This is a genomic window from Legionella anisa (genome assembly GCF_001467525.1).
Classification (GTDB): Bacteria; Pseudomonadota; Gammaproteobacteria; order Legionellales; family Legionellaceae; genus Legionella; species Legionella anisa.
The window spans coordinates 173,014-230,684 of sequence record NZ_LNXS01000001.1; the positions used below are offsets into that span (position 1 = coordinate 173,014).

Below are 57,671 nucleotides of genomic sequence, written 5' to 3' on the forward strand. Positions count from 1 at the left end.
AGGCTATTGAATGCAATAGCCGTTATGCCCAAGGTGGAATCGCTGCTGCTTTTTCAGCAGAAGATTCTCTTGAATCGCATATTTCAGATACCTTGATTGCTGGAGATGGGCTGTGTTATCCACCGGCCGTTGAATTTATTATTCGACAAGGCCCAGAGATGATAAAACAGCTGAGTCAATATAATGTTCACTTTAAACAAGATGGCAAAGGAAATTTTCACCTAGCCCAAGAAGGAGGACATTCCCATCGACGGATTTTTAACTGTGGTGATCAAACGGGCTTATCGATTACCCAAACAATGAACCAACTTGCCCAACAGCAGCAGCAAATTCATTTTTTTGAACATCATGTAGCAGTAAATCTAATTACCCATTACCATCCTCATCGCACCGATATTCAGGGAGAGGTTTTAGGAGCTTATATTCTGGATTGTACTGCAAATCGAATTCATACTTTTCTAGCGAATTGTGTGATATTAGCTACTGGAGGCGCAGGTAAAACGTACCGATATACAACAAATCCCATGGTTGCCACCGGAGATGGGGTTGCCATGGCTTATCGTGCTGGAGCACGGATTGGGAATATGGAGTTTTACCAATTCCACCCTACTCTGCTGCATCATCATTCTTTGAATAATTTCCTCATTTCAGAAGCGGTGCGTGGCGAAGGAGCTTTACTCAAAAATGCCGAAACAGGGGAACGATTTATGAAGCACTACGCCCCTGAGCAAATGGAACTAGCAACACGTGATGTCGTTGCGCGTGCTATTTTTAGTGAAATTGAACGCAGTCAAATGGGATATGTTTATTTAGATATTACCCATCAATCCAAAGAATTCCTGAAAAAACGTTTCCCGCAAATTTATACGACTCTATTATCCATTGGCATTGATATGAGCCAAGATATGATTCCCGTTGTGCCAGCAGCACATTATCAATGTGGGGGCATCCTTACGGATGTTGATGGCCGAACCGACTTAAAACGACTCTATGCCATAGGGGAAGTCGCTTTTACCGGTTTACATGGAGCCAATCGTCTGGCGAGTAACTCATTGCTTGAAGCATTGGTCATGGGTTCCAATGCCGCTCGATGTACTTTAAAAGATATTTCTGCTCCGTGGAAATACAACGAACCTATTCCTAACTGGAGCGCACCCAGTGAAGTCAATGCACGACGCGCCAGCCAAATTAATGCCCAGTGGCGTGGCTTAAGAGGAGAAATGACATCTTATGCAGGTATCGTGCGAACTGAAGCAGGACTTGAAGATCTACTACAATTAATAATGAAGCGTAAAAAAATAATTGAAGAATATTATTGGAAACATAGTATCACACGAGATTTTATTGAATTAAGAAACATTATTCTTAATGCCGAACTCATTGTAAGAGCAGCTCTGGCAAGACGAGAATCACGTGGTGGGCACTTTCGTGAAGATTACCCAAATAAGAAAGCGGAAGCACAAGAAAGCATTGCCAAACTTGGATTAATGGATAATTCACTTGAGTAATAAGATTGATGTAGCCTGGGTGCAGCGCAGCGAAACCCGGGGTTACTGGACATGAATAGGCTTCTCTATCCCGGGTTACGCTGCGCTGCACCCAGGCTACAATCTAAGTAATAAATTAAAAATGATTTGAGGCAAAACTGATGTTTAAAAACTCCACTCTTTACACACCTGAAACCACCTTAATGCATATCAGAAATGATATGAGTATTTGTCAAAGTGACTATCCAATCGACTGGTATCAAGAAGAATTCATTCCCTATGCTCAAGAGTACCAGGCATTACCCGATCGTAAGCTCACAACTGTTTTAGCTTGGATGACTCCTTATCTTAAAAAAGCACAAGATCATTTTGGCGAGCGATTATTACTTCTGGCTCATTACTACATGGGTGGCGATATTGTCCGTTTGGTTGAACAATTTGGTGGACTGATTGGTGACTCCTATCAATTGGCCTTGATGGCAGCTGAACATCCTGAAAAATCCATTATTATTGAATCTGCAGTGCATTTCATGGCGGAGTCCATTAGTATTTTAGCGAATAAAAACCAACAGGTTTATATTACTAACCCTAAATCGGGTTGCACCATGGAGATGCTTGCCAAAGACTTCATGGTCGAACCTGCTTTTCTTGATTTGAACGAACGCTATGGTGCTGAGAATATTTTGCCAGTTTGTTATATGAATACTTCCGGTCGAGTCAAAGCATTAACAGGCGCTCAAGGGGGGGCTGTTTGTACGAGTTCTAACGTAAAAAAAATATTCCAATGGGCGCTAAAGCAAAATAAAAAAATTCTTTTTATTCCCGATCAACATATGGGAGAAAACGTAGCTTATTGGTTAGGAATAAAAAATCTTGCCTACTGGCCCGGTGGAACGGCAGGAGCCCAATATTCACTTGCAGCGCAAGATTCAAAAACTCTAAAACAGTTTGATGAAGCCCAATTAATATTATTTGCAAGCCAATGTGCTGTACATACACATTATCAACCTGAAATGTGTGATTATTGGCACAATCAAGGGTACACTACCATCGTTCATCCAGAATGCCGTAACTCGGTCATTAAAATAGCACAACACGCAGGTTCCACTGCGTTCATCTGGGACTATGTAGTCCATGATCGTGCTAAAACCAAACGTTATGCGATTGGTACTGAAAATCACATGGTAGAAAATCTAAAGCAATATTGTAATGGTTTAAATATCGAAGTAGTCAATTTGGCTGAAGCCCCAAAAAAAGAAAATGAAAAAGGAATAGGTTGTGGATGTGCTACCATGTCACGTAACGATCCCCCTCACCTCGTCGCGCTTGTTGATTTATTGAGACAGGGGAAAACAATGTCTTATAACGAAGTTAAAGCGGGTGATGTAGTTAATGAATTCACGGGAAGTAGAAACAGACTACCGACAAATGATCAACAATGGGTTATCGATAATGCTAAAAAATCCTTGCAAATGATGATAGATATCACCGAAGATCGTATTTAATAAAACTAATTCATAATAATAAAATGTAGCCTGGGTGCAGCGTAGCGGAACCCGGGGGTTCACTGATATAAATTTCCCGGGTTCCGCTACGCTGCACCCAGGCTACAACGATCACTAAGTGACCCGACTTAATGACAAGTACAGTTAGGTGACTGCGTCCCATCTTTACACTTTAGATGACCAGTAGCTTTATCACATTGAGCAACCCCGCCATGCTTCGCACAACAACCTTTGGTACTAGTAGTGGTGCTCGTTGATTTTTTACAGGTACACGTAGGAGAATCTGTACCGTCCTTACACTTCTGATAACCCGTAGTTTGATTACAGGAAGCAACCCCGCCATGATTTGAACAACACACTGCATAGGCTCCAGCTAACGGACTTAATAAAAAAAGAAAAACAATAAGCTGAGCTATCCCTCTTGAAACTGAATGAGTATTTTTCATTTGAAACTCCATTTTCATCAATGACATTAATAATATAGAACATATTTATTCATATCATGAAGTTCATGCTGTATAAAATTGGCACTGTTCCAGTCCTTGAGTGCAAACAAAACCACCCAATGCATCAACCCAATTGTAATCAAGACGCGATGGAACTTTAGTCTGAACTTGCCACCATATTGAGTATTCACCCACTGAATTCCTATAAATGCACACCACCCCTTGCCCATATCCCGCAACCAAAATATTCGCCCGCACAAAATGAGTATTTTTGTCTCCTTGCGGACGATTAGGCGAATAAGGACTCACTGTCCATGGAGCTGGTGGAACGCCCCATTTTAAAGAAGTAGTTTGCGGATCAGGACAATTTGTTGCATGCCCCATTACCGTAAATTGTGCAAGAAAAAAACTAAAAATAACAAAATGATAGTTCCTCATAACTCCCTCTTCAGTAATGAGCTATTTTTTAAATAATAATATACTAAAAACCCATTGTGAGAATTTATTTCTTTGTTATAATGGCCGCTCAAATGCCTGGGTGGCGGAATTGGTAGACGCGCCGGATTCAAAATCCGGTGGTGGTGACACCGTGTGGGTTCGAGTCCCACCCTAGGTACCATAAATAGTATTCAGAATTTCAAAGCAAGCTCATATTAGCAAAGCGTAATGCGGGGTATTTACGGGTTTTACCATCCCCACTTCAAGCCATATTAATTCGTAAAAAGGTATATAATCCATTAGAGTTTTACCCTAATGAAAAATGAAGAAGAACTTCTATATAAAAATTAAATGAGGAAGGTATGATAATTCGAGTTTTCATTAATCTAGAAAAAGGTGAAATAGGCTTACGCGCTAATAAAAGTAATCAGAGCAGCGATGAGATTAAAGAGCTCATTGATTTTTTAAATGACCATCCTGAAATTACAACAATTCATTTCTCCCACAGCTTCATTACTCAAGAACTTGCTGAAAAACTAGCAGCAATACAAACAGTTAAAAAGATTAATTTATTTAATCACTCCCACGTGACTTTTGATTTCTATAAGAATTCTAATTCTAGTGTTGTGGCTGATTTCCAACAAAAATATGTTCAAGAATCAGACCTGTTGCAATCAGGTTTTTTTGCTTCGAAAGAGCCAGCCAATCCAAATTCAAATCAATTGCCAGAAAACGGGCGTAGCCTGGTTGCTTGCTGTAGGTTGGGCCTTGGCCCAACTTTTCTTTAATGACTAAGATAAGAATGAATAAAAAATTATTGAATTATATAAAAATGTTGGGCCAAGGCCTAACCTACACACGTAGGAAAAAAGTTAGGGGGCTTATCAAAAACTGACGATACCTCAGATTTTACTTGTCAACCTACAATTACATGTACTCAATTTTCTTATTATTTGATTTAAATATAAAATAATAAAAATCTGCCTATACTATAAGAAAACACAACATACGCTTTACGCAACTTAAGGAATTAAGATGTCGACTAAGTGGATTAAGAGTCATCTGACTTTGGTAGCTGGACTTTCATTGCCCATACTGCTCATACTTGTTTTCGTTATTGCAAATATTCCTTTTTTTAAAACAGATCCTCCTCGTTATAACCTCCTATTCTCTATATTGGATTCTTCTTCTTCCCCCTTTCCAGTGCAAGTCAACTTTATCGTTAGAAATGATCGGTTGATCGCTCAATATTCAAAAGTTCAAAATAATTATTGGGGGATTAAAAAACTCTATTTTTTTGACGCAAAAAAGCAAAAGGTGCAAGAACTTTCCATAGATTTTCCACACCTTAACAACAACGAAAATTTCAAAGAAGAGGTGGTGCAATCAACCAAACAATTTAAACTGGATACCTCACTGGAATCTCCTGACGGTTATGTCCTGTACACAAACAACAATAATTTAAACACGGGATTACTAACCGATCTTTTTCTAGGTAGTCATTATCGAAATAATACGATCTGCCTCAAAAAGGATTCTACCTGCGTCAAATTATACAATTTAGGTACACGCTATTTTACTTCGAATAATGTCCAATTTATTGGTTGGGTTAAACCATGAATAAAGACGAGGCGTTAGAAAAAATCGTTGAACTCGCCAAACGTTTTCAAATCGACATTAAAGAAATCGCATTGGCGTTGAAACCCGCTCAGACTACGAGCCCTGAAGATCAAACCAATTGGTTAAATAAACTGTATAGCTATATAGGCGGGATACTTATTTTTGCTGGGATTTGTGCATTGATTGCCATGAAATGGCAAGACTTTAATCTCTACGAACGTGTTACCTTGACGCTAGGTTTTGGTTTTTGCTCATTCATTTTGGCATTTGTATGTCTAAAATACCCTAATTACCAAAAAGCTTCGACACCTTTATTTTTGATTGCCCTATTCCTCGAACCTGCAGGACTTATCATTTTGTTGCAGGAATACGATTTAATGCTGCCAATATGGTGGATATTAATCATAGCGATTATCTATTTCACACATCAACGTTTTGCCATTTTATCGGATAAACCACTCGTTCTTGCAATCACGACTGTTGTATTTGGATGGATTCTTTTCGCCTACACAGAGGATATTAACCGTATTATTTTAAATTTGGGTTTTGGCTTTTTAATCTTCCTTTTGGGTCTTTATTACCAAGAGAAGCAATATAAAATTACAGTTCCTTTGTTTCTTGTTGCCGCGATCCTTGAAGCGAGTGGATTGCTTACCCTCTTATCACAATACACTTCCATATTGATGCCTACCTGGGGAGTGCTCGTAGTAAGCTTGATTCTTTTTCTGCAACACAGCGTTGCTTTTATAAGCACCAGACAGACGGTATTGGCTTTTATTACCTTGATTTTCCTCTATTCTTTTTTCTTGGCAGCATTCGAATTACTCGGTGTGCCAGAGCGCTTAAAATGGTTTATTCTCAGTGCATCCTTACTCGCTGTCAGTTCATTTATAAATCACTCAAAATATCAAAGTATTGCTGGGTTACTCTTTTTCATATCATCAGTGGCACTGCTTTTAGTAACCTTCGACATCGTTAAAAATAAACCTTATGAACTACTTTATTTAGGATTATCTTGTGGCTTAATTTATATGGCTATTATAGAAAGCAGCCGAGTCTTACTCATAACTGCAAGCTTGGCGACACTGGGTTTCATTTTATATTTTTCAAGCCAGCATTTCCCTCATACTATAGGTTGGCCAATTACTTTGATTTTAATTGGATTACTCTTAGTTGGCGTCAGTGGTATTGTCATCAAATTAAATAAAAAATATATGTAGGGTCTGTTACAATTCTACTCCCTTGGCCAAAATGCAGCGAATTGTAATCAGACCCTATTTACTACTGTACAGGATTCAACTCCCCCTCTTTCTCTACTTCATCCAGGTCTTGTTGATCTTCTTTAGTTTGCTCTTTAATCAAGATTAAAAAAGGGATAAATGCTAAAGCAAATAAAATAGAGAGTTGATACAAACCAACCCAACCTATAGCCATTTGAATGCTCGCAGCGACAGGTCCAGAAATAATACGAGGTATTGTCGATAAAGCGACAAGCATAGAAAACTGAGTTCCAGTATATTGTTTATTTACCAAACGCATGAATAAAGCCACCAGTGCAGTAGAACCCATACCCGCTGCAAAGTTGTCAAAAAAAACTGCGATTGCCAATAAGGTAACATTCTTTCCCACTATTGCTAAAGCAACAAATAAAACGTTGGTTAATGCCTGCAGTAAACCAAAAAAAAGCAACGACCGATATAAAGAAAAACGGATTAATAAAAATCCTGCACACAAGCCTCCAAGTAAGATGGATCCAACTCCCAGCATTTTATTGATGTAGCCAATTGTCTCTAAAGAAAAACCAAGCCCTTGGATTAAAAAAGGCATGACAATCCCGCTGGTAGTCGTCGTAAATGCTTCACCTAACTTATAACAAAAAATAAAGAGAAAAAGAGGAATAACTCCTGGACGGAACACTAATTCCTTAATAGGAGCTAAAAAAGATAAAGCAAAATTACTTTTTTCTTTGATTGGCACACTGGGTTCTTGGCTCAAGAAAACAGCGAACATGCCAGCAATCATCATGAGGCCCATAAAGCGATAAGTAAAAGCCCAGCCTAGTTTCTGAGCCATAACTAAAGCCAAGCCACCTGACAACAATAAAGCAATCCGATAGCCTAATACTGCTAAAGAAGCGCCTAAAGCATGTTCACTAGTTGGCAAATATTCTGCTCGATGTGCATCGATTGCTATATCTTGAGTGGCAGAAAAACAAGCGATAATCAAAGCCAGAAAAGCCATCAATTTAGGATATTGTTCAGGGGTAAACCAAGCCATTAAATTAAATCCAAGAAGCAATAGGCATTGCATACTTAAAATCCAACTTCGTCTCTTACCCATACTGAATAGGGAATAGCGATCCAGAATAGGTCCCCAGAAAATACGATAAGCATAGGGTAAACTAATTAAACTTAATGTTCCGGTAGCAAAGACGGACATCCCACTGTATGCAAACCATGCCTGCAAAGTACTACTGATTAACGCCATAGGTAAGCCAGAGGAAAAACCTAAAATGAAAACAATAAATAGGCGTTTGTTCATCTTGCGGATCTCTTTAAGGCAGGATAACTTGTTCTCTAAAGGAAAATCTCACTTTTGTTTTACGAATGAGATACGATAAGGAGGGAAATCCCTCCTTATTGATTAGGCAGATTTTTTCACAGAGATCAAATGAATTTTGAAAATCAAAGTTTCATTTGGACCTATAGGACCACCTACACTACGTGGGCCATAAGCTAAGTCTGAAGGAACATAAATTTCCCAAGTAGAACCAGCAGGCATTAATTGTAATGCTTCAGTCCAACCAGGAATAACTTGTGATACTTGGAATGTAGCTGGCTTACCTGTTTTTTCAGTACTATCAAATACAGTACCATCAATTAAAGTACCAGTGTATTCAACAGTTACTGTGTCCGCTTTACCGGGTTTATTTCCTGTACCTGCTTCAATAACTTTATATTGTAAACCGCTTGGCAGTACCGTTACGCCAGATTTTGATTTGTTAGTTGATAAAAAAGCATCGCCTTTAGATTTGTTTTCTTCAGCTTTTTTATTAAACTCAGCGCTGCGTTTCGCCATCAACTCTTTTTGGAATTTATTCAGAACATCTTTCATTTGTTGTTCTGTCAAAATCAATTGGGCACCAGACATTCCGTCTTGCATTCCTTTAGCTAATGCGTCCGGATTAATATCAATACCTTGATTTTTGAAATTTTTTCCTAAATCAGCACCAATACTATAAGATAATTTATCCTTATCCGTAACAAGCGATGTAGCATCAGCTGCCATTACAGTAGACATTGCCAGCCCCATGACGGCCGCAGTGACCAATTTCATCTTCATAAAGAATCCCCTTGTAGTCTTTCTATTGTGCATATCTTTCCAATTTTGATAGAAAAAGATATTACATTTTAAAATGCAACATAATTCTGCCTAAATTCATATGAAATTACCAGTATTTATGCTCGATTAATTGTAACTATATTATAAAGTTCATTGCATTAAGGATATTCTTAATGCATCTAAAGTTTATAGACTAATCCAGCAAAAGATGCACGTAAATTATTAAAGTAAATAGTCCGCTATAATTAAAATAGACAAATAATTAAGATTTCTCTACACTTTGCACTAATTGTAACAAGAGATTATTCCACATGAACATCAGTGTATTTGATTTATTTTCCATTGGAATTGGCCCATCAAGCTCGCATACTGTAGGGCCTATGCTTGCCGCTAATGCGTTTTTAACCTTACTCGAAGACAAGCAACTCATGAATCAAGTTCAACGGGTTAAAACCGAACTTTATGGTTCGCTGGCTTTAACCGGAAAAGGTCATGGAACAGATAAAGCCATTTTAAACGGACTGGAAAATAAAGCACCTGAAACTGTTGCTCCTGAGTCTATGGTGCCACGCATGCATGAAATCATTGACTCCCATACGTTAAATCTGGCAGGTAAGAAAAATATTAACTTTAATGAAGCAACTGATTTTCTTTTTTTACAAAAAGAGCTTTTGCCTAAACATTCTAATGGAATGCGTTTTTCTGCTTTTGATAGCCAGAACAATTTATTAATTGCGCAAGTTTATTACTCAATTGGCGGTGGTTTTATAACTACAGAAGAAGACTTTTCCAAAGCCACTGAAGATACAAACCCACCTCCATATCCATTTTCAACAGCAGCCCAACTTCTGGAACTGTGTCAAAAAAATAATTTAAGCATCGCGGAATTAATGTTAGTTAATGAAAAAACCTGGCTTAGCACTGAAGAAATTCATAAGGGTATTTTGGCAATTGCCAAGGTCATGGATGATTGCATCGCCAATGGATGTAAACACGATGGCATTTTACCAGGAGGGCTTAATTTAAAAAGACGAGCTCCTGATTTATATAAAAAACTCATGAATGAAAAAGGAGTAAAAAGCATTTTTGAGCAATCCGATATTATGAATTGGTTAAATCTTTATGCCATGGCAGTCAATGAAGAAAATGCAGCTGGCGGACGCATCGTTACCGCACCAACTAATGGTGCAGCAGGCATTATTCCAGCCGTACTGAAATATTGCCGACATGCTCATGATAAAATGAGTGATGAAGATATTTACACCTATTTTCTTACTGCCGCTGCGATAGGCATACTTTACAAAAAGGGAGCTTCCATTTCTGGAGCCGAAGTAGGTTGCCAAGGCGAAGTGGGTGTTGCCTCCTCTATGGCTGCGGCAGGCCTTACAGCGGTTCTCGGAGGAACTGTGGCTCAGGTAGAAAATGCTGCAGAAATTGCTATGGAACATCATTTGGGTATGACCTGTGATCCAGTCTTGGGTTTGGTACAAATACCCTGTATTGAACGCAATGCGATGGGTGCAGTAAAAGCAGTGAACGCAACGCGAATGGCGCTTATTGGTGATGGTCAACACCAAATTTCTTTAGATAAAGTCATCAAGACCATGAAACAAACCGGAATGGACATGCAAAGTATTTATAAAGAAACATCGATGGGGGGATTGGCTGTTAATCTACCTGAGTGTTAAAAAGGTTATAACCAGTTTTTTTAACACTTTGCTCTATTATTTGCTCCAGACCCAACAAGAGATGTCTTTGTATTCCTTCACTGATCACTCGAGCATCCTCCAAAGAGCTTATTGAGGAGGATACCTCTCTTATTTCTCCATCTAGCTTTTCCATTTTTTTATTAACTCTCATGTTCCGCTGTTGTTCTGAGCCAGCGCTATCTTCAGCAAAGAACAAGTTTTTACGAATAGAGCTCCATGCTGCCTCACCTTTATTGTTCACCACTACCCCTCTATGCTCCTCAGAATCTCGAACTTCATATTCTAAATCAGATACAGAGTGCTTTGTACGTAAAAGCCTAACGGGTAAAGGAGCAACTACTATATTAAAATTATAAATTTCATTGAGTTCTTCATTTGTATAACAATTCGTAAAAGATTCTCGGAACTTAGATAGTGTTTCAATTGCTTCCTGTTTTTTCCTCTCATGTTGATGGGAATTCATATAATCATAAATGGGACAATAATCCTCTTGATTCGATAACATTGAAATATTGTCAGTCGTAAAATAAGCACACACTCGACCTTTAACTTGCAACGTATCTATTGGGATATAGATTTTCAGAGTACACATGGTACTTAATTTACCGAACCCTATCCTACTGCTTAATAAATTAGTTAAAACTAACGCTTGATTGAATCCCAAAGGGTCGCAGATCAAAATATCTAAAGTAGGGAGAGTCTCATCGTTAAAATTAAAATTAAACTCTAAAAAGGACCAATGATTTAATTGTTCACTTCCATCCCATTTTGAAATACCAATTTGAAATCGTAAATTCTTAGCAGCATATGTAATCATTTGCTTAACAAGCTCGGCTAACCATTCCAGGTCATCAGTACTCATTGCGAACGCATTGAAGTCCTCATCCCCTCTTCTTTCCCTCCTTTTCATTTCTTTTAAATAAAAGAAAAATGCCATAAGTTCTGGAGAAATATTACCTGGGTTCTTACTGAGAGCTAACAGTTCTTTGATCTCTGAGATGCTTTTCATGATATGAACAGTTTGATAGTTAATTAATTTATTTAATTTAATATAAATAAAATTAACTAAAATAAAAACATTTTTTGAAAAAATAACCAAAATATATTTTTTATTTTCAATGTGATAAAGATTTTTATTTATGATGAATGAAGATGGGAAAATTTAAATCGTTTCAAAAACAAGAATACAAGGTACAACATAACCCAGGTTACATTTTTCACACTATCTCTCAATCAATAGTATACTGCTCAGTGAAACAATCAACGAAAATCCAAGCATCAGAACATTCTTTAGTAAAGAATAAATCACTCATTGCATATCCTACTACTGCTGCCAGTTTATCATTAAAATAAATTAAAGGAATTCGCTCTCTTAACCAAGGAGGAACCCCCCACTCCTGGAACAATTTTTTTAAACGCTTAGTCTGTCCATGCAAGGAAAACTCTTCTCCACCTTGTCTAAATCGGACAAATATTTTTGCATCAGTAGGGATGACTACCCCCTGATTGTTTTTTTTTGCCACTAAATTAATGTGTTCATCGGGCATGACTAAAGGTAAAGGAAAAGCAGACCACTCAATAGACCGCTTTCGAAACGCTACTGAAGAGGAGACCTTCGTTGATACGGTGCTCGAATCCTCATGTGACTTAGTGTGCACTCCGGATCTACGCTCCGTATCTCCACGCATTTCTCGCTTTGCAGCGAGTTTCGAAAGAGAGCTATTGTAGGGTAAATTATTTGCATTTTTTCTATCTAAATATAAATGCTTTTGGTAACGACGCACAGTAACTTCACCCCAACTCACTGCTGGAGTCGCATCTTGACTCGCAAAAATCACTTCATCAATCAAACGCCAAAAAGTCACAGTTGAGGGCAATTGGATTTGATTATTTTTCAACCAGGCTCGGAGCACATTTGCTATTCGATCTCGGCTAAGTGTTTTTAATGGTGTCATCAATAAAGAGTTGCTTGTTAATTTTTCAAGGTTTTCTTCCAATGTCATATCTTGAGCTGCCAACATATCCAGATTTCTTTTAGCCTGTTGGCAATGAAGCGCTGTTCTTGCAATATTACCTACAACTCCAGGCCATTTTTTTTTCAACAAAGGCATAATGTACTGGCGTAGGTAATTTCGTGAATAGCTGGTATCCTGATTGCTCTCATCTTCTATCCAGTTCAATTGATGCAAGGCAGCGTAATGTTCCAATTGCTCTCGTGAATGAGTTAAAAAAGGCCTGGCAATTTTTCCCGGTTCCAATTGACCAAAATCAGGCATAGCAGCCAAACCATCCACTCCGGAACCTCGAAATAGCTGCAAAAGAACTGTTTCTGCTTGATCGTTTAAATGATGTCCTGAAATGAAGCAATCTTGCTCTGTAAGCAGAGAAGAAAAAACTGCATACCTGGCAATACGTGCCCCCTCCTCAATATTTGCTGAACGATCAAATTGCACCGATTGGGTAACTAAAGGGATACCTAAATCCTGGCAAAACTGTTGACAATGTAATTGCCAATGAAGAGCATTCGCACTAATACCATGATTTACATGCACTGCGATTAATTTAACAAGCAAAGTCGGGTGGGAAGCAAGAACATGCAACAGCACTGTTGAGTCAAGTCCACCACTATAACCTATAATTAACTTATTAAAATGACTTAGGCGAGAAAACCACTCAGTGCTCAATAAAGGTTTAATCACTTGCCCCCATAATCATAAATTTTTGATATCTGTCTTCGACCAGCTGCTCCAAAGATGATTTCTTTAAGGCACTCAATTCGCTAACTAAAATCTCCTTTAAACGTGCAGCCATTTCATCGACATTACGATGGGCCCCTCCTAATGGTTCAGGAATAACCATATCAATTAATTTATTTTCCAGAATCTTATCTGCGGTAATCCTCATTGCGCGCGCAGCTTCACTTGCTTTGGACGCATCTTTCCAAAGAATCGAAGCACAACCTTCAGGAGAAATTACTGAATAAATACTGAATTCGAGCATTATCACCCGATCACCAACACCAATTGCCAATGCGCCACCCGATCCTGCTTCTCCTGTTACTACACAAATAATTGGCGTTTTAAGACGTGACATCACGAAAAGATTGCGAGCGATTGCTTCAGATTGATTACGCTCTTCGGCACCGATTCCGGGATATGCTCCTGCTGTATCAATAAAAGTAAAAATAGGTAATTTGAATTTTTCAGCCATATTCATCAAACGTAAGGCTTTTCGATACTCTTCTGGACGAGCCATACCAAAATTACGATATACCTTTTCTTTGGTTCGTTTACCTTTCTGATGACCAAGCACCATAACTGGCTCGCCATTCAAACGCGCCAAACCACCAATAATTGCAGGGGCTGAAGAACAACTTCGGTCACCATGTAGCTCCTGAAAATCAGTAAAAATGCGTTCAATATAATCTGTAGTCTGAGGTCTAAGCGGGTGCCTTGCCATTTGCGCTATTTGCCAAGGCTCTAAGTTTGAAAAAACTTGAGAGGTTAGCTCAGAACATTTTGCTTGAAGTCGCGCTATTTCATCACTTAAATTCACTTCGTTATCATGACCTACCATGCGAAGTGCTTCAATTTTTTGATTCAACTCTTCGATGGGTTGCTCAAAATCCAAAAATTGTCGGCTCATTGAATACTCTTTGGTGAATTAAATATCATGGTATATGATAACCTTAACCGACAATTGATGCCAGATTCAAAACAAGCATATGATCATTACCGAATTCAACCCTTTAAATACAGAAAATTGCATCTTAAGTGAAGCTCGAATTGATCTTTGGCAATTCTCTTTAGTGCATGAATTAGAAAATGCGTATGAACTATTAAATTCTGAAGAACAAGCGCGTGCAGAACGATTTTATTTCAGCAGGCACAAACGCCGTTTCTCTACTGCCAGAGCAACTATGAGAATCATTTTAGCAAATTACCTCAATATACCAGCAGAACAACTAGAATTTGCTTATAATAACCACGGCAAACCTGAAGTCATGAATGCAGCAAAGTTGCAATTTAATATAAGTCATACGGGTGACTTGGCGCTCCTTGCAGTAGGGAAAAACTTTCCTATAGGGGTAGATATAGAAAAGTATTCTGCTCGACCTTATGCAGGGATTGCAAAAAATTTATTTTCGGACCAAGAATATGAAGAATTTATTAAAGTTCCTCTGGCTCTAAAACCAGCAATTTTCTTTCATGTTTGGGCGCAAAAAGAAGCCTTTATCAAAGCCTGTGGTTTAGGTCTTTCCTATCCAACCAAAAATTTTAGTGTCCCCATATCTATGCCAACGAAACAATTGGTGAATGACCCATTACACAATATGACTTGGCAACTGCGTTCTTTTATGCCAGAAGTAGCCTGCAGCGGTGCTTTATGTCATCACCCTACTGTAAGGGAAATTAGGCATGGATTTATTAATCTACAGCAAAAAACTCAATTGATTTTTTAGGTTTATGTCAATGCACTTCACACCTGCGCAACTTACATTATTACAATTACTGGGCGATGGCGACTGTCACAGTGGTTCTGAATTAGGGACAGCTTTGGGTATCACCCGTTCGGCGATTTGGAAACAAATCAATCATTTAATTGCATTAGGGATCCCTATAACGCGAATAAGACATCAGGGTTATCAGCTTCCCAATCAATTGATTTTATTAAATAAACAACAAATTATGGAGCATCTTGCTCCACAAAAACAATCGAGTCCGTTCAATTTACATCTCTTCACTTCTATTGATTCAACAAATCGCTACCTAAAAGATTTACCTCCTACAAATACCGTTGATATTTGCTGTGCCGAAATTCAAACTCAGGGCAGAGGTCGATTTGGCAGACACTGGCACTCCCCCTTTGGTGAAAATCTTTATTGTTCCAGTCGTTGGAACCTTAACTATGATCTGAGCAAGCTATCAGGATTGAGTTTGGTCACCAGCTTGGCTATCTTGGCAACTTTAAATGAATTTGACATCTCATCTAACATCAAAATTAAATGGCCCAATGATATTTTATGGACTCATAAAAAATTATGCGGTAGCTTGATTGAAATATTGGCTGAATCCAATGGCAATGTGCAAATCATCATAGGCATTGGCTTAAACGTTAATACGGACACAGAGAACCACCCTCTTCCAGACAAGCCTTGGTGTTCTTTATATGAAATAACCAAGCAGCATTTTGATCGTAATGTCCTTATTGCAAGACTGATTACCAATTTGGAACACTATTTAATCAAATTTATTCACCATGATCTCAACTCCTTTATGGATGAATGGAATAAATCAGATTATCTGTTTGGAAAAAACATCAACGTGACTCAGTCTTTAAATACTTTATCTGGGATTGCTTGTGGAATTAATCAACTCGGACAATTAATACTGCAAGATGAATCGGGCACAAAGCACTTTCTCTCATCAGGAGATACATCGCTGCATGAACGACCGTAAAAGATTACACAATAAGATGAGAACAAAGAAAAATTAGGTTTGTCCCGAGCATTTTTAAGTGCTCGGAACTGGATGACTGCGAGGAAATCGATTTATACTGCTTCTTCAGACTCGTCTGATTGTTTTTCTTGTTGTATGCGCAAATAAATTTCTTCACGATGGACAGATACATCTTTAGGTGCATTAATACCTAAGCGAACTTGATTACCCTTTACACCTAACACAGTAATATTAACATCATCACCTATGATTAAGGTTTCACCGATGCGGCGAGTTAAAATTAACATAAAAATCTCCCTAACAAAGCAGCTACCTATTCCTCCACAGAACGCTATCCATGGTATTCTTGATAGCCAAAACGGTCTAAAAACAAACTAATACTTGTTATACGAGTTTAATTTTACACTCTGATTATTAACAGAGTATTAAGAAAACTAGGAAATGTACCTCTTTTTACCTGTTTAAGGCAAAAAATTGTGAATTATTTCATTTCCAAAATCAACTGACCTCTAACTGACAGTTAATGGGACCATATTTTAAACTTGATTCGAAGCGGATACCTCTATTTATCATCCACTACTTTAATTGACTTTTTAGGCTAACTTACATACGAACAATGCTCTGATAAAACGAGCTATTAGCTAGGTATTAGAACGTCAATACAAGTGAATTAAATAATTTTTCCTTAATCAGCAGTCGCAAATACCCTTCATTTAGAGATATACTTACCAAACCTTTTTAAACAGGAAATTTTGCATGTCCTTGAAGGCCATGTACAACGACACCGCTGAAGGCTATGCTATGGCCAATCGTTTTGGTGCGATTAGCCAAAGTCATCAAATAGCAATTGAACAAATGAAGCACTTTTATTTGGGAATAAAACCACATTATAAAGTTCTTGATTTGGGAGTTGGTAATGGTGCATTTCTAAAAAAATTGCAAGAAATTATGCCCAAAGCAGAATTTACTGGAATTGATGTTTCTTCGGAGATGTTGAAACACGCCCGTGAAACATTACCGCTGATCACAATAGAAGGTAGCGCCGCAAAAGCGAGTAAGTTCTTGCCACCTCACAGTCAGGATTTAATTCTGGCGCACTTTATTAATGCTTATATCCCGATTAAGGTTTTATTTCATGAGGCCAAATTATTGACCCGTGCAAATGGTCATTTTTCAATGATTACTACAACTTATGATTCCTTTCCGGTAGCACAACAACGTTTAGCTGAATTTATTACAGAAGATTCAATTTTAAGTAGTGTGGTTGGCCATTATTACAAATCCATTGTAAAAAATACTACAGTTGCTGCAAATAACAATGAATTGATGCAGGCGTTCAAACAAAATCAATTCGAAGTCATCGCGCATCAACGTTTGGAAATACCCATTACCTTAAATACTATTGATGAATTGGCGCTTTTTGGTATTGAAGGTACCTGGTTTCTCAATACTTTATCCATTAGGATGTTGCCAAAAATATTTTTGATCCAAAGAATTAAGCGTCTTTTTAGCAAAATTTTTACTTTCCCCTATCATGATACTCATATAATTGATGTCGTTCTTGCCAGAAAATGATAATCTGATAATTATCTTTAGGTGGCGAGGTAAGAAAAATGATTTCTCAAGAAGTGAAAAATTATTTGCCTGAATTAGCTCTGCGACAAAAACAAGCCAATAACATCATATTTATTACTTTTTGGAGTCAATTCTCAGTATATGCACTCAATACCATATTGGTTTTATTTTTAACTCGCCCGGTATGGTCTCAAGGTTTGGGTTATAGCCAGGCCAAAGCATATGCTTTTATTGGAGTAGCTCATGCAATGGGTTATCTTATGCCCATGCTCGGTGGGTACATGGCTGATACTGTAGTTGGGATTAGACGATCTATTCTTCTTGGGAGTATTCTATTAGCGTGCGCTTATTTGCTCATTATGATTAGTGGATACACAGTAAGTTCCCTGGGAGATACGTTTTTCATTGCTGCCTATGCATTTATACCTGCCACTAACTCCCTTTTAATGGGAACCTCTTCAAGTATGGTATCACATATTTATTCGGATGATGCCGTCAAAGCAAAATCGGCGATGACCTACTATTACATAGCAATAAATGTCGGCGCATTATTAGCCACCTTAATTGCTCCATTGCTTTTTGAAAGCCGTTATGGCCCGCTTTCTATCCTTACTTTGACATTTGTAGGTAAATCAATTGCGGCTTTAAATTTTGCGAAGCGCTACTCCATTTATGAAAATGTCATTTGGGGCAAAGATCAATCTAAATTTTCTACATCAGGCATACTTCGTTTAATTGTATATATAGTTACTATTTATGTACTGACTTTATTTGCCTACTCCCATGTTTACATTGCCAGCACCATCATCGCATTAGGTTGTGGCATAGGAATTATATGGTTTTTAAGAAAAACGCTAACACTTAATGGTATTGTACGCGACAAACAAATGATTGCTTTATTGCTCATTGTTGAAGCAGTCGTGTTCTTTGTTATCTACAACCAAATGAATAGCACATTAATTTTATTTGCCGAAAATAATTCAGATCATAATTTATTTGGTTTAACTGTTTCACCAGCTCATTATCAAATATTGAATCCATTACTCATCTTAGCTATTGGCAGTCAACTACCTCGTTTTTATAAAGTATTTCCCCGCTTCACTATTCCCTATCAATTTGCCGCAGGTACTGCGCTTGCAGGGATTGCTCTTTTGGTGATGGCATTCGCTGCTACAACTACTATTAATGGAATAATTAATGGCAACTACATCGCGTTAACCTACATTCTCATTTCTATTGCAGAATTATGGGTCAGTGCTATTGGCTTAAGCATGGTAGGTCTATATTGTGACAAAAATTCAATTGCCTTTGCTATGGGCGTATGGTATCTCGCAAGCTCTCTGGCACATGCCATATCTGGAAGAATTGCTGCTTGGGTTGCGATTCCTAACACGATTAACTCGCCCATAGATAGTCTCCCTTATTATGAAAACTATTATTTAGCTTTAGGAGTGAGCGCCATAGTATTAGGTATACTCATGTATTTTCTCGCCTATATTTTGCAAAAAATAATGAGAAGAAAAGGAGAAATCTTAGGTTAAATACACGTAAGCATTCACGATCCATTCACCGAACGGCTGCATTTGGCGCACCTTGCGCAATACTTCGGAAGCCTCACATACTGATGTATGCTACGTTTCATCAGCATTATTTTCGCGCAACCTGCGCTCAAATTCAACCGTTCGCCAAAATTCAAACATACCCCCTGAACGGTTACAAATACACACATTGATCTAACTTTATAAACCTAAATTATCTTGTTTAAATATTCGGTCAGCACGATAACTTGAGCGCACTAAAGGACCAGAAGCTACTTCAAAAAAGCCCTTCTTTAATCCGATCTGCCTTAACTCGGCGAAGGTCTCAGGGGTCACATAACGCTCAATGGGTAAATGGTTTTTTGTCGGTTGTAAGTACTGCCCCAGAGTAAGAATATCTACTTTATGCCGACGCAAATCATCCATTGTTCGAATAATTTCTTCATCTGTTTCGCCTAAACCTAACATCAAACTGGTTTTAGTGAGTACATCAGGTCTATAGCGTTTCGCAAATGCAAGAACGTTTAATGTTTGAGCATAACCAGCCCTATTGTCACGTACCGGATGGGTCAACCGCTCTACTGTTTCTACATTTTGCGCAAATACATCAACACCACTATCCAATAATACTGCTACATCTCGTTCTACACCTTGAAAATCGGGTGTTAGTGCTTCCACTTTGGTTTTGGGAGAGCGTTGTTTAATCGCACGGATGGTTTGTGCATAATGATTTGCGCCACCATCGGGTAAATCATCTCTGTTTACTGAGGTTAACACAACGTAGTCGAGATTCATTAATGCTACTGTATTTGCTGTATTTTCTGGTTCTTGTGGGTCCAACCAGCCATGAGGATTTCCAGTGTCTACTGCACAAAAACGACATGCACGCGTACATACGGCACCCATTAACATAATAGTTGCCGTACCGTGTGACCAACACTCAGAAATATTAGGGCATTTTGCTTCTTCACAAACAGTAGCCAAACGGTGCTTTTGTACTTGTTCTTTTACTTGGTGATACTCAGGGGTAGTATGATTTACCACACGTAACCATTTAGGCTTAGGTAAACGCTCATAAACTTGCCCCGTAGGTTTTACTCCATCTTTAATTGCTGTTACACCATGAGATGTTTTATATTTTTTTCCACTCTCTACAACAACAGGAATATTAATGGGCTTGCTCATGCTATCACCTGAAAAACAAAGAAAGAGGATAATCCCAAATCATCAAAATAAGATCAAGTCAAATTTAAAAAGCAGCCAATAACCATCAAGATAAATAAAAGCACTAGTGATAATCCAAAGTAAGATAATGCGAATGGATAGACGATTAAGCTTACAGCGATAGCGAGTAGGAACAATAAACCAATAGTGGCTAATTTTGTTTGCAAGGCGGCGAAACGCTCAAATTTAAGCAAAATAAAATAAACAAGCAAAATCAAAAGCAAGGGAAGAATGTACACGACCTGATAAATTAATTGATATAAATTCTCCTGCTGTATGGTTAAATTTTGATCACCCAACCATTGCTCAAAAATTGTAGACCAATTCATCACACAGGTTTGTTGATAAATTGTAGTGATCAAACCTAATAAAAAAGCCAATGAAAAATATAAAGCCATAGGAGACTGTTTTTTATAATATTGCGTCACAAAATAAATAGTCATTAAACCCAATAATACAGCCGGAATACGCATCCAGGGTAACAACTCAAAAAAAGTACTGGTATACGCCTGTTGAAAATAATGCACAATTACTACGGAAAAAATAAATAAGAGGCTTGCAATAAGCTGCTTTTTCTTCTGTGTTTCGATTAAAAGAAAAGCTAGGAATCCCGCAAAACAAAAAAACGCACAAGGACTAAAGGAGTCCATAAATGCTATAGTGGTTGTAAAACGTAACTTCGAAGGTTTTTCGACCAGTCCAGTAACAAATCGATTCGCATTTGCCAAATGGCGTAGTGCATTCACTGTTTCTTGGGTTAATTTACCTTTATTTTCAATTTGTTTCTTACAATAATTAATTGCTTGCAATAAATCCTTTCCAGTGGTTTCTGCAGATGTAAATCCAACCCAACGTGAATTACAAATATAAATTGATGGAACAGCAAAATCATCCATTTGCTGCGCACTCAATAGTTGATAAAAACGACCCAATGCATCTTTATCCTGATTAATATAATACCGTTGAACATTCAGATCAGGATTTTTTGCTTCTACTTCCTGAAAAAATACATCTGCTTTTTGACAATGAGGGCATGTAGACGTCAGAAACATGTCTATGTTAAGAACCACTTTGTTATTTGTCTTGGAATACCATGTGGGCGATAATTCAGCGGCCCACGCAGGAGCATGAATTATTAAGAGAATTAAAAGCAATCTGAAGACTGTTTTCATATATATTGTAAGTGCATTAAAAAAGATACTATATCATCCCCTAAAGCTCAGTTAATAGGTATGAATGTAATTTTCTAATTGTTCTATAACACGTAATTTGTCTTCCAATATGTGATAAAGCAAATCACCTATGGATAAAATGGCCACAAATTCATTATTTTCATCACGAATTAATACATGTCTTCTTTTGGTTGCTGTCATCGCTTGCATTGCTTTTTCTACAACATCATTAGGACTAAGAATAGTAACATCCCGATACACCACATCTGAAACCTTTCCTGTTTCCAGATTAATGCACTTATGTAAGCAAGAGCGCACTATATCCCGCTCACTTACTATGCCGACTAACTGATTATCATTATCTACTACAACTAATGCGCCTATATCATGTTCTGTCATCATATCAATGCTTTTTCTAACAGAATCATCTGGATGAATATACATAATTTTCCGTTTAGGGCTTGGCAAGGCATTATGAATTAGGTCAGCCATTTTTATTCTCCATTTGAATATATACTTAGCCTCCTTTATAAATATAGTACAAATGGAGAATTAAAGCCTATTGTCGGATAATTATGTGATTTTCTACAGAGCGCACACCAGGAACCTGGCGAGCTATTTGTTCTGCAGTATCACTAAGCCGAATTTTTTTAACATATCCTGTAAGAATCACAACATCTTGTCGTGTTTGAACATGTACTTGTGACACAGCAAGATCATCGTTACGCATTAAAGCTTCTTGTACTGTTTGCGCCAAATTTGCACTCGGAGTAGCCAAAGGTGTAAAAGAACTAAACAAACCCGAACCCGCCTTATTCGACTGACATCCAACTAATAAAAATAGAAAAAAAACAACAAGAGTATTGAGTAAGTACTTTTGCATAAAGGTCTCCGATATAAATTCCAACGATCCTGCCCTACTTCATGTAGCTGTTACTATTATTTTTCATTCTACTGTTTTAAGAAAGGCAAGAAACTGCAGCTAAAATGAACTAAAGCCTAAAGTGTATAGTATGTACTTTAACTGATTAATATACAAATAAATATCCAACAGACTATACTATTTCATAATAATAACTGTGATAAGACTGAAACCATGAAAAAAATGGCCAAAGTTGTTCTAAAAGAAAAGAAGCTATCACAAAAAATCAAAGCAAAAAGTGGACAAACACACACAAACCACAAAGAAAATAATTCATCTGTCCCATATGATCTCTTTAATTTAATCGATAAATATTACCAAGCTAATCTGGGAAAATTTACCGCAAGTATTAGCCCTGCCTCCGTAGCAACCTCATTTTTTTCATGGGGGGCACAACTAGCACAAGCCCCAGGTACATTCTTAAAATTAAATGCGTATCCCTTATTGCATTGTTTTGATTTCATTGAACGGCTCATAAACCAGGAAAAACCTGGTAATGGTAAAGATGTGCGTTTTCATACGGAAAAATGGGCACTCTATCCATGGCGTTTGTGGGCTGAGCAATTTTTACAAATTGAAGAGTGGTATTTAAACGCAGCAAATGAAATTCCCGGATTAAATGAACCCAATCGCCGAATTGTATCATTCACTATAAAACAACTCCTTGATGCCATCTCTCCTTCCAATTTTGTCTTGACTAACCCAGATTTATTACAGGAAACATTAAATTCATCTGGAGAAAATCTAATCCGAGGAACACAATTGGGTCTACAAGACCTAATTGAAAAATTAACGGGTACTCCTCCAGCAGGAGTTGAACACTTTATCCCCGGAAAACAAGTTGCCTTAACCAAAGGTAAAGTCGTCTTTAAAAATCACTTAATTGAACTCATTCAATATGAAGCACAAACCCCAAAAGTCTATAAAGAACCTATACTCATTATTCCAGCCTGGATTATGAAATATTATATCCTTGATCTTCTTCCTGAAAATTCCTTAGTGAATTGGTTGGTTCAACAAGGTCATACAGTATTTATAGTATCCTGGCTCAACCCCACATCTGAAGACAGAAATTTGGCAATCGACGATTATTACCGTCAAGGCGCTATGGCTGCAATTGATAAAATATCAACCTTAATGCCCAACACAAAAATTCACTTAATGGGGTATTGCATTGGCGGAACTTTAGCCATGATTACCGCAGCAACTATGGCCAAAGACCATGACCATCGCTTGAAAAGTCTTTCTCTGCTCGCTGCTCAAGGAGATTTTACCGAAGCGGGTGAATTATTACTTTTTATTAATAACAGCCAGGTATCCTTTTTGGAAAACATAATGTGGGAAAAAGGTTATCTAGATACCAAACTTATGGCTGGGAGTTTTCAAATGCTTCGCTCATACGATTTGATATGGTCAAAAATGGTTCAAGACTACATGCATGGAACACAAAGAGGAATGATCGCTTTACTTGCCTGGAACGCGGATACAACACGTATGCCTCATAAAATGCACAGCGAATACCTTGAAAAATTGTTCCTCAAAAATGAATTCTCCGAAGGCCAATATACTATTGAAGGAAAACATATAGCACCTGAAAATATTAGATTACCTGCCTTTGTAGTCAGCACAGAAAAAGACCATGTGAGCCCATGGAAGTCCGTGTACAAAACCCATTTGCTAATCAAACACGAAGATATTACTTTTGTTCTGACAAATGGAGGTCATAATGCAGGTATAGTGAGTGAACCAGGACATCCAGGACGAAGTTATTTGATTCGGAAACAAAGCAAAGAAGAAACATATATTTCACCCCAGCATTGGTTGGAAATTGCCGAAACTAAAAAGGGATCGTGGTGGATTGCATGGCATAATTGGCTAGTGAGACAATCAACTCATGGTATGAGTTTACCACCTAAAATTGATAAAAATTTACCTGATGCGCCGGGAACATACGTATTACAAAAATAGGGTCTGTTTCCGTTCCGCTAGCATCGGGGCGGAAAAAATCAGACCATTTTGGCTCAAGCTAGCGAAATGGAAACAGACCCGAAGCAATGTACGTGGTCTAATAAAAAATGATCTTTAATTTGAGTATAAAAATATGGACAAAGACTATTACAAAATAATGGGCGTAAGCGAAGATGCCTCTGATAAAGACATTAAGATGGCATATCGAAAGTTGGCTCGGAAATACCACCCTGATATAAGTAAAGAACCCAATGCAGAAGAACGCTTTAAAGAAATGGGGGAAGCTTATGAAGTTTTAAGAGATCCGGTAAAACGAGCGGAATACGATAAGTATCGGAAAAACAAAACATTTCATCAACAAGAAACACATACTCATTGGCGTCCTGAACAATCGGAACATGTTTATAGCGGCCAATTTAATGAGGACTTATTTGAAACATTATTTGGCCATTCCCGCTATCGCCAGCAACCCATCGCTGGACAAGACTATCATGGAAAAATTAATATCAGCCTGGAGGAAGCATTTACGGGAACAGTGAAAAATATCCAGGTTCCAATCGAACAAGAGTCAAATGTCACAACGCAAACCCTGAAAGTAAAAATACCAGCTGGTGTAAAATCAGGTCAACAAATTCGCCTTGCCGGACAAGGAGCTCCTGGAATACATGAAGGGCCTCGCGGTGATATTTATTTAACGGTACATGTAAATAAACACTCTCTTTTTGATGTAATGGACAGTGATATTTACCTCACCCTGCCTATTACTCCATGGGAAGCTGCCTTAGGTGCAACAATAGTAGTCCCTACGCTGGGAGGAAAAATTGATTTAAAAATTCCACCCGGTTCTCAAGGAGGGCAAAAATTAAGGCTTAAAAATCGTGGTTTGCCTGGAGCAACACCTGGACACCAATACGTACTTTTGAAAATGATTACCCCGCCACCAAAAACTGAAGCAGCAATAGAGCTTTACAAAAAAATGGCGCAAGTAATGCCTTTTAATCCACGTGACAAAATGGGGGCCTAAACATGAAACAAAAAAATCCACTAATTGGCGTCCTTATTGAAGAAACAACAACCATTTCACTCAGTGAAGTATGTCAAAAATATCATATATCCAAAGAATTATTACTTGAAATGGCAGAATATGGTTTATTTTCTTGCAAAACAATGAAAGCAGAGCATATAAAATTAAATCAAAACGATTTACGTAAAATGGAATCTGCCTTCCGCTTACACAGAGATTTGGGAATTAATCTTCCAGGAGTAGCGCTTGCATTGGAATTGTTGGAAAAAATAGATCAATTAAATGAAGAGATTAATATTTTTCGTAAACATTTTTGATTTATTTTATCCAATTACTTGTAGCCTGGGTGCAGCACAGCGGAACCCGGGGTTTTCCCCTATCACAGACTTTCCCGGGTTCTGCTGCGCTGCACCCAGGCTACAATATCTAGGAATCATGTAAAAATTACTCATGCAGATATTGCTACATGTTGTGATATGGTACTAAAATAGTAAAAGGATATCTTAAATTAAGCAAAACCTATGCGCCCTGTGTTTATAATTTTGATAGTTTCCTTGGTTGTTTTACAACATAAGCTATGGCTGGGCGATGGAAATTTGATACAGTGGCAAAATCTTGAAAAAAAACTGGCGGCTCACGAACAAGAAAATAATAAACTGGCTACACGTAATCGAGCGCTTGAAGCAGATATAAGAGAGTTAAAAAATGGTGATCAGGCTCTGGAAGAGCAAGCGCGCTATGAACTCGGGATGATCAAAGGAACTGAAGTCTATTATCAATTTATAGACTAGAACAAACCCCTTCTATACATTCAATAATTCGAGATGCTCCGGAGGTTGCTTGTCCCAAAGGCTCAGTACAAATCCCCCTCCTCCGGAACCAGTAGGCTTTACAGCTAAGGCGCCTGCAGCAATTAATCGATTGATATGTTGCTGCAAACTCTCGCTAACCAGTTTCCATTGATAAAAACAATCAGCAGCTTTATTAATTGCTTGCGCCAAAAAAGAAATTGCATCCTCCCCACCCTTCTCCAATGCATTTCGCGCTTCTTCAACAGCCATAACCATTTGCTGATCAATTTGCTCTGCCAATACAGGATTTTTAGCCCATAAACTTTGAACCTGGTGAATACAATGAGAAGTAATGCCAATTTGTTTACATGAAGATAAAAAAAACTGAGGGTGAATTTTTTGTTTTAATGGAATAGTTGTTCCTTCTTTAAAATAAAGCCCAACTTCCGTAGCAACACCTGCAACATCAAGACCACTGCTTTTTCCATGAAATAAGTGTTCTAATTCCTTTGCAAAATCATTGCATTGACTTAGCTCTATCATGTTCTGTGCACAAAACCAACGACTCATCGCCACACAAAGAGCTGCTGAAGCCCCCATTCCCGCCCCCACAGGGATTGTGCTGTGTAAATGAAAATAACCACCTAATTGATTTAAAGAGCGCCCCAGTAATTGCATGCCATGTTCTAGCACACTCCAAAATAAAAGCTGCATATCGGCGCCACTGCTTCCTGTATAATCTGCTCCCAAAGAAGGCGCATCAGCAGAATAATTTAAAGTTAATTTTTTTTCCTTGATTGGAAATACCAAAGCTGGATGCCCTCGGACTACAGCATGTTCACCTGCTAAAATCCATTTGCCAAAAGTTGTGGTTTCAAAATCAAAGAACATCATAATTGCCTAATAAATAATCACTTTTGAATTCACGTGCCAATTCTGTTTGGTCGGAACGATACAGTAAATGTATATTGGGTCCAGCATCCATAGTCACTATAGGACCATCTTTCTTTTTATTCCAAAAACTTTCTAGATTGTGTAACAGTTCAGTACAGCTTTCTGTCATGTATGAAAAAGGTTGTTCACAAGTACTAAACAAGCGATGCATATCTTGAAATTCACGCCAGCAGATTTGATATGCTGCAGTCCAATCTTTGTTCGTGAATGCTTCCAATAGAAGTTTTAAGTTCTCCTTTGCCCTTTGGTTACGAGTTCCATAAAAGGGACTGCTTTTTACTCGCTGATGAGCCTCACTTGAAGGAACCTCTTTCTTTTTATTGCTAATCACAACACCTTGATAGATTAACTCTGCATAAGGTAAGTCTACTTCTTTAACTTCATTTTCATCCCATAAAGCCCAGGGAGAATAAAAAGACCTGCACGATGACCCTGATCCCAAACGGCTCAACTGTGCCTGTTCCTCAACCGAAGGCATGGGTTTATTTGTTAACTCACTCAAAGCAATTACAGCACATCGAGTTAACGCAGCGAAACTTGAAGCAGAACTTGCCATCCCACTACTATGAGGAAAATTATTACAGGACTGCACTAAAAAACCACCTTCATAGCCAAAATATGCTTTTACTCGAGCAAGATGATCAAGAAATCTTTTTTGCGCTTCTGTGGAAAGAACAAAATTTTCGATTCCGCCAGGCACAATAAGCGGTTCCCAAATATCTTTTTTTGAACTCATTTTTTCCAGTCTTACTGTACTTTTAAGCTCGTTTAAAGTATAGGATAACGAAGGGTTATCAGGACTATTAGAGTTATCATCCTTTTTTCCCATATATTTGATCAAAGCAATATTAGCTGGTGCGTGGGCTAGCCAATACATAATTTCTCCTTTGGGATCCATAAGTTATTTCAATGTAGCCTGGTTAAAGCGAAACCAGGAGTTTCCATCATAGGTTTCCTCTCTCCTAGGCTACAATTTTTACAAATTTCGGAGGTACGTATAAAAATTCATCAATTATATTGTATGTAATTTTGAATTAGCCAATTGAGCTGTAGGCGTACCAGGATAAGCTCTCACTACTTGTTGCAGGAACTTCTGAGCCTCCTGCTTGTCACCTTGTGCGGCATAAGCATAACCAACCTTTAACATGCTTGCAGCAGATTTACTTGAAGTGGGAAATTGTTGTAAAACCACATTAAAATGCTCTATAGATTTTGGATAATCTTTTTTGACTAAATAGAGCTCTCCTAGCCAATATTGTGCATTAGCAGTATAACCACCTCTAGGATATTTTTGCACAAATACATTCATCGCATTTAAAGCATCATCATACCGTTTGTTTTTTACTAATTCATAAGCTGCTAAATAGCTAATTTGCTCGTCTGCAGGATTTACTCTAGAGGTAGTAGTTGTGGGTACTGGGACTGGTGTAGAAACAGCTGATTTGTTTGCCTGAGCGTTAGATACAGGTACTGTTGCTTTAGGTGTAGTTTTTTTTGAGCCAGAAGAAAGGTCCAATGCAGGTTTACTTGATGAAGATTTGGCAGAACTACTTCCACTTAAACGTGCATCTAAATCTTTATAAAAAGCAACTTGTTGTTGCTGTAATAACTTTAAATCATGAGCTTGTACTTCTAATTGACCGCGCAGCTCTTGTATTTCTTGTTGCAAGCTTTGGATTTTGTCAATCAGCTTAGCATTATTGGTAATATTAGTACTTGAACTGCTTGTCTGATCGTCTTTAGCAAGCGCAGGCTCATCATCGGTTTGGGAATTGTCTATTGTATAATTCTCATTTCGAGCCACATCAAACTGACCACTTTCTATTTGCGGCTCATCGTATTTAGGGCCATAAGCAGGCGCTTCATACGCCTGTTGGCCCTCAATAATTGCAAAATTATCACTATCATCAACAACAGGTGCTTCGGCCCAACAGGCCAAAGGAAGCATTAATATAAAACCTGTAGCGATAATGTGTTTTTTGCAATTTATCATCTTGTTGCCTCATAAGTAAATTCTACACGTCGATTTTGTGCGTGTGACCCTTCATCATGCCCTAAATTAATCGGACGCTCTTTACCATAGCTCACAACACGCATTTGTTGTCTGTTAACACCAGCCATACGTAAAATATCAGCTACAGTATTTGCACGACGCTCACCAAGAGCTACGTTATATTCACGGCTACCACGCTCATCTGTATGTCCAGCTATTAATACACGAGCACCAGGATGTGTCTTCAAATACTCTGCCTGAGCATTAATCGATGGTAAATATTTGGGCGCCAAATTACTGTCATCATAAGAGAACAAATACAATTGATTATGAGGTGCCTTAGTTGTATAAGATTCACCTGGCTCTTGACCAGCAAAATGAGTGAATTGTCCTAGACCTTGGGCCTCAGCTTCGCTCGCGCCTACTCCTCCATCAGCACTACCTGGTGCTTTAGAACAAGCAACAACGAAAACGGCACTCGCCACAAGCAGACCTAATTTACCTAATGATCCGGCTTTCATCCTCAATCTCCTTCGTTCTTTTTATTATTAGTAAACTTCGAAATACCCATGCAGGGTTCATGGGGGCACATTGTACAATTCTTTTTATTTTTTGGCTACAGTAATACTAACCCATTCAATATCATTGATCGTAGCCTGGGTGCAGCGCAGCGGAACCCGGGATCGAGAAACTCACTAAGCTCAGAAACCTGGGTTCCGCTGCGCTGCACCCAGGCTACAATCCAAAATTCATACCCTAGTGTTCAATGTGAGATACCACAAAATGAGCCAGATTCGCGGTAAATTGCTGGGTTGCTCTATTCGCTGCAATTACTCCCCCATAAGGTGTATCACTGGGACATGGGATCCGTAAAGTAATAATTTTTGAAGCTAAGACGTTATTATCACTAACATGAGTTAAAACAACTTTAGCTGAAAATTCAAGAACACTCGGTTTTTTAAGAAAGTTTTGTTGTAGAGAAAGTAATTGCGTATCTAATCGATAAGTTGCACCTAAAGTATAAGCATTGGAGGTAACTGCTTCGAAAAGATTTGTCCGCTGTAAGCTTTGCAGAATTAAAGGGTAAAGCATATCCGCGGGCGGATTTACCCATGCATTTTTTACAAAAGGTTCCAATCCATATGGTTTTTTAATATAAAGCATTTGTTCTGTTTGATATCCCGCAGCAGCATCAGGCAGAGTAACCAGCAACGTCATGGCCATAGGTTTTTTAGCCAACTGTTTGGTACTGTATGCACTTAATTGATATTGATTTTTAACAGAGACTTTAACGGGCGAACATGCACTAAGTACTGCTGCGCTTAAGCCCACAAGAAATACAGTCAACTTTTTCATCTTTATTCTCCAGGCCCGGGTTTTGGTGGCTTAGTTCCACGAATAACCACAGCAGGGTTTTGACGCATTTCACTACTCACCTTTTCCAAATTTGCAGAAATTGTATTCAATCGTCGTAGTAAAATTACAGCGGGTGGCAGCGCTTCCTCGGAAATTTTATTTATGGCATTTTTTCCTGTGCCCATAGTTTTTGATACACTATTTCCAGCTTGACTCAAACTTTCTGCCATTGTATTAAATTTAGATATCCCCACTCTTAATTCATCGAGCATGCGCGGAAAATCACGACTTGTTTTGGCAAGATTATGCATTAAAACATTAAGATTCTTGCCATTACGTGCAAGATCTTTAGAAAAATGATCAATACTAGTTAAAATATGGCGTACATGTTTTGCATTTTCTTCATTAAATATACGTCTTGCTTCATCACTTACAGAGCCTACATCTTCAGAAACCTTTTTTAAAATGCTGTCCAATTGAGTAAATACAGAAGGTTTTGAAGGAATAACAGGAAATGGTTCACCAGGCATTTGGGGAATTGGCGTCAGATCAGAAGTACTTGCACTCAAACCAATATATGTGACGCCGGTAATCCCTTGCGAATTTAATGTGGCATAAGTACTGGTGGTAACGGGCGTTCCCTCTTCGATATTTAACAAAATTTCAACTTGCCTCGGATCACTTTGGTTCAATTGTATTTCTTTTACATAACCAACTTGCACTCCATTAAATTTTACTGGAGCATCTTTGGTCAGACCAGAAGCTGCTTCATGCATATAAACGGTATAGGTAGAATATTTTTTTTGATTAAAGCCAACGGATAACCACAACATTGTAGCCAAAAGCCCTACCAGTAATATAAGTACGACTACACCTACCAGGGTGTAATTGGTTTTCGCTTCCAAGTATTCTGTCTCCAGTTATGCCTAGATTACATTTTACTAAAATAACCCGCAATTATTTTATTCTTATTCTTCATTAAATCATTAATCGGCTCAACACTTAAGATTTTTCCATCGCCGATAAAGGCTACTCGATCCGTGGTTCGTTTTAAAGATTCTATATCATGACTCACCATAACTATAGTGAGCTTTAAAGAATCTCTTAAAAAAACAATCAGCTCATCAAAAAGCCGTGCACTTAGTGGATCTAAACCTGTAGTTGGCTCATCCAAAAACAACAATTCAGGATCCATTGCAATTGCACGCGCTGCAGCAGCTCTTCTTTGCATTCCGCCACTCAATTCTGAAGGTAATTTACCTGCAGCTTCTTTAGGCAAGCCTACTAAAGCGACTTTTAGCAAAGCCAGCTCATACATAAATTCATGATCCAGATTAGTAAACTCCCGCATAGGAAACATGACATTTTCCAACACATTCATAGATGAAAATAATGCACTATGTTGAAAAAGCATTCCCCATCGCCGACGAAGCAAAAATGATTGTTGCGCATCAAGATTACTAATGTCTTGGCCAAATATTTTAATACGACCCGCCGTAGGCTTCAGTAACATCAGTAAGCTACGTAATATCGTAGTTTTTCCACTCCCAGAGCCGCCAATAATAGCTAAGATTTCCCCTTTTTCTACAGTCAAATTCACATCGGAGTGTACCCATTGACCTCCGAGGCAATTCTTTAGCCCTTTAATTTCGATAATGGGTTCGCTCATCTATAAATGCATCCGGCTATAAATGACTGAATAAATTGCATCAGCAATAATAATTAGAAAGAGTGCTTGCACTACACTTCGGGTAGTTTGGCTTCCAATATTTTTTTCCGTACCGGCTTCTACTCTAAACCCCTGATAACAACCAACCAAGCTTATTAACAATGCAAATGCAGGTGCTTTATAAAGACCTAAATTCAACTGTGAAATTCCAACGGAGTCTCTTAATCGTTGTAAAAAATCAACAAAACTAATGCCCAGCATGTTATTGGACATGATCATTGCACCTAAAATACTAAAAACATCAGACCAAAAAATCAATAAAGGGAAGGCGATCAATAACCCTAGAACCTTAGGAAGTACTAATAATTCAGTAGGAGAAAGTCCCATCGTTAATAGCGCATCTACCTCTTCATTTAGTTTCATACTGCCAATTTGTGCTGTAAATGCAGAACTCGTGCGTCCGGCAACAATAATTGCTGTCATTAACGGTGCAAATTCACGAAAAATAGCCATACCGGATAAATAAGCAATAAAGCTATTGGCCCCATATGTTTGCAATTGCAATCCCATTTGATAAGCCAAAACCACACCAATTAGAAAGGAAAGCAAAGCAAGAATAGGCAAAGCAGTCACGCCTGTAGCGTGGATATTTGACATAATACTCGGTAATTGAAATCGGCGCCAATTGCCAAATGCATTAAATATTTTAGTAGTCAAATCACCAACTAACGCGAGAAGTCCATCTACTTGACGAAATTTGCTCTCAGATTCTTTTCCCAATTGATAAAACACATTTTCTTTAGGCGGAGAAGGAATTTGATAACCTAATACGTCTTTTTTTGATTTAATTAAATCGACAAGTTGCTGCTGTGTTTCGGTAAAATCAGTCAGTTCAACCTGATTTTTTCGTTGTTCAAGCGTGTCAACACATTTAATGAGGCCCAAAGCCCCTGCACTGTCAAAATAACTGATACCCTCGCCGCTAATAGTCACTCTTTGATTTTTGGGCAGCTCATCTACATTGAATCGAGCTAATAAATTCTCAATTTTTAAAACAGACCAGGCACCCGTACAGTGAAATCTGGCAAGTTCCTTGTCGTAAGTGATTTGCGCGCTATTTTGTACCATAGTCTTGTGTATTGAAAAATAAGCTCAAGAATAATATGAATATTCTAGAAGAACAAAAACAATAAAACATGGTAACACAATAACAAGATATTCGGGTAGGGTAAAAAATAGAGTCTGAGTGCAAAACAAACCTCAGACTACTTATTTCTTATAATCGATTAAATGGTTGCTGTTACGGAACTAATTGCATTACTTAGATCGTTAATTTTATGTCCCCCATCGGTTGTCGCAGGTTTAAATATCGATAATTCATGCACGCGGATCGAAGAACCCACACGAGTAAGTCCGGAATTTATAAGTTCAACCAGATCGTCTAGGAACTGTTCCCACCAACCACGGTATGACCGTAATGTTTTCACATCATTATTCTTCTCATCACCTAGAATTTTTTGGCTATTTAATTTAAAGGAGTCTAAATCTCCATCGCGAATATACTGATTCACCAATCCGGATATCTGAGTATGAATGTTTCCCGCAGCTGTTGCAGCTTCTCTATATTTCGCCTCTCCTTCTTTATCCTTCTTCTTATGATACTCTTTAGCTTTCAGATCATATTTTGTCTGTTTTGTATGAAGCGTCTTTAATTTTTCTTTAACTTCAATGAGCTGAGCATTTCGATGTCTTCTGGCTTTCTGATCAACGTGCGTTTCGTGGTGCTGTTTTTCCTGATCCTGCGTTTCCAGAGGCTTTTCATTCCAAGTGACATGTCTGGATTTTGGTTTTCCATCAACAGGAAATGATTCACTTTTCTTTATTACTGGCCGAGTTAAACTCTCCCTCTCTTCTTCTTTTTTAAGAGGTTCTACAGTAGTTTTAGTTTGAATAAGAGGATTGCTCTTCGCTTTTTCTGTAACAACTTTGACTTGAACGCCTAAATCCTGCTCGCTAATATGAGGAAGTTCATCTGAAATATGCACCTCTGATAATGAGTCAGTAGGGGCTACTGTTTCTTCAACGGTTGGCAATGATTTAATTGGTGTTTTTGGATAAAATCTATTATTTAATTCCTCGGTTAATTGCTGGATCTGTAGATCTAATCCACTAATAACTCCGCTATGATGTGGAGTTAAATTGAGCTTAGGACTTTTCCTCTTTTTCTCTTCATATCTACTTGAAAAACTCTCAAATTGCGCAGCAGATTTACATCTCTGCAATTGCTCAATGTATGTTCTCCTCATGCTCGAGGCGGATTCAAAAGCTCTTTTTTCCTTATCTTTTTGTCCCATAATATCTCCAACAAATAACAATCCAAATTAAAATGCTCTCAATTTACCCTCTATGATAAAAAAACACCAGGAAATTTAAATTAAAAAACAATCATTTGACTCAAAAAAGAATTAGCTGATCACTGTCTAATCGATAAATACAAAAACAGCGCGCTTTCATAACAAATGCTTTGCTTTATCCGCATCGAACGATGAAGCAAAAAAAATACTGATTATGATAATCAGTTACTGGATTGAATATTTATTTACAGAAAACCTCCGCACTTTATAGCGGAAACAGCTTCTAAATATAACAAAATCATATAATACCTATGATTTTCAGGTAGTTTGCTTCTCTATTTTATGATAAAATTGCTTTTATTTTTTTCAAGAAACTAAAATCAGGTATGCAAGAAAATTACAGCCAATTTGAACAACGCAAACATGGCATTACAAAACTTGCGTCAATGCCGGCTACTCAAAGGAGAAAGCATGCCTTTATCTTCTAACACAGATGAGCTATTCCGCGGATTTTCCAAACTCTCTCGAGAAGAACGTTTTAAGCGCTTGTTAGCTCTAGGAGCAATAACTCCTGAAGATATTTCTTTTCTTAAAAACGGTGGCATAAAGGATCTGAATTTAGCAGATAAATTCATTGAAAATGTAATCGGCTATTTTCAGCTTCCTTTGGGTGTAGCAACTAACTTCAATATCAATGGTCAAGACTATGTTATCCCAATGGCTGTGGAAGAAACATCCATCATTGCAGCCTTATCCAAATCTGCTAAATGGATTAGACAATGTGGCGAAATAAAAACCTGGGTACAAGGCGAATGCATTCTGGGGCAAATTCAATTAGCAAAAGTTAAAGATTTTGCTAAATTTTCTCAGATTTTTCATGAAAATCGAACCTATCTGATTAGTAGAGCCAATAAAGATGTTGCAGATAACATGGTAAAACGCGGCGGCGGTGTCATGGATTTGCAATTACGCCAGCTTAAAAGAGAAGATAATCAAGACATGGCAGTAATTCATTTGACTATGAATAGCTGTGACGCCATGGGAGCCAATATTATTAATCAGGTCCTTGAGTACTTAAAAACGCCGATTGAGCAATTAACTGGTGAAGAAGTCACCATGTGTATTTTATCAAATCTCAATGATCAAAAATTAACAACGGCTCAAGTTACGATACATACTATTGATTCTGAACTTGGTCAAAAACTACAAGAAGCATCGCTCTTTGCAGAAATGGATCCTTATCGAGCAGCTACCCATAACAAAGGGGTAATGAATGGCATTGATCCTGTTTTAATCGCAACGGGAAATGACTGGCGTGCGGTTGAAGCAGGAGTACACGCCTATGCTGCTCGCAATGGACAATATCAAGCAATTACGCGTTGGCGCTATCACGATGGAATACTCACAGGACAACTTACCGCTCCGATTATTGTAGGAACCATAGGTGGTGTTACCTCATTGCACCCTACTGCAAAAATGTGTTTACGCATGATGAATATTTCTTCAGCGAATCAATTAGCTCAAGTCATTGCTGCTGTAGGCTTGGTACAAAATTTGGGTGCTATTAAAGCATTATGTACCGAGGGTATTATTCAGGGCCATATGAAATTACACATTGATAATCTGCTTTTGGCAGCAGGTGCTAATGAAAATGAAATGCCGGTACTTAAAGAGCATTTACAAAAGTGGTTGGATTTACATAAAAGAATCAGTCTTAACAATGCTCATGATTTACTGGCTAAAATCAGACAAACACCGATTGCTGTATGAAATGGTCAATACCTGCAAAAACCTTTTTACTGGGTGAATACGCTGCTTTAGCAGAAGCCTCTGCACTTCTTCTAATGACTGCTCCCTGTTTTGAGCTTACGTTAACAACTCAAGAAAAATTAGCTGGAATTCACCCCGAATCCCCAGCTGGGCTTTGGTGGCTACAACAAAACTTAGGGCAAGGTCTTTTGTGGCATGATCCTTATGCAGGTCGAGGAGGATTAGGTGCTTCCAGTGCACAATTTTTGGCAAGCTATTTAGCAGGTTGTTTCATAAATGACACTGCACCTGATTTAAATAAAATGCTAGGTGCTTACTATGAATCATCATGGTACGGAAAAGGCTTGAGGCCTAGTGGATATGATGTAATAGCACAGTCACAGCAAGGATGTGTCTACATTAATAAACAACAAAAAAAGATAAAGTCTTATGATTGGCCTTTTCAAGATTTGTCGTTTTTTCTCATCCATACTGGGGTGAAACTTGCCACTCATCATCATTTACAAGACTCTACCCTTCCCCTTCCAGATCAGATCGATTATTTATCTTTTTTAGTTGATGAAGCAAAACAAGCATTCGAACAGAATGATTCCAAAAAATTGATTACAGTCATTAATAGCTATCATCAAAAATTAACTGAGTTAAATCTGGTAGCAGAACACAGTTTAAAATTTATCAGTGAATTTAAAAAATATCCAGAAATAGTAGCAATCAAGGGCTGTGGCGCTTTAGGCGCAGATGTTTTACTGCTCATTACTTCAACAGACAAGAGCCAAATCCTTGCTAATCAATTAAAAATACAAAACTGGACTATTCTTGCTACAGAAAAAGACCTTTATTTTCAAACCCAATTAACTCAGCAATCTTCTTTTTTATAGAGTCTCAATTTTGTATAAAAAAAACATTTGTGCCCTTAAAAATAACAAAAATAGAAGAAACATCATAAAAAGACTTGAAATTCTGTGCTAATCCGGTATTATTTCAGCCTCTTTAGGGCCGTTAGCTCAGGTGGTAGAGCAGGAGGCTTTTAACCTCTGTGTCATAGGTTCGAATCCTATACGGCCCACCAGTTTTAGAGTACAGTTTTAAAAAATATTTTGTCCTGCGGGCCGTTAGCTCAGGTGGTAGAGCAGGAGGCTTTTAACCTCTGTGTCATAGGTTCGAATCCTATACGGCCCACCAATCTGGTAACTAATCTCCAATATCTACCAGAAGTAAGTGACAAAGTATTCAATCCATACCCCATTGCGCTCGTAGCTCAGCTGGATAGAGTACTTGGCTTCGAACCAAGGTGTCGGGGGTTCGAGTCCCTCCGAGCGCACCATTTAAACCCTTTAAAATCAGGTAGTTAACGGTTGCCTGGATCGAAACGTGCCGTAAAAACCAAGTTACAGTGACGAAAACGTGCCAGAATTTTTTGTAATTCTTTCCGCTGCCACCTTTAAATGGTCACTTGAAAGATGCGCGTAACGTAACACCATTTCATATTCTGACCATCCACCTAATTGCTGTAATTCTTGCAATGAGGTACCATTTTGCACATGCCAACTTGCCCAAGTGTGACGCAAGTCATGCCAGCGAAAATCTTTGATTCCTGCCCGAATCAACGCTTTTTGCCAAGCATGATTATTACATCGCGTAACAGGCTTACCAAAATAGGTAAATACAAATGTGGGATGTAAGCCCACTTGTTTTTCTATAATGACAATTGCCTGAGAGTTTAAAGGAACAGGGATAGCCTTCTTTGTTTTAGATTGATCAGGGTGAATGAGTGCATGTTTTCTAATTAAATCCACTTCACTCCACTGCAATTGAGTAACATTAGATTGGCGTAAACCAGTTGCCAAAGTAAAAGCTGCCATATCTTTCAAATGATTTGGTAGCTCCTGAATCAATTTATTAGCCTGTCCCCTACTCAACCAACGTATACGTTTATTTTCAACTTTTCTCATTCTGAATAATGGCATGGTGTTTATCCACTGCCATTCCTTATGAGCTTTGTTTAAAATAGCACGTATAATTTCCAACATTCGGTTGACCGTCGTTGGAGTAACATTAGTCCGCTCTTTTTCTTGCGCAATAAATTCAATTAATTCGGCGTTAATTTCATCTAACGTTTTCTGGCCAAGATAAGGGTCCAGAAAGGCCAAATGAAATTTATCCGTAACTAAACTTCGTTTATGCGCTGATTCCTCTAACCATCGCACAACAGCATCTACCCACGATTTCTGTTGGGGTAATTTGGTATGCTTGTTACTCCATAGATCTTGTAGAAAATTATCATGGAATTGTTGCGCTTGTTGTTTTACTTTAGTCCTAGTGCTTCTGCGTATACGCTTGTCACCGAAGGTGACGTCGATCCACCAAAACCCATTTTTTTTCGTGAGTGCCATTTATTATCTCCTATATCGACACCCCACGATGCATCGCAAGTAGAGTACTTGTTTCGCATATACATCGCAAGATCTTGTTCTATAAAACGCCAACCTCGCCCTATCTTTACTCCAGGTAGTTCACCTGATGCAGCCATTCGTCGGATAGTTTCCCTGTGGGCGCCTAGAAACTTTGAAGCCTCTTCAATATTAAAAGTATTCATAAGCAACCCCATTTATAACCCTGGTGCACATATTTATTAGTATTGAGTTCAAGAATTAAATGATAAAGCCTCACAAGATCCCGTTCGCAATATAGATTAGTTGGCATTAACTCATCGAAATAAATAGAACGTAATTGTCTTATTGAGCAATTTAGTAAAGCAGCAATGTCTTTTAGAGTATAGTTAGTTGACTCTAATAGATAATTAATGATGTTCTTACAGATTTGTAGCCTAAAGTTATTTTCCACAACGAATACTCCTTTTCAACTTATTCTGTAGATAGCTACAGAAAACGCCTAAACATATTTTTTTATCTAAATCGGTTTGTTTATTTGTTACTGTTCATTCAACTTATGTGTATAATAAACGCTAGGTAAACAATACACACAAATATAAACGATAACGTTTATAATAAACAATTATGTTTATTTTGCAAGGTATTTATATGGATATAAAATTAAAAATAGGGTTAAGAATTAAAGAGTCGCGAAAAAACAAAAAATTCACTGCAGTGCAGTTGGCTGAAGTCACTGGTTTTTCAGCGCAACGAATTAGTAATTGGGAACGAGGAACAAGAACGCCCAGGTTTAAAGATGCAGAAATACTCGGTAGTGCATTGGGTGTTTCTCCAACATGGTTATTATTTTTAGATATTGACCACAAACCTATGAAGGATCATCCCTTCCAAACGATCCCTATAATCAATGCCTCATCTAAAATTGAAGGTTACCTCCCAATACCTTCATCAATTCAAGACAACATAACGCATGATGATTTTGCTTTTATTGTGCACGATAAAAGTATGTCTCCTATTTATAATGCAGGTGACCTAGTTACTTTCTGTAAAGAAAAACAGAACCACTGCGATTTAGTACTGATTCATATTAACGCTACAGAAGAGAACTTATTTAGAAAAATAAGCTCAGAAGACAATACGTTTATATGCTCACCTATCAATCCGGACTGGCCACAAATTCGATTTGAATCAGCATCAATGTTTCAAATAATAGGTTGGGTAAAGAATGGGGCTAAAGTATTTTATTAATTAATGAATAAAGAATTTCCTATCTTTACAATCATTAAGATCTCATCATTTGAAAACCCCTTTTTCAGAACAAGCTTATTTAAAGATATCCCAAATATATCGGATAATGTAACAAGATTGTGTTCTGTACTGCTTAAGATTGTATCAATAACCTGAGTCGCAATACGCTCTCCATTAATAACCTGTTCACTTACAATCTTCATGATTAAAATCCTTATTACGACAACAACAACGTACTTTACTTATTTGACAAGCTTGATTTGATTAGAGCATAATATGTTTGTCATTTATATCACTAAAATCTTTGGCAAATACGCATTTTAATTCAAAATAAAAAGCAAATTAATTAACAAAAAGACTAATATGGAATTTTGTAGGAATTTTACTAGAGTTTGTTGGGATGAAATTAGAGAGGAAGTAAAACGCTCTAATCCTGAGTTTTTTTTCTTAGTTGATGAAATTGCGCCAGGAAAAGATTTCCCACTATATGTTTTTAACTTTGGATATGGTGATTTAATTGGTGATTCTGAAACCTTTTATATTCCGCACCAAGGAAAGCTTCAAACTCTTAATAATTTTTCATCTCAAGAACCAATTACTAAAGACCTCTTTTATGGATTTCACAGTTGTCCATTAGGTCTTGTATTAGATAAGTGCTTTGAATGGTACTTAAGAGGTGATTCAGAAAATGAAACGCATCCTGTTTACATAGATAAGAAAGGGGATTTTTTTAACATTGGACATGTAACCCAGATAAAACCACTTAAACGATACTTGCCTAATGGCATACTGTCTGTAAAAGCTGGGGCACAAACCACTCTTGTAATACAAAATATTGGATGCAAAAGAAGCCATAATCGTCTTATTCGATCTGGAATTGATTGCACCATCCCCAATTCATACCATGATCACAGTGAATTTTTTAAACGAATTTACCAATCTTGCCCTGCTGAAAGTAAATGGAGGGCCTCTATTGTTTACTTCTCTGAAAAATGGATAGATAACATTGTTAATAATCCTGAGTGGATCAATATTAATAAATATTTCTTTAAGTATTATCTACATTATTATGCTTACACCTACTATGGGGACTATTATCAACATATTTTTAGGGTTGCTTTTGATAAGTCAAATTTAGAACGAGATTTTTTTATTCAAGATACCGCTAAATATATCTTTGAAATTCTCATAGGTGAAAAATATGGGTTTTCGTTTACCAATACCGATGAGTTCTTGCCTGCATCATGGATAGGCTACGTTTTAAAAGACATTTATAAGCTAAAAACAGAACCGTCTATATTAATACCTAAAAAACATGTTGAAAAAAATCCAGTATATTTTTCGCTTCAACATCCTATTTTTCGACCATATCAAGGGTTGTCCAGAAAAAGAGCGACTCTAATTTCTGAGCTTGAAAATATGAAAATCGTTACAAATAAATATAAAGAACTATTTTCCTCTAATCATGAAGAATGGGCTGGTACAATTCTTGAAGAAAAAGCCAAAAAAGCTCAATTTGTTTATTACCATGGGTTTGAGAATAAAAAAAATTGGCTTTCGGACATTCATCATTTATTAAAAAATGATTCTGGAGTGCATCATTTAAGCAATGACACTTTTTGTCAAGATGCGCCTTTTTTTAAAGGATGCATCTCAATAAACAGCTTCTAATCGCTGTGCTCTTTTAGAATTAAATACTAAGAAGGCACTCATGAAACAAAGCAAAGAAGATATTGTCCAAGCACTTTGGGCATTGAAATAATACATTGCTACTCCTGATATGAGAGGGCCAATCATCATGCCTAATGCATATGCGCTGCGCCACGCCCCTATACCTAGGCCACTGTGATTAGAGCTTCCATATTGATGACATAATGCAACGGAGTACGCCATAAACAACATTTCACCAAGAGTAAATACTAAAAGCGAACAAAACATTCCTTGTATTGTAGAAGACAGGCCCATAGCAAACGTTGACACCCCTAATAAAATACAGCCGATACAAGCAACTATATGTTTATTGAATCGCTCAATCCTTTTTGATAATTTTACTTGAAATAATGCGATTAAAATGGGATCAGTTGCGAAAAAAAATCCAATGATTAAAGAATTTCCTATTGTTTCGTTTAAGTGAATGCCTAGTACTGTTTTTTGTATCCCATAAGTTAAACCGATGCAAAATACTGAAAATAACATTGGAATAAGCGAGCTATAGACTGACTCAATTTCTTCTTTATTACTGGGTTTTGCGGCCACATCCTGATTACTGATTTCTAATTTTAGAAAAATAACTATTGAAAACAATATCAAAGTAACGCCGACCAAAGTCATTGCTAATTTAAAATGATTTTGCGCTAAAAGCATTATCAAAACCATTGCCACAATACCACCAGTATTTTCCAGTGCATTTTTATAGGATTGGGCAATCGTTAAACTGTGATTGGTATTTTTTGAAATCTGCAAGAAAGATGAGTTACTGCAAGTGATGAACAAGTTGATCCCAAATCCCATTAACAATACAAAGACAACAGATAAATGAAAAGAACTCACTTTTGCTAGAATAACAAATGCGACGCCCATGAGTAAGAAACTTGCCCCAATTATACCCTTTGCTTGTGCTTTTCCCGTAACGTATCCACCACATATACTGCCCAAAATAGCTCCAATCCCCATTGAAAAGCCTAAGAAGCCTATATTTAATTTATTAAAATTGGTGCTTACACTAAAAAAATACGCAATATGGTAAGATAGGCCGCCTCCAATAGCCTCTATAAAAGAAAGAGCCAATAATAATTTACAAGTGACTGGTAAATCACTAAAAGAGAACCCTACTTTAGAAGAGCTGACTGTTGAGCTCATTGTAATCCCTCACATTAAATAAAAATTAGATACATCCACTAAACTATGCCACTTGATTTAATAACCTTAATGCATCAGAACTCGGCATTCGTTGTATTTTATCGGGAGGAATATACAAAGTAGACAGTGTTGTTAACTCTTGCCTATCAAGTTGCTCTAAATCAAATTCAGATATCTTTGGATGAGTACCAGGATAAAGAGCGGCTTCGTAAATAACCGCTTTTTTTTCTTTTTTATAGAGTTCGATTAATTTTTTTTTAATAAAATTAAGAGCCTCAAAATTGATTTTATTTGTTGGTAAACCCAGATTTCCAACCATACCAATCTGGTAAATTACTACATGAGAAGAAGGATCTACTACTTTATCATATAGAAGATATTCCGTAGCATCAAAGGATTGGATACCTCCAGATGCGGGATCAAACCTAAGATCGGCATATAAACAATCTTGAGTTGAAATACCAGGGCACACCACTGTTTTAATGCTATCATCAAGCATAGACAAAGCGAGCAAGCCAGGAGTAGCAAACACACATGGATGACCATATATAACAACACATAATGATCGTACATCTTCTATCGCGCTATAAATATATTGTGCAATATTATTATAAGCACTTTCTCTTGATTTAGAGTTAAAGTATATTTCATCCAGTGACTCTGATGATTTCGCTAATTTACGAATATAGCGCTCTAGCAAGGGTTCATTAACTAAGTAGATTACCTTATCACAAGTAGAAATATATCCTTTTGCTTCTTCTGTAATATGAGCTATTGTTTTAATTCCAGTACCAACTAACGCTACAACTTTCACTTAAATCCTTATTTGGTCACTGGAAAAACATGGCTCATATCCGGATACGGGATCACATGGCTCATATCCGAAAAATTCTTTTTATCAGTGATTAACTCCCTGATCTTATGTGTATCTGAGTTTTTATATGATTCAACCAAGCTTTTACTTAAAACCCAATCCTCTAAAGCCACTGTATCAAGGAGTGGATTTTTCACCAATGCCTCAACTGCATCTAATAATTCCATAGTCCCTCCAAAATTTGGCAATCAAAATTTTGCACTATTTATTTTATAAAAATTTAAATCATTATCCTATCAAAAATCAATCATTATCAAGAAATCTTTTATTTCAAATAACATGTCCGTGCATAGAATATCATTACGGATTGACTCATATTATTCCACAAATGTATGTTTTTTTGAACACAAATTATTTTGCGCTTGCCTCAATGTCTACGGTTTTTTTACTTCCTAAATTATTTAATGTTATCCTCCTCAATCATATGATAATAATCAATAAGGACTCTATTTGACGAGTTTACAGATAATATCCCATTTTTTTCCATTTTTTTGGCCGAAAAATAATTTTAAAAAAAAGTTTCGGGTCATATTTTCATTATTTTTGGTTTTCACAACACTCGCCTTAAATTTAATTGTACCCATTTTTTTTAAAGATATAGTAACTGCATTATCCGGTACGATAAGGACATCGAGCATGATGATTATCTCGCTGATCTGCTGTTATGGATTACTCTGGATGCTGGCAAGATGCAGTGAAAAAATTCGCGAGATGCTTTCTTTTGTAAACATAAGTACAACAATTGCGGATTATAGTACTCATGTCTTTGCACACCTTCATGCTTTAAATTACAAATTTCATCTGGATAAGGAAACCGGAAAAATAACCAGCGCTATCAGTCGCGCACAGCTTGCAATCGCGATGCTTATCTCGAACATATTGTTTCGGATTGTGCCTGTTTTTTTAGAAATTCTCTTCGCTTTTTTAATCATTTGGCACTTCTATGGCTTAAGCTATGGCCTCTATCTAATTATTATTTTGGGAATCTATCTTGTTTTTAATGGACTCACTCAAAAAAAATCCACAGTCCTGCAAAAAAATTGTAGCATTGCTGAATTAAATGTAAGTTCCGCAATTACCGACAGCCTACTCAACACAGAAACTGTAAAATACTACAACAGTCAAACCGTAGAACATAAAAAAATAGACCAATTTTTACAAGAAAGCGTTCATGCAAATACAGCATTATTTAGTGGAAACGGTACATTTTTGGTGATACAAACACTCATTATTGCGGGGGGTCTTGCCTTTTTGTCCTATAAAGTAGGGTACCAAATTTTAATTGGACAGTTAAAAATTGGTGACTTTGTCCTGATTAATGGCTATTTATTACAGTTATTTGAACCTTTAAGCGAAGCTAGTGTGCGTTGGCGAGATACCAAAAATGATTTATCCAAAATAGAATATTCAGCCTATTTATTAGATCAAACCGATGAAGTTGAACAAGACCATCCTGATGCAAAACCTTTATTCATTACCGGCCCGCATGTTCACTTTAAAAACGTCACTTTCGGTTACCAACCAGAACACCCCATTTTAAAAAATGTAAGCTTCGAAGTTCCACCCGCAAAGATGACAGCTATTGTGGGACCCAGCGGATCGGGTAAATCAACGATTGCACGATTATTGCTGGGATTATTTGAAGTCACTCAGGGACAAATACTCATAGATGACCAGGATATTACTGCTGTGAGCAAGCATTCATTACGCCAACAAATCGGAATTGTTCCACAAGAAGTTCTACTCTTCAACAATACGTTGAGGTTTAATCTCTGCTACGGTGCTCTAAATATCTCCGAGCGTGAAATCAATAACGTAATCCAACTGGCGCACTTGGAAGAGATGGTAAAAAACCTCCCCAAAGGAATTGAAACCAACATCGGTGAAGGGGGTTTTAAATTATCAGGAGGAGAACGCCAGAGGATTGGAATAGCAAGATGTTTATTACGCAACCCGAGTATTTTGTTATTTGATGAAGCAACCGCATCGCTCGACACGCAGACTGAAAAAAATATCCAGGAAAATATTGAGGAAGTTACAAAACATACCACCAGTATAGTCATTGCACATCGTTTGAGTACGATTATTCATGCTGACAACATTCTTGTTTTACAAGACGGAGAAATCGTAGAAGCTGGAACGCATCAAGAATTAATCGAGAAAAAGGGATTATATTACTCCATGTGGAATAGCCAGCAGCAAAAGAGTGCATCATGATGAATGAAAGTTTACCCAGCATTAAAGAAACTATCTACTATCTTTGGCCTTGCGTTTGGACAAAGAACAGCCTAAGAGGAAAAATTCACGTTGTCTTGGCTCTCTTATTTATATTGATTTCCATTGCACTAAATTTGTGTGTCCCCATTTTTTTAAAAGAAGCCATTAATGCACTCTCTGGACATGCCCTATTTTTAAACAGCACCCCTTTAGTCATCATTCTGACTTATGCATCGGTTTGGGGTGCATCCAAAGCTTGTATCACCCTCAGTCAAGTAATAGCTTTTCCTGTAGAATTAGAAGGGGCGAGAAAATTTTGTTTAGAACTTTTTGATCACGTACAAGCGCTTTCCACAAAATTTCATAGAGAACGTAAATCAGGCGAAATTCTTACAATCATAGAACGTTCACACTCGTCTGCTGTTGATCTTATTGGTCGACCTATTGTGATGATATTGCCGGTTCTTATAGAAATAATTTTTGCTATGATTTTTTTGAGCTATTTTTATGATCTTTTTTTTGGATTGGTTCTATTGTTGATGCTGGTTTCTTATATCTTGCTAAGCTATTACACCGCTCAATGGATTGTAAAATGCAGAATGAAGCAAAACAATGAAGATGCATCTGCAAACGCCTATCTGGTGGAAAGCCTGTTGCATGCGGATACCGTGAAATATTTTAATACCCAACAGGATGAAATCAATACAGCTGCTCAAAAATTACAAGAAAAGGCCTGTGCAGATACTCGAGCATTAAATGCCGATGCAAAAATTCATCTTATGCAAAATGTCATTGTCGGTATGTGTGTTATTATTATGCTCTTACTTGCTGGCAGCCGAGTCATTGCAGGGAGCATGAATGTCGGAGATTTTGTACTGGTCCATGGCTATTTATTCATGTTCATGCTGCCATTATCCATGCTAGGCTATCGAATTCGTGTTACCCGAGATGATTTAGCTCGTTTTCAAACCGCGATTCAGTTGCTGAAAATTCCTATCGATATTCAAGACCAACCCAATGCCAGAACACTTAAGTACAAAGAAGGAAAAATCCAATTTGATCACGTCCATTTTACTTATAATGAACATCGAAAAATTCTTGATGACGTTAGCTTTATAGTTGAACCCGGTACCACTACTGCAATCGTTGGATCCTCAGGATCCGGCAAATCCACTCTCGCAAGATTAATCTTTCGGCTTTACGATTTGAATTCGGGGAGTATTCAGATTGATGGGCAAAATATTAGCAATATCCAACATGCATCACTCAGAGCAATACTCGGTATTGTTCCTCAGGAAACTGCTTTATTCAATGATACCTTAAGAAATAACCTGATATATGGAAATCCGCATGTCACTCATGATGAATTGGCGGATGCAATACAAGCAGTACATCTTGACAGGTTCGTGGCAAAACTGCCTGATGGGTTAGAAACCAGAGTTGGTGAGCGCGGATTAAAATTGTCTGGTGGCGAAAAACAGCGAGTGGCCATCGCTAGAATGCTGCTTAAAAAACCTAAAATTTTTATTTTTGATGAAGCAACATCTTCACTGGATATGAAAACAGAGAAAGACATTCAGACCTGTCTCAAACAGATATCGATCAACACAACAACACTTATTATTGCACATAGACTTTCTACAGTAACGCATGCAGATAATATTCTGGTACTCGCTAAAGGTGTGATTATTGAGCAAGGTACCCACAATGAACTACTAAATCAAAATGGTGCCTATGCTCAATTGTGGAAAGCTCAAAGTCAAAATAAAATTGACACAGGGTCTATTAATGGCTTTGTTCCTTAGCTCATTATCCTCCGAAAAATACCTCTATATTTTGAGGAGGATAATGCTTGGTTATGCTGTGACACCAATGGAGGCGGCATTATGAATATAAAACAAAACGACACATCAACCACTCCCCCTATTTTATATGGTACAGCATGGAAAGAAGATGACACAAAACGTTTGGTGCTCCAGGCACTCAACTCAGGATTTCGAGGGATTGATACTGCCAATCAACGTAGGCATTATTTTGAAGAAGCCGTGGGTGATGCAATTGATCAATTTTTAACAACTAGTCAAAAAACACGCAGTGATTTATTTCTACAAACAAAATTTACCTCTGTACATGGCCAAGATCATAGAAAACCTTATGATGAATTTGATTCATTGACCAACCAGGTCAAGCAATCCTTTGCAAGCTCACTAGAACATTTACAGACAGACTACATTGACGCCTATATACTTCATGGCCCTTCACTATCTCATGGAATAATCGATGCAGATTTAGAAATTTGGCAGGCCATGGAAGAGCTGGTGTGTAGTAGAAAGGTAAAGTTTCTCGGCATTTCTAACGTTAATATGGTACAAGTTGAAGAACTATATAGAAAAGTCTCTATAAAGCCGTCGTTTATACAAAATAGATGTTTCGCCATAACACAATGGGATCAAGACGTTAGGACATTTAGTCAAAAAAACAAGATTATCTATCAAGGATTTTCTTTGCTCACTGCGAATCAGCGGTATTTATTAAACCCTCACATGCAATCACTTGCTGTAAAATATGATAAAACCATCCCGCAAATTATATTTCGCTTTGCAAACCAAGTGGGGATATTGCCTTTAACCGGCACTACAAATCAACAACACATGGATAATGATTTAAACATATATGACTTTGAGCTTACACAAGAAGAAATTCAATATATAGAAAATATAGGATTATAAGTGAACCAATATGACCATTAAAATTGAAACACCAAGGATGCTTTTGCGTTTAATTAAGGATGAGGACTTAGATCAAGTTGCTCAGCTTCATGCAGACCGAGAAGTTAGAAAATTCTTTCCTGATGGAACACAAGATCGCGAGCAGACTAAGCGAAGAATAAAACAGATTATGAACCTTTATGGAGATAAAGGATTGCCTGGTTTTGTTATATTCAATAAGGTGACTCATGAATTCATTGGACGATGTGGATTTGGGCCAATTGAAACAGGGGAAATTGAAGTTGGATACCTTATTGTAAGAAAATTTTGGGGTATGGGTTATGCATCTGAAGCACTAGAGGCACTTCTTGAATGGAGTAAAATAAATATCAATTCTGATTATATTATTGCTTTTGCGCCACTCAAACATAGTGCATCACATCGAGTAATGGAGAAGTGTGGTATGGAATATTATAAAGATGAACTTGGTCATGGTGTTGAGTGTAAATTTTATCGTTCCAAAAATAAATAATTTATAAAACAGGTCAATTAGCATGACAAAAATTACAACAGATGAAGCCGCGTTAAAATTAGCTGTACTTATTGATGCTGATAATGCTCGAGCAGTTATTATTGATGGTCTTTTAACTGAGATTGCTGGTTATGGAGATGCTATCGTAAGGAGAATTTATGGCGATTTCACCTTACCATCTAGCGCACAATGGAAAAAGGTATTGCATAAATACGCTATAAAACCAGTACAGCAGTTTGCTTTTACTTCTGGAAAAAATGCAACAGATAGTGCACTTATTATTGATGCTATGGATCTACTTTATACGCATCGTTTTGGTGGTTTTTGTATCGTGTCAAGTGATAGTGATTTTACAAGTCTTGCTAACCGTATTCGTGAAGAAGGGTTGCAAGTTTTTGGATTTGGAGAAAAAAAAACACCAGAGGCATTTCGTAATGCCTGCAATAAATTTATTTTCACTGAAGTACTACGCCCTGTAGCACCACCTGATCAATTAATTAGCCAGTCAAAAAAGAGAAAGCAGCCTGTTAAACAAGCAAAAGCTAATGAACCCTCAGCACAAGAATTTCCAAAAGAATTTATTCTAGAAGCATTAAATAACTCATACGATGATACTGGTTGGGCATACATAGGAACATTTGGTGGCTATTTAACTAAGTTAAAACCAGACTTTGATTCCAGGCTTTATGGTTTCAAAAAGCTGAGTGATTTGGTTAAGGGAAAACCGGAGATTTTTGAAACGGAAGAACGAGTCAATCCTGGATCGAACACAAAAGTTTTATATTTACGTGGTAGACAAGAATAACGTGGAAATAATTAATGAATCTATTAGAAAAAATTGCAGCATTAGAAAATGAAGCTACTGAATTTGGTTTTCAGTGGGAAACGACCGATCAGATTATGACTCAAATCCAAAGTGAGTGTATTGAAGTCGATGAGCATTTAAAAGCAGGAATTAATGATAACTCATCTGCTTTGCAGGAAGAAATAGGTGACCTATTGCATGCCGTGTTTTCACTGTGTGTATTTTGTAAATTAGATCTCAAAGATACACTGCAACAAACCGTGGAAAAATTTGAGCGGCGGCTCCGCGCTGTCAAAATGATTGCTCATGAAATGAAACTCATTAATTTGGAAGGACAAACTTTTGATGAGTTGATGTCTATCTGGAAACAAGCAAAGAGCAGAGTAGGTTAACGCTGGGTGAGCATGACTTGTAAATTGGGTAGCCGAAATGTAGATTCAGCATAAAATCACAAACGCGCAATTGTCCTGCGCTTGATAAAATATTTTCATGCTCGCATAAATTTCCGTACAAAATTAATGAATAAAATCAACCTATAAAAAGAAGACAGGTCGGGTAACAGGATCGAGTTGCCCCGATCCCGTCCCCTAAGAACCTTACTATTACCCATAAGTCTATAAATTATAAGAAAAACTTTTTCTTTAATTTAACTCTCTGTTATAAATAAGGGCAGTATTTTGACTGATAATGAGAGCAAATGATAAAAGGGAATCAAAATAACTCATCTTCTGGATGGGCAGAGAGTGAGTTCGGAATAGTTAATTTTGGTGATAAACGATTAAGTAAAAGACTTCTAAAAATAGCAGATAGCTTTGCCAACTCCCCTGAATGTTCAATAAATCGAGCATGTGACGATTGGCATCAAAGTAAAGCAGCTTATAGATTTTTTCAAAATGATGCTGTATCGGAAAGAAAAATCCTTGATAGTCATATCACTAAAACTATTGAAAGAGCCAAGAACTATCCAACTATTTTAGCCATCCAGGATACGAGTTATATTTCTTATAAAAATCATAAAAAGACTGAAGGATTAGGAATTATAGCAGCTAGAGTTCGCTCTAAAACAACTAATTTTCAAACTCATGGATTGGTAATGCATACCACATTTGCAGTAACTACAGAAGGCCTGCCTATAGGATTACTGGATCAAAAAATTAGTTCTAGACCGCTTTTAGATGAGACAGTAAAGGAGTTGAAAAAAAGAAGTCATAATATCGCTCTTCCTATAGAGGAAAAAGAAAGTATGCGTTGGATCGAGTCTCTCGAACACTCTAATAATTATCCGGATTTAAAAAATGCTAAGGTGGTTACTGTTTGTGATAGAGAGGCAGATATTTATGATTTATTTGAAGTAGCATCGACAAATCAATGTCCTTTTGTAGTGAGGGCACGTCAAGATAGAACAGTAAATAAGACATCAATTTACTCTAAAAAAAGTGGTGAAAAATTATGGGATTTGGTGAGTGGTTCGCCTTGTCGGGGGGAAATTCAAGTCACTATTCCTGCTCGAGATAATAAGCCTAAAAGAACAGCAACATTAGAAGTAAGGTTTGATCATTTTGTGATGAACCCTCCTAAAAATAACGTGAAACGTAAAACCAGAACACTCCCTGATTTAAAACTAAATGCAGTGTATGTCATAGAACAATCTCCTCCTCTGGGCGAAGAGCCTATGAATTGGATGTTGTTGACCAACATAGACATTAATAATTTTGAAGAGGCAGTAGAAAAAATACAATGGTATTGCTTAAGATGGAGGATAGAAATTTTTCACAAAATCTTAAAATCTGGTTTTAAAGTTGAAGAATGCAGGCTCGGTGCAGCCGATAGATTAGTTCGCTTTCTTACAATAATGAGTGTCATTGCATGGCGAATTTTTTTTATCACACTAGTTGCTAGAGAAAGCCCCGATCTTCCTTGTTCGTTCTTATTGGCTAATGAGGAATGGAACGTCTTGTATACCAAAATACATCATACAAAACACTATCCTGAAACACCACCCACAATAAAAGAAGCCGTGAAATGGATAGCTCAGCTAGGCGGCTTTTTAGCCCGTAAAAACGATGGGGAACCTGGTCCTATAACATTGTGGAGAGGATGGAAAAGATTAGTCGACCTTGCGGAAGGTTGGAATCTTGCTCTTTCTTAGTTATGGGTAATAGTAAGCCTAAGAACGCAGCATGCGACTTTCACCGCACTACGCTCAAGCCTTTCTGAAGCTATTCACCCAGCAGGTATTCGCTACCAATAACATTCAATTGTTTGTCCTTTATTCGTTGAACAAAGGAGCAGTCTTTAGCCCATTTTTTTCTATCTTCAAAGTATTTAACATACTCGGGTAGATAGGGGTTGGCGCTCGACCTAATTTTGACGTGTCGTTGTATTTTTATATCCATCATTTTGTTAATACAAACATACTTCTTCGTACCGTCCTTGGCCTTAACCACGTCACTAAAAATCCAGCGCCTTGTAAGGCTACGATTTCGAAAATAACGATCCATTGCTTTATAGCGATTATGACCACTAAACTTCCTCATCGTCCAACGGAATGTTTCTTGATATATGTAATTATCCAGTTCGGAAAATGTTGCTTTTGAGACGACTTTTCGATGATAGTTAGCCCATCCTTTTATGATAGGATTCAGCGCTGAGATAAGCTCCGAGCCTTTCCAACCATATCCTTTCTTGACGGTCTCTTTGATTTTCATTTGTACGGATTTAATGCTGTCTTTTGAGGGCGTAGTTAAGAACTTACCCTTATATTTCCTGACATTAAATCCGAGAAAATCAAAGCCTTCCTCGATATGCACAATTTTGGTTTTTTCCTGTGACAATGAAAGACCTCGTTGTGCAAGAAAGTTTGAAATTATCGGCATCACTTTTTCTTTGAGGATATCAGGACTGTTTGCAGTTACGATGAAATCATCGGCAAAACGAATATAATTTATTTTATTGCCTTGCCCACAGCCGGAGTGAATTTCCCTCTCAAGTCCGTCTAGAACCATATTTGCGAGCAGTGGTGAGGCTGGACCACCTTGCGGAGTACCTCGTGCTGTTTCAAATAATTGATTCTTTTCCATGTAGCCTGCCTGCAACCACTGTGTTAGCACTCGTTGATCTATTATGATATTACTTTTGAGCCATCCATGATCAATTTCATCAAAACAGGCCTTAATGTCGCCTTCTAAAATCCATTGAGCGCAATTTTTCCGTGCCAAGGTTGCATAGCACTGGTATATCGCGTCATGAGTACTTCGCTTTGGTCTAAATCCATAGGAATTTAGATCAGCTGTAGTCTCTCCAACGGGTTCTAATGCTAACAAATAGAGTGCTTGCATTGCCCGATCTTTCAAAGTGGGTATGCTTAGTGGACGCTCTTTTCCATTCTTCTTCGGGATGTAAATCCTTCGAAGCGGAGTTGCCTTATACCCTCTTGCTTTTAGGTTGCGCACCGCCTCGCATTTTTCTTCTGATGTTGTCCAAACAACACCATCAATACCAGGCGTCTTGCTTCCTTTTGCTGTCGTTACTCGTCTCACTGCAAGAAGTTTTGCGCTGATGGAATTAACCAGCAGCCATTGCAATGACTTCACTTTTCCGTGCTGTTTATTACTCACTGCCTTTGCGATACGCACTTGAAGTCTGTATACATTTTTCTCAATACTAGGCCAGTCGAGCTGATCCCACTTTGTATTTAAGATGAATGCGTCAGGCGCACCAGATAATAAATTATCCGTCATTTGCTTTCCTCACTTCTACAAATTCTGCAAATTCTTTCGCAATGAAAGACCAATCGGACGTGGGCTTCTTTTCAGACCGGGTGACATTGAAACCCGTATCCAACTCATTACAAATTGGCCTTCGCTTTTTCCGATATCCCAAGCCTACACTTCCATAGGCAGCCTTTGCAGGCTACTGTCTTCTTACGAAGAGAAATATAGGGTTTCCAAGTTCCGCTGTTCAAGTAATGCCGGGTTAGGTGTCTGCTCTCGGCCGGAAAGTTTCGTAATCGTGTGGGGTTCGTGTGATTTCCCCAGCTACCTTTCGTACCTTTTGGTTCAAGCGATTCAGCCAATTGCGCTTGTTGCGAGTTACGACCTTTATCACAGATTCACTTATGTTCACCATACCAGCTACCTAGTAGCTATCCCGATTTTGGCTATCAGGTAGATTTACTTCCTTTCGGATGTTAACATCTCACTATCAGCCCTTCAGCTGTAGTTTCACTACATTGTCAGGGAGGCTTTATTAACTCCCGTAGGTTCATCTGACGATACAAATGGTTTTCGAAATTCCTTCCGATTAACAACTCAAAACAGCGACTTATCTTGTCGCACCACACCTTTCGCAACTGGTTGCTGTGTGTGTAACTCATTGTATTTATTCAATATAAAATCATATTTGCAAGAATCGGCTACGAAACACTAAATATTTGCTAAATAGCAATCAAAAACCAGTATGCAAATGTGCATCACTTTTAAATATTTTGTCAGATTTATCTGATGCAGATCTGCATACTGACACTCGTAACCAGTTGAAATATATAGCCTAATATGATCTAATTGTAATTAGGGGTGGCGTGCATGGATGCATCAGCCAGACATCCAACACAATCGAAAAAGAGGTTATATTATGGCTAGAATCACCGTGACCTTACCTGACAATCTTCATAAACAAATAATTAAAATAGCCGGTAAGGAGAATGATTCACTCTCTTATACGACAACACGGCTTGTTGAAATTGGACTGATGGTGATGAACAGTAAGTCTGATAATAAAGATGAGCAGAAGACTACAAACATTGAAGAGTATTGCCAAAAACTCATTATTCAAATTAATGGCATCATCAAAGAAATTGCCGTTGATAAATTTAATTTTGATGATGATAAAATCGTTCAAATAACCAAAGATACCTTAAACAAATTTAATAAATTAAAAGGTATTCAACAGGAATCACTATAGCTTTATCTTGCCCTTAGACTTTTAACATACTCCTCATAATCCGTTGGTCCTAGGTTCAAGTCCTAGTGGGCCCACCAATAAAATCAAGTAGTTACGAGTAGTAAAAACTGAAACGGTCTGAGGGGCACTGATGGGGCACTCAGAAATAACAAATAGCAACTCATCCCAATAACATGGGGCATTTAAAATAAATTCCTTTACCTGCTATTTTTATCAATTTCCTCACTTAACAAGTGTATAGCCTCATTAATTTCATAAGTAATTGCCAAAGAATCCTCTTTAATATCAAAATCAATTTTACCACCACCATGGCCAGCATATTTACTTCTTTTAGCTTGCAAGCACCTTAGTGCTTTCATTATCTTATCTGCATTTGGAGAACCCCAGTTTTTCAAAAGTATCTCCAAACACTCAAGGCTCCTCTTATTCTCTTCAGCATTTACTAATCTACGAATGACCTTTTCCTGTAATCCATCAATAACTAAAATAGTCAAATTCAACAAATAATCTAAATACTCTTTTTTGATATCAGTAATAACTGGGTGAATCTGCTTTAATAGCATATCAATATCACCCCCTTTAGGAGCCCATAATACAAATTTTTCCTTATCTAAAGAATAAGGAGGAAAATTGGCTAATTTTTGTTTTATCGCTCTAAGAGAACTTTCTTCTTCATCGAATTCAGCTAAAAAATCCGTGTTATAAGCGACTTTTGAAATCCCCGCTTTTGGCTCTTCATTATACTGCTTCCAATGAAGCTGTTCTTTATGGGGTAATTGCCCTAAACAATAAATATAAGCGTGCACCTGTCCTTCATCATTTATTGAGTAAGACTTCAAACTCCAACTTCCATAGCAATGAATTCCCCGATCTCTGACCTCATATTTCTCATGATTATTTTTATATTTAGACAATACTTCTGGATTAAAAAATGCTGGGCTTGTCTGAAAAGGTTTACCAGTATCTTTATAGTAATTATCAAGCATTTCTGGAGCACAAGACCATTCGACTATTTTACTATTTTTAAAATCAGTAATAATAAAATTCTCGTATTTCTTAGGATCGCCTTTTTCAATCTGCTCAATTGAATAGACTGTTTGGATTACCTCTGCACCTTTAAACCGTGGTATATCTTCATATTCATAAATTCTTCGTTTGATTCTTGAAGTTTGTAAACTACTAATACTCCATTGCAGAGGACTCTCTAATTCTTTTAACTCAAAAAAACGTACTAAAAAATGATTTGCATAACCCAAGTAATAATCTAATGCTTTTCTTTCAAAAAGTATTAAATTAAAATTCTGCTCAACTATTATTAATGCCCTTGGTTCTACATCACCATCCTCGTTTATTAAATTGAAAGTACCCTTTTCATTATCCAAATACAAACCATTAGCATGAACAAAATGTTGTAATAATTCATATTGGGTAATTAATTTCCCATCTTTATAGTTTGCACGACTGAAGAAAAGTGGCCACATTAAGCTATTATCTAAACCAAACTCGTGTGAAACTTCCATTGAACTACTATAACCATCATCTTCGCTATGCTTGAAGCAAGAAATCGAAGACTCTTTTAAAGGAAAATCTAAGGACAAAATCTCATCTGAATCATATAAATCAAAATTTTCTTGCTCAACGGTAAATGAGTTTAGGAAAATATGATCTGTATATAAATAAACCATTACCCAATCTGCTGAAGTAATATTCAATAATTGATCAGCATCATTTTTGGAGATGGCCGCTCTTATTTGCTTCATAATTGGCTGATATTGCATGGAAACTCTCTTATTCAATATTCTCATCTCTATTTAAAAACTGTATTAACCCATTTAACAAAATCGGTCATATCCATTAAGTCTATTTGCCGTTTTGAAGCATTTGACTGGCTTAAATTAAATTTATCACACTCCTCACGTAGCCAATTTACTGCTCCAGTCTTTGAACCACCCCCGTCAAGTAAAATAATAATATGGGGCTCAAACATTTTTTCAGAACAATTCAAAAACAAATAAGGTAGTTTTTCATCAGCACTCCCAGAAACTTGTTGCCATTTACATTCAATTCTTGTATTTAAGTTATATGCCTTAGATATTAAGACAAACTCGGTGGTACTGGCATGTTTATAAATTCCTTCATATGGCACATTTTTTAATAATAGCTCTTCGCCAAAATTCGAAGGGTTTAATTTCCAATCCTTATAACGAGTTACAGTAAAGCCCTTTTTTGTTAGAGCGAACTCTACTAATCCCTCAAGAACCTTTCCGCTACTATTTGCATATGAACCACCCTGCTTCATGGCAACACCCCTAATTAAATAGGGCAAGCATTTCACGTGCTCGTCCCCTTGTGCTCCCGTTACAACTGATATTCCGTTGCACCTCAAAACTGATAATGCTTGATCCTTGATATAAATTCTGAGTAAAAGCCGTATCATGATTAGATAAAATTACAGGAATCCCCTTCGCAGCCAGTTCTTTAGCTAACTCAACTAATCGTCTCTGGTCTTCTTGTCCAAAAGCTGTGGAATGATATTTTGTAAAATTGGCTGATGCAGATAATGGAACATATGGGGGGTCGCAATAAACTACATCTCCTTTAATAGCTTCTCCCATAATTACGCTATAATCAGCACATTTAAATTCTGCTTTTTCCGCTTTTTGAATAAAAACCAACATTTCATTTTCTGGAAAATAAGGTTTTTTATAATCCCCAAAAGCCGTGTTAAACATGCCAGAACTGTTGTACCTCATGAGG

At 37.4% G+C, this 57,671-nt stretch carries 57 protein-coding genes and 4 tRNA genes (2 of these 61 only partly in view); 30 read left to right on the forward strand and 31 right to left on the reverse strand.

All coding sequences use genetic code 11. From position 1 onward, the window contains the following. Positions 1-1,508, forward strand: partial view of an L-aspartate oxidase gene (gene nadB / locus Lani_RS00750; protein WP_019235049.1) — the 3' portion only. Its footprint begins 142 nt before the window's first position; only the last 1,508 of its 1,650 coding nucleotides appear in the window; the start codon falls outside the window, past its left edge; the stop codon is at positions 1,506-1,508. A gap of 140 nt (positions 1,509-1,648) precedes the next feature. Beyond that, positions 1,649-2,992, forward strand: coding sequence for a quinolinate synthase NadA (gene nadA / locus Lani_RS00755; protein WP_019235048.1), 1,344 nt, complete (start codon positions 1,649-1,651; stop codon positions 2,990-2,992). Positions 2,993-3,120: 128 nt separating this feature from the next. On the opposite strand, the gene Lani_RS00760 is transcribed toward nadA, so the two are convergent. Then, positions 3,121-3,438: a hypothetical protein gene (locus Lani_RS00760; protein ID WP_058388348.1), complete on the reverse strand. Its 318-nt coding sequence runs from the start codon at positions 3,436-3,438 to the stop codon at positions 3,121-3,123. Positions 3,439-3,501: 63 nt separating this feature from the next. Beyond that, positions 3,502-3,876 (reverse strand): DUF3757 domain-containing protein, encoded by a 375-nt coding sequence (locus Lani_RS00765; RefSeq protein ID WP_019235046.1) that lies wholly within the window; start codon positions 3,874-3,876, stop codon positions 3,502-3,504. Between the two features lie 94 nt (positions 3,877-3,970). On the opposite strand from Lani_RS00765, the gene Lani_RS00770 reads away from it, so the two are divergent. The 4 genes from Lani_RS00770 (at position 3,971) to Lani_RS00785 (ending at position 6,716) form a co-directional block, all read left to right on the forward strand. Then, positions 3,971-4,057, forward strand: a tRNA-Leu gene (locus tag Lani_RS00770). A gap of 181 nt (positions 4,058-4,238) precedes the next feature. Next, positions 4,239-4,664: a hypothetical protein gene (locus Lani_RS00775; RefSeq protein ID WP_019235045.1), complete on the forward strand. Its 426-nt coding sequence runs from the start codon at positions 4,239-4,241 to the stop codon at positions 4,662-4,664. Between the two features lie 247 nt (positions 4,665-4,911). Continuing rightward, entirely contained in the window at positions 4,912-5,496 is a 585-nt protein-coding gene (locus tag Lani_RS00780; protein WP_019235044.1) for a hypothetical protein, read from the forward strand. Then, entirely contained in the window at positions 5,493-6,716 is a 1,224-nt protein-coding gene (locus Lani_RS00785) for a hypothetical protein (RefSeq protein ID WP_019235043.1), read from the forward strand. The genes Lani_RS00780 and Lani_RS00785 overlap by 4 nt, the downstream gene beginning before the upstream one ends. A gap of 61 nt (positions 6,717-6,777) precedes the next feature. On the opposite strand, the gene Lani_RS00790 is transcribed toward Lani_RS00785, so the two are convergent. Then, a complete protein-coding gene (locus Lani_RS00790; RefSeq protein ID WP_019235042.1) occupies positions 6,778-8,037 on the reverse strand; it encodes an AmpG family muropeptide MFS transporter in 1,260 nt (419 codons plus the stop codon). Positions 8,038-8,139: 102 nt separating this feature from the next. After that, positions 8,140-8,838 (reverse strand): BamJ family beta-barrel-assembly machinery protein, encoded by a 699-nt coding sequence (locus Lani_RS00795; RefSeq protein ID WP_019235041.1) that lies wholly within the window; start codon positions 8,836-8,838, stop codon positions 8,140-8,142. 311 nt (positions 8,839-9,149) lie between these two features. Between Lani_RS00795 and Lani_RS00800 the strand changes: the two genes are divergently transcribed. After that, entirely contained in the window at positions 9,150-10,526 is a 1,377-nt protein-coding gene (locus Lani_RS00800; protein WP_019235040.1) for an L-serine ammonia-lyase, read from the forward strand. On the opposite strand, the gene Lani_RS00805 is transcribed toward Lani_RS00800, so the two are convergent. The 3 genes from Lani_RS00805 to Lani_RS00815 form a co-directional block, all read right to left on the reverse strand. Beyond that, complete coding sequence (locus Lani_RS00805) at positions 10,507-11,556, reverse strand: hypothetical protein (protein ID WP_051045723.1); 1,050 nt, start codon at positions 11,554-11,556, stop codon at positions 10,507-10,509. The two genes, Lani_RS00800 and Lani_RS00805, sit on opposite strands and share 20 nt — an antisense overlap. A gap of 220 nt (positions 11,557-11,776) precedes the next feature. Then, complete coding sequence (gene tilS / locus Lani_RS00810) at positions 11,777-13,246, reverse strand: tRNA lysidine(34) synthetase TilS (RefSeq protein WP_058388349.1); 1,470 nt, start codon at positions 13,244-13,246, stop codon at positions 11,777-11,779. Beyond that, positions 13,239-14,192, reverse strand: a complete 954-nt coding sequence (locus tag Lani_RS00815) for an acetyl-CoA carboxylase carboxyltransferase subunit alpha (protein ID WP_019235038.1) — start codon at positions 14,190-14,192, stop codon at positions 13,239-13,241. The genes tilS and Lani_RS00815 overlap by 8 nt, the downstream gene beginning before the upstream one ends. 79 nt (positions 14,193-14,271) lie before the next feature. On the opposite strand from Lani_RS00815, the gene Lani_RS00820 reads away from it, so the two are divergent. Together Lani_RS00820 and Lani_RS00825 are read left to right on the forward strand one after the other, a co-directional pair. Next, entirely contained in the window at positions 14,272-15,009 is a 738-nt protein-coding gene (locus Lani_RS00820) for a 4'-phosphopantetheinyl transferase family protein (protein WP_019235037.1), read from the forward strand. A gap of 10 nt (positions 15,010-15,019) precedes the next feature. Then, a complete protein-coding gene (locus Lani_RS00825) occupies positions 15,020-16,006 on the forward strand; it encodes a biotin--[acetyl-CoA-carboxylase] ligase (protein WP_019235036.1) in 987 nt (328 codons plus the stop codon). Between the two features lie 92 nt (positions 16,007-16,098). On the opposite strand, the gene csrA is transcribed toward Lani_RS00825, so the two are convergent. After that, on the reverse strand, positions 16,099-16,293 hold the full coding sequence (gene csrA / locus Lani_RS00830; RefSeq protein WP_010654169.1) for a carbon storage regulator CsrA: 195 nt from the start codon (positions 16,291-16,293) through the stop codon (positions 16,099-16,101). 469 nt (positions 16,294-16,762) lie between these two features. Here csrA and Lani_RS00835 point away from each other — a divergent pair, with 469 nt between their 5' ends. Together Lani_RS00835 and Lani_RS00840 are read left to right on the forward strand one after the other, a co-directional pair. Beyond that, complete coding sequence (locus Lani_RS00835) at positions 16,763-17,581, forward strand: class I SAM-dependent methyltransferase (RefSeq protein WP_019235035.1); 819 nt, start codon at positions 16,763-16,765, stop codon at positions 17,579-17,581. Between the two features lie 38 nt (positions 17,582-17,619). After that, positions 17,620-19,122, forward strand: coding sequence for a peptide MFS transporter (locus Lani_RS00840; protein WP_019235034.1), 1,503 nt, complete (start codon positions 17,620-17,622; stop codon positions 19,120-19,122). Between the two features lie 198 nt (positions 19,123-19,320). Here Lani_RS00840 and lipA read toward each other — a convergent pair whose 3' ends face one another. The 4 genes from lipA to Lani_RS00860 all read right to left on the reverse strand — a co-directional run bounded on the left by lipA (position 19,321) and on the right by Lani_RS00860 (position 22,398). After that, positions 19,321-20,304 carry a lipoyl synthase gene (gene lipA / locus Lani_RS00845; RefSeq protein WP_019235033.1) on the reverse strand — a complete coding sequence of 328 codons (984 nt, stop codon included), beginning with the start codon at positions 20,302-20,304 and terminating at the stop codon, positions 19,321-19,323. A 53-nt stretch (positions 20,305-20,357) separates the two neighbouring features. Beyond that, positions 20,358-21,515 (reverse strand): thioredoxin domain-containing protein, encoded by a 1,158-nt coding sequence (locus tag Lani_RS00850; protein ID WP_019235032.1) that lies wholly within the window; start codon positions 21,513-21,515, stop codon positions 20,358-20,360. Positions 21,516-21,566: 51 nt separating this feature from the next. Further along, a complete protein-coding gene (locus Lani_RS00855) occupies positions 21,567-22,007 on the reverse strand; it encodes a CBS domain-containing protein (RefSeq protein WP_019235031.1) in 441 nt (146 codons plus the stop codon). A gap of 67 nt (positions 22,008-22,074) precedes the next feature. Then, the gene (locus Lani_RS00860; RefSeq protein WP_019235030.1) at positions 22,075-22,398 is read right to left on the reverse strand and encodes a BON domain-containing protein; all 324 of its coding nucleotides are present in this window, start codon (positions 22,396-22,398) and stop codon (positions 22,075-22,077) included. A 213-nt stretch (positions 22,399-22,611) separates the two neighbouring features. Here Lani_RS00860 and Lani_RS00865 point away from each other — a divergent pair, with 213 nt between their 5' ends. The 4 genes from Lani_RS00865 (at position 22,612) to ftsB (ending at position 26,220) form a co-directional block, all read left to right on the forward strand. Then, entirely contained in the window at positions 22,612-24,405 is a 1,794-nt protein-coding gene (locus tag Lani_RS00865; protein WP_019235029.1) for a PHA/PHB synthase family protein, read from the forward strand. Positions 24,406-24,538: 133 nt separating this feature from the next. After that, positions 24,539-25,429 carry a DnaJ C-terminal domain-containing protein gene (locus tag Lani_RS00870; protein WP_019235028.1) on the forward strand — a complete coding sequence of 297 codons (891 nt, stop codon included), beginning with the start codon at positions 24,539-24,541 and terminating at the stop codon, positions 25,427-25,429. A gap of 2 nt (positions 25,430-25,431) precedes the next feature. Next, a complete protein-coding gene (locus Lani_RS00875) occupies positions 25,432-25,746 on the forward strand; it encodes a chaperone modulator CbpM (RefSeq protein ID WP_019235027.1) in 315 nt (104 codons plus the stop codon). Positions 25,747-25,950: 204 nt separating this feature from the next. After that, positions 25,951-26,220: a cell division protein FtsB gene (ftsB, locus tag Lani_RS00880; RefSeq protein WP_019235026.1), complete on the forward strand. Its 270-nt coding sequence runs from the start codon at positions 25,951-25,953 to the stop codon at positions 26,218-26,220. 12 nt (positions 26,221-26,232) lie between these two features. Here ftsB and Lani_RS00885 read toward each other — a convergent pair whose 3' ends face one another. The 9 genes from Lani_RS00885 to Lani_RS00925 all read right to left on the reverse strand — a co-directional run bounded on the left by Lani_RS00885 (position 26,233) and on the right by Lani_RS00925 (position 34,546). After that, positions 26,233-27,111 carry a mevalonate kinase family protein gene (locus Lani_RS00885; protein WP_019235025.1) on the reverse strand — a complete coding sequence of 293 codons (879 nt, stop codon included), beginning with the start codon at positions 27,109-27,111 and terminating at the stop codon, positions 26,233-26,235. Next, positions 27,101-28,051, reverse strand: a complete 951-nt coding sequence (locus tag Lani_RS00890) for a diphosphomevalonate/mevalonate 3,5-bisphosphate decarboxylase family protein (RefSeq protein ID WP_019235024.1) — start codon at positions 28,049-28,051, stop codon at positions 27,101-27,103. The genes Lani_RS00885 and Lani_RS00890 overlap by 11 nt, the downstream gene beginning before the upstream one ends. Before the next feature lie 135 nt (positions 28,052-28,186). Further along, positions 28,187-29,167, reverse strand: coding sequence for a tol-pal system protein YbgF (gene ybgF / locus Lani_RS00895; RefSeq protein WP_019235023.1), 981 nt, complete (start codon positions 29,165-29,167; stop codon positions 28,187-28,189). Further along, positions 29,164-29,688, reverse strand: a complete 525-nt coding sequence (pal, locus tag Lani_RS00900; protein WP_019235022.1) for a peptidoglycan-associated lipoprotein Pal — start codon at positions 29,686-29,688, stop codon at positions 29,164-29,166. Before pal ends, ybgF begins: the two co-directional genes overlap by 4 nt. 235 nt (positions 29,689-29,923) lie before the next feature. Then, positions 29,924-30,523, reverse strand: coding sequence for an ABC-type transport auxiliary lipoprotein family protein (locus Lani_RS00905; RefSeq protein WP_019235021.1), 600 nt, complete (start codon positions 30,521-30,523; stop codon positions 29,924-29,926). 2 nt (positions 30,524-30,525) lie between these two features. Continuing rightward, entirely contained in the window at positions 30,526-31,428 is a 903-nt protein-coding gene (locus Lani_RS00910; RefSeq protein ID WP_019235020.1) for an MlaD family protein, read from the reverse strand. A gap of 26 nt (positions 31,429-31,454) precedes the next feature. Then, positions 31,455-32,192, reverse strand: coding sequence for an ABC transporter ATP-binding protein (locus Lani_RS00915; protein ID WP_019235019.1), 738 nt, complete (start codon positions 32,190-32,192; stop codon positions 31,455-31,457). Then, positions 32,193-33,320 carry an MlaE family ABC transporter permease gene (locus tag Lani_RS00920; RefSeq protein WP_019235018.1) on the reverse strand — a complete coding sequence of 376 codons (1,128 nt, stop codon included), beginning with the start codon at positions 33,318-33,320 and terminating at the stop codon, positions 32,193-32,195. It abuts the gene before it with no gap. A 158-nt stretch (positions 33,321-33,478) separates the two neighbouring features. Beyond that, entirely contained in the window at positions 33,479-34,546 is a 1,068-nt protein-coding gene (locus Lani_RS00925; protein ID WP_019235017.1) for a hypothetical protein, read from the reverse strand. Positions 34,547-35,017: 471 nt separating this feature from the next. Here Lani_RS00925 and Lani_RS00930 point away from each other — a divergent pair, with 471 nt between their 5' ends. From Lani_RS00930 to Lani_RS00950, 5 genes are all read left to right on the forward strand, one after another. Beyond that, positions 35,018-36,316: a hydroxymethylglutaryl-CoA reductase, degradative gene (locus Lani_RS00930; protein WP_019235016.1), complete on the forward strand. Its 1,299-nt coding sequence runs from the start codon at positions 35,018-35,020 to the stop codon at positions 36,314-36,316. Beyond that, positions 36,313-37,194: a hypothetical protein gene (locus Lani_RS00935; protein WP_019235015.1), complete on the forward strand. Its 882-nt coding sequence runs from the start codon at positions 36,313-36,315 to the stop codon at positions 37,192-37,194. Before Lani_RS00930 ends, Lani_RS00935 begins: the two co-directional genes overlap by 4 nt. A 115-nt stretch (positions 37,195-37,309) precedes the next feature. Beyond that, positions 37,310-37,385: transfer RNA gene (locus Lani_RS00940), tRNA-Lys, on the forward strand. Positions 37,386-37,422: 37 nt separating this feature from the next. Next, positions 37,423-37,498: transfer RNA gene (locus tag Lani_RS00945), tRNA-Lys, on the forward strand. 65 nt (positions 37,499-37,563) lie between these two features. Further along, a tRNA-Arg gene (locus tag Lani_RS00950) sits at positions 37,564-37,640 on the forward strand. A gap of 64 nt (positions 37,641-37,704) precedes the next feature. Here the strand turns inward: Lani_RS00950 and Lani_RS00955 are convergent. Together Lani_RS00955 and Lani_RS00960 are read right to left on the reverse strand one after the other, a co-directional pair. Continuing rightward, the gene (locus Lani_RS00955) at positions 37,705-38,709 is read right to left on the reverse strand and encodes a tyrosine-type recombinase/integrase (RefSeq protein ID WP_010947770.1); all 1,005 of its coding nucleotides are present in this window, start codon (positions 38,707-38,709) and stop codon (positions 37,705-37,707) included. Then, the gene (locus tag Lani_RS00960; RefSeq protein ID WP_025862379.1) at positions 38,622-38,912 is read right to left on the reverse strand and encodes a helix-turn-helix domain-containing protein; all 291 of its coding nucleotides are present in this window, start codon (positions 38,910-38,912) and stop codon (positions 38,622-38,624) included. The genes Lani_RS00955 and Lani_RS00960 overlap by 88 nt, the downstream gene beginning before the upstream one ends. Positions 38,913-39,357: 445 nt before the next feature. On the opposite strand from Lani_RS00960, the gene Lani_RS00970 reads away from it, so the two are divergent. Then, a complete protein-coding gene (locus Lani_RS00970; protein WP_015444252.1) occupies positions 39,358-39,957 on the forward strand; it encodes a helix-turn-helix domain-containing protein in 600 nt (199 codons plus the stop codon). On the opposite strand, the gene Lani_RS00975 is transcribed toward Lani_RS00970, so the two are convergent. Beyond that, positions 39,954-40,160 carry a hypothetical protein gene (locus Lani_RS00975; RefSeq protein ID WP_021436844.1) on the reverse strand — a complete coding sequence of 69 codons (207 nt, stop codon included), beginning with the start codon at positions 40,158-40,160 and terminating at the stop codon, positions 39,954-39,956. The genes Lani_RS00970 and Lani_RS00975 overlap by 4 nt on opposite strands. Before the next feature lie 160 nt (positions 40,161-40,320). Here Lani_RS00975 and Lani_RS00980 point away from each other — a divergent pair, with 160 nt between their 5' ends. Further along, positions 40,321-41,628: a hypothetical protein gene (locus tag Lani_RS00980; RefSeq protein ID WP_010947773.1), complete on the forward strand. Its 1,308-nt coding sequence runs from the start codon at positions 40,321-40,323 to the stop codon at positions 41,626-41,628. Here Lani_RS00980 and Lani_RS00985 read toward each other — a convergent pair. Genes Lani_RS00985 through Lani_RS00995 form a run of 3 tightly spaced genes read right to left on the reverse strand, consistent with a single transcriptional unit; the run spans position 41,611 to position 43,857 of the window. Then, complete coding sequence (locus Lani_RS00985) at positions 41,611-42,816, reverse strand: MFS transporter (protein ID WP_010947774.1); 1,206 nt, start codon at positions 42,814-42,816, stop codon at positions 41,611-41,613. The genes Lani_RS00980 and Lani_RS00985 overlap by 18 nt on opposite strands. Positions 42,817-42,859: 43 nt before the next feature. Continuing rightward, a complete protein-coding gene (locus Lani_RS00990) occupies positions 42,860-43,630 on the reverse strand; it encodes an SAM-dependent methyltransferase (protein ID WP_010947775.1) in 771 nt (256 codons plus the stop codon). Between the two features lie 8 nt (positions 43,631-43,638). After that, positions 43,639-43,857: a hypothetical protein gene (locus Lani_RS00995; protein ID WP_015444251.1), complete on the reverse strand. Its 219-nt coding sequence runs from the start codon at positions 43,855-43,857 to the stop codon at positions 43,639-43,641. Positions 43,858-44,140: 283 nt separating this feature from the next. Here Lani_RS00995 and Lani_RS01000 point away from each other — a divergent pair, with 283 nt between their 5' ends. The 7 genes from Lani_RS01000 to Lani_RS01030 all read left to right on the forward strand — a co-directional run bounded on the left by Lani_RS01000 (position 44,141) and on the right by Lani_RS01030 (position 52,101). Next, positions 44,141-45,907, forward strand: coding sequence for an ABCB family ABC transporter ATP-binding protein/permease (locus Lani_RS01000; RefSeq protein ID WP_010947776.1), 1,767 nt, complete (start codon positions 44,141-44,143; stop codon positions 45,905-45,907). After that, the gene (locus Lani_RS01005) at positions 45,904-47,712 is read left to right on the forward strand and encodes an ABCB family ABC transporter ATP-binding protein/permease (protein ID WP_010947777.1); all 1,809 of its coding nucleotides are present in this window, start codon (positions 45,904-45,906) and stop codon (positions 47,710-47,712) included. Before Lani_RS01000 ends, Lani_RS01005 begins: the two co-directional genes overlap by 4 nt. 81 nt (positions 47,713-47,793) lie before the next feature. Further along, entirely contained in the window at positions 47,794-48,636 is an 843-nt protein-coding gene (locus Lani_RS01010; protein WP_010947778.1) for an aldo/keto reductase family protein, read from the forward strand. Between the two features lie 10 nt (positions 48,637-48,646). Then, complete coding sequence (locus Lani_RS01015) at positions 48,647-49,147, forward strand: GNAT family N-acetyltransferase (protein WP_010947779.1); 501 nt, start codon at positions 48,647-48,649, stop codon at positions 49,145-49,147. Positions 49,148-49,169: 22 nt separating this feature from the next. Beyond that, positions 49,170-49,952: an NYN domain-containing protein gene (locus tag Lani_RS01020; RefSeq protein WP_010947780.1), complete on the forward strand. Its 783-nt coding sequence runs from the start codon at positions 49,170-49,172 to the stop codon at positions 49,950-49,952. Positions 49,953-49,966: 14 nt separating this feature from the next. After that, positions 49,967-50,344, forward strand: a complete 378-nt coding sequence (locus Lani_RS01025) for a MazG nucleotide pyrophosphohydrolase domain-containing protein (protein ID WP_010947781.1) — start codon at positions 49,967-49,969, stop codon at positions 50,342-50,344. 305 nt (positions 50,345-50,649) lie between these two features. After that, entirely contained in the window at positions 50,650-52,101 is a 1,452-nt protein-coding gene (locus Lani_RS01030; RefSeq protein WP_010947782.1) for an IS4-like element ISLpn5 family transposase, read from the forward strand. Positions 52,102-52,171: 70 nt separating this feature from the next. On the opposite strand, the gene ltrA is transcribed toward Lani_RS01030, so the two are convergent. Continuing rightward, a complete protein-coding gene (ltrA, locus tag Lani_RS01035; RefSeq protein WP_010947783.1) occupies positions 52,172-53,692 on the reverse strand; it encodes a group II intron reverse transcriptase/maturase in 1,521 nt (506 codons plus the stop codon). 892 nt (positions 53,693-54,584) lie between these two features. Here ltrA and Lani_RS01040 point away from each other — a divergent pair. Next, positions 54,585-54,914 carry a hypothetical protein gene (locus Lani_RS01040; protein WP_223499473.1) on the forward strand — a complete coding sequence of 110 codons (330 nt, stop codon included), beginning with the start codon at positions 54,585-54,587 and terminating at the stop codon, positions 54,912-54,914. 197 nt (positions 54,915-55,111) lie between these two features. Here Lani_RS01040 and Lani_RS01045 read toward each other — a convergent pair whose 3' ends face one another. The 3 genes in view from Lani_RS01045 to Lani_RS01055 are tightly spaced (at most 29 nt apart) and all read right to left on the reverse strand, a layout consistent with a single transcriptional unit that may run on beyond the window. Next, on the reverse strand, positions 55,112-56,692 hold the full coding sequence (locus Lani_RS01045; RefSeq protein WP_015444249.1) for a hypothetical protein: 1,581 nt from the start codon (positions 56,690-56,692) through the stop codon (positions 55,112-55,114). 29 nt (positions 56,693-56,721) lie between these two features. Then, positions 56,722-57,213, reverse strand: a complete 492-nt coding sequence (locus tag Lani_RS01050) for a PD-(D/E)XK nuclease superfamily protein (RefSeq protein ID WP_015444248.1) — start codon at positions 57,211-57,213, stop codon at positions 56,722-56,724. A 10-nt stretch (positions 57,214-57,223) separates the two neighbouring features. Then, positions 57,224-57,671, reverse strand: partial view of a Dam family site-specific DNA-(adenine-N6)-methyltransferase gene (locus Lani_RS01055; protein WP_010947788.1) — the 3' portion only. The gene runs 389 nt beyond the window's last position; only the last 448 of its 837 coding nucleotides appear in the window; its start codon lies beyond the right edge, outside the window; it ends in the stop codon at positions 57,224-57,226.

Excerpts from the sequence above, each read along its gene's own strand:
- Lani_RS01030 (WP_010947782.1), top strand. The coding sequence starts at position 50,650 with ATGATAAAAGGGAATCAAAATAACTCATCTTCTGGATGGGCAGAGAGT.
- csrA (WP_010654169.1), bottom strand. The coding sequence starts at position 16,293 with ATGTTAATTTTAACTCGCCGCATCGGTGAAACCTTAATCATAGGTGAT.
- Lani_RS00840 (WP_019235034.1), top strand. The coding sequence starts at position 17,620 with ATGATTTCTCAAGAAGTGAAAAATTATTTGCCTGAATTAGCTCTGCGA.
- Lani_RS00870 (WP_019235028.1), top strand. The coding sequence starts at position 24,539 with ATGGACAAAGACTATTACAAAATAATGGGCGTAAGCGAAGATGCCTCT.
- Lani_RS00805 (WP_051045723.1), bottom strand. The coding sequence starts at position 11,556 with ATGAAAAGCATCTCAGAGATCAAAGAACTGTTAGCTCTCAGTAAGAAC.
- ftsB (WP_019235026.1), top strand. The coding sequence starts at position 25,951 with ATGCGCCCTGTGTTTATAATTTTGATAGTTTCCTTGGTTGTTTTACAA.
- Lani_RS00975 (WP_021436844.1), bottom strand. The coding sequence starts at position 40,160 with ATGAAGATTGTAAGTGAACAGGTTATTAATGGAGAGCGTATTGCGACT.
- ltrA (WP_010947783.1), bottom strand. The coding sequence starts at position 53,692 with ATGACGGATAATTTATTATCTGGTGCGCCTGACGCATTCATCTTAAAT.
- Lani_RS00970 (WP_015444252.1), top strand. The coding sequence starts at position 39,358 with ATGGATATAAAATTAAAAATAGGGTTAAGAATTAAAGAGTCGCGAAAA.
- Lani_RS00850 (WP_019235032.1), bottom strand. The coding sequence starts at position 21,515 with ATGAAAACAGTCTTCAGATTGCTTTTAATTCTCTTAATAATTCATGCT.
- ybgF (WP_019235023.1), bottom strand. The coding sequence starts at position 29,167 with ATGATAAATTGCAAAAAACACATTATCGCTACAGGTTTTATATTAATG.
- Lani_RS00920 (WP_019235018.1), bottom strand. The coding sequence starts at position 33,320 with ATGGTACAAAATAGCGCGCAAATCACTTACGACAAGGAACTTGCCAGA.
- Lani_RS01005 (WP_010947777.1), top strand. The coding sequence starts at position 45,904 with ATGATGAATGAAAGTTTACCCAGCATTAAAGAAACTATCTACTATCTT.
- Lani_RS01050 (WP_015444248.1), bottom strand. The coding sequence starts at position 57,213 with ATGAAGCAGGGTGGTTCATATGCAAATAGTAGCGGAAAGGTTCTTGAG.
- Lani_RS00875 (WP_019235027.1), top strand. The coding sequence starts at position 25,432 with ATGAAACAAAAAAATCCACTAATTGGCGTCCTTATTGAAGAAACAACA.
- Lani_RS00915 (WP_019235019.1), bottom strand. The coding sequence starts at position 32,192 with ATGAGCGAACCCATTATCGAAATTAAAGGGCTAAAGAATTGCCTCGGA.
- Lani_RS00775 (WP_019235045.1), top strand. The coding sequence starts at position 4,239 with ATGATAATTCGAGTTTTCATTAATCTAGAAAAAGGTGAAATAGGCTTA.
- Lani_RS00885 (WP_019235025.1), bottom strand. The coding sequence starts at position 27,111 with ATGTTCTTTGATTTTGAAACCACAACTTTTGGCAAATGGATTTTAGCA.
- Lani_RS00960 (WP_025862379.1), bottom strand. The coding sequence starts at position 38,912 with ATGAATACTTTTAATATTGAAGAGGCTTCAAAGTTTCTAGGCGCCCAC.
- Lani_RS00820 (WP_019235037.1), top strand. The coding sequence starts at position 14,272 with ATGATCATTACCGAATTCAACCCTTTAAATACAGAAAATTGCATCTTA.
- Lani_RS01040 (WP_223499473.1), top strand. The coding sequence starts at position 54,585 with ATGGCTAGAATCACCGTGACCTTACCTGACAATCTTCATAAACAAATA.
- nadA (WP_019235048.1), top strand. The coding sequence starts at position 1,649 with ATGTTTAAAAACTCCACTCTTTACACACCTGAAACCACCTTAATGCAT.
- Lani_RS00860 (WP_019235030.1), bottom strand. The coding sequence starts at position 22,398 with ATGCAAAAGTACTTACTCAATACTCTTGTTGTTTTTTTTCTATTTTTA.
- Lani_RS00785 (WP_019235043.1), top strand. The coding sequence starts at position 5,493 with ATGAATAAAGACGAGGCGTTAGAAAAAATCGTTGAACTCGCCAAACGT.
- Lani_RS01045 (WP_015444249.1), bottom strand. The coding sequence starts at position 56,692 with ATGCAATATCAGCCAATTATGAAGCAAATAAGAGCGGCCATCTCCAAA.
- lipA (WP_019235033.1), bottom strand. The coding sequence starts at position 20,304 with ATGAGCAAGCCCATTAATATTCCTGTTGTTGTAGAGAGTGGAAAAAAA.
- Lani_RS00835 (WP_019235035.1), top strand. The coding sequence starts at position 16,763 with ATGTCCTTGAAGGCCATGTACAACGACACCGCTGAAGGCTATGCTATG.
- Lani_RS00890 (WP_019235024.1), bottom strand. The coding sequence starts at position 28,051 with ATGTATTGGCTAGCCCACGCACCAGCTAATATTGCTTTGATCAAATAT.
- Lani_RS01025 (WP_010947781.1), top strand. The coding sequence starts at position 49,967 with ATGAATCTATTAGAAAAAATTGCAGCATTAGAAAATGAAGCTACTGAA.
- Lani_RS00980 (WP_010947773.1), top strand. The coding sequence starts at position 40,321 with ATGGAATTTTGTAGGAATTTTACTAGAGTTTGTTGGGATGAAATTAGA.
- Lani_RS00825 (WP_019235036.1), top strand. The coding sequence starts at position 15,020 with ATGCACTTCACACCTGCGCAACTTACATTATTACAATTACTGGGCGAT.
- Lani_RS00925 (WP_019235017.1), bottom strand. The coding sequence starts at position 34,546 with ATGGGACAAAAAGATAAGGAAAAAAGAGCTTTTGAATCCGCCTCGAGC.
- Lani_RS00765 (WP_019235046.1), bottom strand. The coding sequence starts at position 3,876 with ATGAGGAACTATCATTTTGTTATTTTTAGTTTTTTTCTTGCACAATTT.
- Lani_RS01020 (WP_010947780.1), top strand. The coding sequence starts at position 49,170 with ATGACAAAAATTACAACAGATGAAGCCGCGTTAAAATTAGCTGTACTT.
- Lani_RS00905 (WP_019235021.1), bottom strand. The coding sequence starts at position 30,523 with ATGAAAAAGTTGACTGTATTTCTTGTGGGCTTAAGCGCAGCAGTACTT.
- Lani_RS00865 (WP_019235029.1), top strand. The coding sequence starts at position 22,612 with ATGAAAAAAATGGCCAAAGTTGTTCTAAAAGAAAAGAAGCTATCACAA.
- Lani_RS01015 (WP_010947779.1), top strand. The coding sequence starts at position 48,647 with ATGACCATTAAAATTGAAACACCAAGGATGCTTTTGCGTTTAATTAAG.
- Lani_RS00995 (WP_015444251.1), bottom strand. The coding sequence starts at position 43,857 with ATGGAATTATTAGATGCAGTTGAGGCATTGGTGAAAAATCCACTCCTT.
- Lani_RS00935 (WP_019235015.1), top strand. The coding sequence starts at position 36,313 with ATGAAATGGTCAATACCTGCAAAAACCTTTTTACTGGGTGAATACGCT.
- Lani_RS00780 (WP_019235044.1), top strand. The coding sequence starts at position 4,912 with ATGTCGACTAAGTGGATTAAGAGTCATCTGACTTTGGTAGCTGGACTT.
- Lani_RS00930 (WP_019235016.1), top strand. The coding sequence starts at position 35,018 with ATGCCTTTATCTTCTAACACAGATGAGCTATTCCGCGGATTTTCCAAA.
- Lani_RS00985 (WP_010947774.1), bottom strand. The coding sequence starts at position 42,816 with ATGAGCTCAACAGTCAGCTCTTCTAAAGTAGGGTTCTCTTTTAGTGAT.
- Lani_RS00955 (WP_010947770.1), bottom strand. The coding sequence starts at position 38,709 with ATGGCACTCACGAAAAAAAATGGGTTTTGGTGGATCGACGTCACCTTC.
- Lani_RS00790 (WP_019235042.1), bottom strand. The coding sequence starts at position 8,037 with ATGAACAAACGCCTATTTATTGTTTTCATTTTAGGTTTTTCCTCTGGC.
- Lani_RS01010 (WP_010947778.1), top strand. The coding sequence starts at position 47,794 with ATGAATATAAAACAAAACGACACATCAACCACTCCCCCTATTTTATAT.
- Lani_RS00800 (WP_019235040.1), top strand. The coding sequence starts at position 9,150 with ATGAACATCAGTGTATTTGATTTATTTTCCATTGGAATTGGCCCATCA.
- pal (WP_019235022.1), bottom strand. The coding sequence starts at position 29,688 with ATGAAAGCCGGATCATTAGGTAAATTAGGTCTGCTTGTGGCGAGTGCC.
- Lani_RS00815 (WP_019235038.1), bottom strand. The coding sequence starts at position 14,192 with ATGAGCCGACAATTTTTGGATTTTGAGCAACCCATCGAAGAGTTGAAT.
- Lani_RS00795 (WP_019235041.1), bottom strand. The coding sequence starts at position 8,838 with ATGAAGATGAAATTGGTCACTGCGGCCGTCATGGGGCTGGCAATGTCT.
- Lani_RS00760 (WP_058388348.1), bottom strand. The coding sequence starts at position 3,438 with ATGAAAAATACTCATTCAGTTTCAAGAGGGATAGCTCAGCTTATTGTT.
- Lani_RS00855 (WP_019235031.1), bottom strand. The coding sequence starts at position 22,007 with ATGGCTGACCTAATTCATAATGCCTTGCCAAGCCCTAAACGGAAAATT.